This is a genomic window from Streptomyces rectiviolaceus, from assembly GCF_039533825.1.
In the GTDB taxonomy this organism is placed as follows: domain Bacteria; phylum Actinomycetota; class Actinomycetes; order Streptomycetales; family Streptomycetaceae; genus Streptomyces; species Streptomyces rectiviolaceus.
The window spans coordinates 1-57301 of the sequence record NZ_BAAAUG010000032.1; the positions used below are offsets into that span (position 1 = coordinate 1).

Annotated in this window: 48 protein-coding genes, 1 tRNA gene and 1 pseudogene (1 of these 50 cut by a window edge); 24 read left to right on the forward strand and 26 right to left on the reverse strand. The window is 70.0% G+C overall.

The window, feature by feature from the left end; genetic code table 11:
- The 5 genes from ABD378_RS11030 to ABD378_RS11050 all read left to right on the forward strand — a co-directional run.
- Positions 1-576, forward strand: a 576-nt coding sequence (locus ABD378_RS11030; protein ID WP_344520428.1) for a CHAT domain-containing protein, incomplete at its 5' end; no start/stop codon positions are given.
- Between the two features lie 176 nt (positions 577-752).
- Positions 753-1580 (forward strand): alpha/beta fold hydrolase, encoded by an 828-nt coding sequence (locus ABD378_RS11035; RefSeq protein WP_344520429.1) that lies wholly within the window; start codon positions 753-755, stop codon positions 1578-1580.
- A gap of 188 nt (positions 1581-1768) precedes the next feature.
- Positions 1769-2047, forward strand: a complete 279-nt coding sequence (locus ABD378_RS11040; protein WP_344520430.1) for a hypothetical protein — start codon at positions 1769-1771, stop codon at positions 2045-2047.
- 62 nt (positions 2048-2109) lie between these two features.
- A complete protein-coding gene (locus ABD378_RS11045; RefSeq protein WP_344520431.1) occupies positions 2110-3246 on the forward strand; it encodes a sulfite oxidase in 1137 nt (378 codons plus the stop codon).
- Positions 3247-3422: 176 nt separating this feature from the next.
- The gene (locus ABD378_RS11050; protein WP_344520432.1) at positions 3423-7739 is read left to right on the forward strand and encodes an nSTAND1 domain-containing NTPase; all 4317 of its coding nucleotides are present in this window, start codon (positions 3423-3425) and stop codon (positions 7737-7739) included.
- Between the two features lie 19 nt (positions 7740-7758).
- Here ABD378_RS11050 and ABD378_RS11055 read toward each other — a convergent pair whose 3' ends face one another.
- Entirely contained in the window at positions 7759-8106 is a 348-nt protein-coding gene (locus tag ABD378_RS11055) for an ArsR/SmtB family transcription factor (protein WP_344520433.1), read from the reverse strand.
- A 356-nt stretch (positions 8107-8462) separates the two neighbouring features.
- On the opposite strand from ABD378_RS11055, the gene ABD378_RS11060 reads away from it, so the two are divergent.
- Positions 8463-9476, forward strand: coding sequence for a zinc-dependent alcohol dehydrogenase family protein (locus ABD378_RS11060; RefSeq protein ID WP_344520434.1), 1014 nt, complete (start codon positions 8463-8465; stop codon positions 9474-9476).
- Positions 9477-9526: 50 nt separating this feature from the next.
- On the opposite strand, the gene ABD378_RS11065 is transcribed toward ABD378_RS11060, so the two are convergent.
- Complete coding sequence (locus ABD378_RS11065) at positions 9527-9967, reverse strand: VOC family protein (protein WP_344520435.1); 441 nt, start codon at positions 9965-9967, stop codon at positions 9527-9529.
- Between the two features lie 311 nt (positions 9968-10278).
- On the opposite strand from ABD378_RS11065, the gene recA reads away from it, so the two are divergent.
- Positions 10279-11355 (forward strand): recombinase RecA, encoded by a 1077-nt coding sequence (gene recA / locus ABD378_RS11070; RefSeq protein ID WP_344520436.1) that lies wholly within the window; start codon positions 10279-10281, stop codon positions 11353-11355.
- A 274-nt stretch (positions 11356-11629) separates the two neighbouring features.
- Here the strand turns inward: recA and ABD378_RS11075 are convergent, their stop codons facing one another.
- The 3 genes from ABD378_RS11075 to ABD378_RS11085 form a co-directional block, all read right to left on the reverse strand.
- Positions 11630-12364, reverse strand: coding sequence for a S1 family peptidase (locus tag ABD378_RS11075; protein ID WP_266872471.1), 735 nt, complete (start codon positions 12362-12364; stop codon positions 11630-11632).
- Positions 12365-12686: 322 nt separating this feature from the next.
- Positions 12687-13805, reverse strand: coding sequence for a fatty acid desaturase family protein (locus ABD378_RS11080; protein ID WP_344520437.1), 1119 nt, complete (start codon positions 13803-13805; stop codon positions 12687-12689).
- 7 nt (positions 13806-13812) lie between these two features.
- A complete protein-coding gene (locus tag ABD378_RS11085; protein ID WP_344520438.1) occupies positions 13813-14868 on the reverse strand; it encodes a ferredoxin reductase in 1056 nt (351 codons plus the stop codon).
- An 87-nt stretch (positions 14869-14955) separates the two neighbouring features.
- On the opposite strand from ABD378_RS11085, the gene ABD378_RS11090 reads away from it, so the two are divergent.
- Positions 14956-16095, forward strand: coding sequence for a PucR family transcriptional regulator (locus ABD378_RS11090; RefSeq protein ID WP_344520440.1), 1140 nt, complete (start codon positions 14956-14958; stop codon positions 16093-16095).
- Between the two features lie 85 nt (positions 16096-16180).
- Positions 16181-16519, forward strand: coding sequence for a thioredoxin family protein (locus ABD378_RS11095; RefSeq protein WP_344520441.1), 339 nt, complete (start codon positions 16181-16183; stop codon positions 16517-16519).
- A gap of 123 nt (positions 16520-16642) precedes the next feature.
- On the opposite strand, the gene ABD378_RS11100 is transcribed toward ABD378_RS11095, so the two are convergent.
- The 3 genes from ABD378_RS11100 to ABD378_RS11110 form a co-directional block, all read right to left on the reverse strand.
- The gene (locus tag ABD378_RS11100) at positions 16643-17242 is read right to left on the reverse strand and encodes a GOLPH3/VPS74 family protein (RefSeq protein WP_344520442.1); all 600 of its coding nucleotides are present in this window, start codon (positions 17240-17242) and stop codon (positions 16643-16645) included.
- 168 nt (positions 17243-17410) lie between these two features.
- A complete protein-coding gene (locus ABD378_RS11105) occupies positions 17411-18013 on the reverse strand; it encodes a hypothetical protein (RefSeq protein ID WP_344520443.1) in 603 nt (200 codons plus the stop codon).
- On the reverse strand, positions 18000-20396 hold the full coding sequence (locus ABD378_RS11110) for a DUF3289 family protein (RefSeq protein ID WP_344520444.1): 2397 nt from the start codon (positions 20394-20396) through the stop codon (positions 18000-18002). The genes ABD378_RS11105 and ABD378_RS11110 overlap by 14 nt, the downstream gene beginning before the upstream one ends.
- Positions 20397-20683: 287 nt before the next feature.
- On the opposite strand from ABD378_RS11110, the pseudogene ABD378_RS11115 reads away from it, so the two are divergent.
- Positions 20684-20854: pseudogene (locus ABD378_RS11115) on the forward strand (MerR family transcriptional regulator); the annotation flags it as partial.
- 677 nt (positions 20855-21531) lie between these two features.
- A complete protein-coding gene (locus tag ABD378_RS11120) occupies positions 21532-22443 on the forward strand; it encodes a GNAT family N-acetyltransferase (RefSeq protein ID WP_344520445.1) in 912 nt (303 codons plus the stop codon).
- A 419-nt stretch (positions 22444-22862) separates the two neighbouring features.
- On the opposite strand, the gene ABD378_RS11125 is transcribed toward ABD378_RS11120, so the two are convergent.
- The gene (locus ABD378_RS11125; RefSeq protein ID WP_344520446.1) at positions 22863-23081 is read right to left on the reverse strand and encodes a hypothetical protein; all 219 of its coding nucleotides are present in this window, start codon (positions 23079-23081) and stop codon (positions 22863-22865) included.
- 97 nt (positions 23082-23178) lie between these two features.
- Entirely contained in the window at positions 23179-23589 is a 411-nt protein-coding gene (locus ABD378_RS11130) for an SRPBCC family protein (RefSeq protein ID WP_344520447.1), read from the reverse strand.
- A gap of 166 nt (positions 23590-23755) precedes the next feature.
- On the opposite strand from ABD378_RS11130, the gene ABD378_RS11135 reads away from it, so the two are divergent.
- Together ABD378_RS11135 and soxR are read left to right on the forward strand one after the other, a co-directional pair.
- Complete coding sequence (locus tag ABD378_RS11135) at positions 23756-25237, forward strand: MFS transporter (RefSeq protein ID WP_344520448.1); 1482 nt, start codon at positions 23756-23758, stop codon at positions 25235-25237.
- A 30-nt stretch (positions 25238-25267) separates the two neighbouring features.
- The gene (gene soxR / locus ABD378_RS11140) at positions 25268-25744 is read left to right on the forward strand and encodes a redox-sensitive transcriptional activator SoxR (RefSeq protein ID WP_344520449.1); all 477 of its coding nucleotides are present in this window, start codon (positions 25268-25270) and stop codon (positions 25742-25744) included.
- A gap of 286 nt (positions 25745-26030) precedes the next feature.
- On the opposite strand, the gene ABD378_RS11145 is transcribed toward soxR, so the two are convergent.
- Positions 26031-26104, reverse strand: a tRNA-Pro gene (locus ABD378_RS11145).
- Positions 26105-26235: 131 nt separating this feature from the next.
- Between ABD378_RS11145 and ABD378_RS11150 the strand changes: the two genes are divergently transcribed.
- Both ABD378_RS11150 and ABD378_RS11155 read left to right on the forward strand, forming a co-directional pair.
- On the forward strand, positions 26236-26964 hold the full coding sequence (locus tag ABD378_RS11150; RefSeq protein WP_344520450.1) for a transketolase: 729 nt from the start codon (positions 26236-26238) through the stop codon (positions 26962-26964).
- Positions 26965-27060: 96 nt separating this feature from the next.
- Positions 27061-27999, forward strand: coding sequence for a transketolase family protein (locus tag ABD378_RS11155; protein ID WP_344520452.1), 939 nt, complete (start codon positions 27061-27063; stop codon positions 27997-27999).
- Here the strand turns inward: ABD378_RS11155 and ABD378_RS11160 are convergent.
- The 3 genes from ABD378_RS11160 to ABD378_RS11170 form a co-directional block, all read right to left on the reverse strand.
- Complete coding sequence (locus tag ABD378_RS11160) at positions 27965-29365, reverse strand: MFS transporter (protein WP_386543143.1); 1401 nt, start codon at positions 29363-29365, stop codon at positions 27965-27967. The genes ABD378_RS11155 and ABD378_RS11160 overlap by 35 nt on opposite strands.
- A gap of 281 nt (positions 29366-29646) precedes the next feature.
- The gene (locus tag ABD378_RS11165) at positions 29647-30027 is read right to left on the reverse strand and encodes an MmcQ/YjbR family DNA-binding protein (protein ID WP_344520454.1); all 381 of its coding nucleotides are present in this window, start codon (positions 30025-30027) and stop codon (positions 29647-29649) included.
- A 494-nt stretch (positions 30028-30521) separates the two neighbouring features.
- Positions 30522-31523 (reverse strand): alpha/beta fold hydrolase, encoded by a 1002-nt coding sequence (locus tag ABD378_RS11170; RefSeq protein ID WP_344520455.1) that lies wholly within the window; start codon positions 31521-31523, stop codon positions 30522-30524.
- A gap of 327 nt (positions 31524-31850) precedes the next feature.
- Here ABD378_RS11170 and ABD378_RS11175 point away from each other — a divergent pair, with 327 nt between their 5' ends.
- A complete protein-coding gene (locus tag ABD378_RS11175) occupies positions 31851-35375 on the forward strand; it encodes a ThuA domain-containing protein (RefSeq protein ID WP_344520456.1) in 3525 nt (1174 codons plus the stop codon).
- Between the two features lie 76 nt (positions 35376-35451).
- Complete coding sequence (locus ABD378_RS11180; RefSeq protein WP_344520478.1) at positions 35452-36270, forward strand: sugar phosphate isomerase/epimerase family protein; 819 nt, start codon at positions 35452-35454, stop codon at positions 36268-36270.
- Here ABD378_RS11180 and ABD378_RS11185 read toward each other — a convergent pair.
- The 5 genes from ABD378_RS11185 to ABD378_RS11205 all read right to left on the reverse strand — a co-directional run bounded on the left by ABD378_RS11185 (position 36264) and on the right by ABD378_RS11205 (position 40330).
- A complete protein-coding gene (locus ABD378_RS11185; RefSeq protein WP_344520457.1) occupies positions 36264-36836 on the reverse strand; it encodes a GNAT family N-acetyltransferase in 573 nt (190 codons plus the stop codon). The genes ABD378_RS11180 and ABD378_RS11185 overlap by 7 nt on opposite strands.
- Positions 36833-37396, reverse strand: coding sequence for a helix-turn-helix domain-containing protein (locus ABD378_RS11190; RefSeq protein WP_344520459.1), 564 nt, complete (start codon positions 37394-37396; stop codon positions 36833-36835). The genes ABD378_RS11185 and ABD378_RS11190 overlap by 4 nt, the downstream gene beginning before the upstream one ends.
- A gap of 61 nt (positions 37397-37457) precedes the next feature.
- A complete protein-coding gene (locus tag ABD378_RS11195; protein ID WP_344520460.1) occupies positions 37458-38267 on the reverse strand; it encodes an ABC transporter ATP-binding protein in 810 nt (269 codons plus the stop codon).
- Positions 38268-38323: 56 nt separating this feature from the next.
- A complete protein-coding gene (locus tag ABD378_RS11200) occupies positions 38324-39352 on the reverse strand; it encodes an ABC transporter substrate-binding protein (protein ID WP_344520461.1) in 1029 nt (342 codons plus the stop codon).
- 96 nt (positions 39353-39448) lie between these two features.
- Positions 39449-40330, reverse strand: coding sequence for an ABC transporter permease (locus ABD378_RS11205; protein ID WP_386543148.1), 882 nt, complete (start codon positions 40328-40330; stop codon positions 39449-39451).
- Positions 40331-40855: 525 nt separating this feature from the next.
- Here ABD378_RS11205 and ABD378_RS11210 point away from each other — a divergent pair.
- Together ABD378_RS11210 and ABD378_RS11215 are read left to right on the forward strand one after the other, a co-directional pair.
- Positions 40856-41437, forward strand: coding sequence for a hypothetical protein (locus tag ABD378_RS11210; protein ID WP_344520463.1), 582 nt, complete (start codon positions 40856-40858; stop codon positions 41435-41437).
- Positions 41389-42387: a LacI family DNA-binding transcriptional regulator gene (locus ABD378_RS11215; protein ID WP_344520465.1), complete on the forward strand. Its 999-nt coding sequence runs from the start codon at positions 41389-41391 to the stop codon at positions 42385-42387. The genes ABD378_RS11210 and ABD378_RS11215 overlap by 49 nt, the downstream gene beginning before the upstream one ends.
- 565 nt (positions 42388-42952) lie before the next feature.
- Here the strand turns inward: ABD378_RS11215 and ABD378_RS11220 are convergent.
- Positions 42953-43867 carry a LysR family transcriptional regulator gene (locus ABD378_RS11220; RefSeq protein WP_344520466.1) on the reverse strand — a complete coding sequence of 305 codons (915 nt, stop codon included), beginning with the start codon at positions 43865-43867 and terminating at the stop codon, positions 42953-42955.
- 84 nt (positions 43868-43951) lie between these two features.
- Between ABD378_RS11220 and ABD378_RS11225 the strand changes: the two genes are divergently transcribed.
- The 3 genes from ABD378_RS11225 (at position 43952) to ABD378_RS11235 (ending at position 46826) form a co-directional block, all read left to right on the forward strand.
- Positions 43952-44713 (forward strand): sulfite exporter TauE/SafE family protein, encoded by a 762-nt coding sequence (locus ABD378_RS11225; protein ID WP_344520467.1) that lies wholly within the window; start codon positions 43952-43954, stop codon positions 44711-44713.
- Positions 44714-44835: 122 nt separating this feature from the next.
- On the forward strand, positions 44836-45330 hold the full coding sequence (locus ABD378_RS11230; protein WP_344520468.1) for a hypothetical protein: 495 nt from the start codon (positions 44836-44838) through the stop codon (positions 45328-45330).
- Positions 45331-45584: 254 nt separating this feature from the next.
- On the forward strand, positions 45585-46826 hold the full coding sequence (locus ABD378_RS11235; protein WP_344520470.1) for an RICIN domain-containing protein: 1242 nt from the start codon (positions 45585-45587) through the stop codon (positions 46824-46826).
- A gap of 104 nt (positions 46827-46930) precedes the next feature.
- Here ABD378_RS11235 and ABD378_RS11240 read toward each other — a convergent pair whose 3' ends face one another.
- From ABD378_RS11240 to ABD378_RS11265, 6 genes are all read right to left on the reverse strand, one after another.
- On the reverse strand, positions 46931-47830 hold the full coding sequence (locus tag ABD378_RS11240) for a LysR family transcriptional regulator (protein ID WP_344520471.1): 900 nt from the start codon (positions 47828-47830) through the stop codon (positions 46931-46933).
- Between the two features lie 99 nt (positions 47831-47929).
- Complete coding sequence (locus ABD378_RS11245; RefSeq protein ID WP_344520472.1) at positions 47930-49129, reverse strand: glycine C-acetyltransferase; 1200 nt, start codon at positions 49127-49129, stop codon at positions 47930-47932.
- Positions 49130-49199: 70 nt separating this feature from the next.
- Positions 49200-50228: an L-threonine 3-dehydrogenase gene (tdh, locus tag ABD378_RS11250; protein ID WP_344520473.1), complete on the reverse strand. Its 1029-nt coding sequence runs from the start codon at positions 50226-50228 to the stop codon at positions 49200-49202.
- Positions 50229-50351: 123 nt separating this feature from the next.
- Positions 50352-51536: a Gfo/Idh/MocA family protein gene (locus ABD378_RS11255; RefSeq protein WP_344520474.1), complete on the reverse strand. Its 1185-nt coding sequence runs from the start codon at positions 51534-51536 to the stop codon at positions 50352-50354.
- Between the two features lie 44 nt (positions 51537-51580).
- Positions 51581-53836, reverse strand: a complete 2256-nt coding sequence (locus ABD378_RS11260; protein ID WP_386543156.1) for a galactose-binding domain-containing protein — start codon at positions 53834-53836, stop codon at positions 51581-51583.
- Entirely contained in the window at positions 53833-55308 is a 1476-nt protein-coding gene (locus ABD378_RS11265; protein ID WP_344520475.1) for a M1 family metallopeptidase, read from the reverse strand. Before ABD378_RS11265 ends, ABD378_RS11260 begins: the two co-directional genes overlap by 4 nt.
- Before the next feature lie 205 nt (positions 55309-55513).
- Here ABD378_RS11265 and ABD378_RS11270 point away from each other — a divergent pair, with 205 nt between their 5' ends.
- On the forward strand, positions 55514-56608 hold the full coding sequence (locus ABD378_RS11270) for a LacI family DNA-binding transcriptional regulator (protein ID WP_344520476.1): 1095 nt from the start codon (positions 55514-55516) through the stop codon (positions 56606-56608).
- Between the two features lie 285 nt (positions 56609-56893).
- A protein-coding gene (locus tag ABD378_RS11275) for a polysaccharide lyase 8 family protein (RefSeq protein WP_344520477.1) crosses the window boundary here: on the forward strand, positions 56894-57301 show its 5' portion. Its footprint extends 2040 nt past the window's final position; the window shows 408 of its 2448 coding nt (coding positions 1-408); its start codon is at positions 56894-56896; its stop codon lies off the right edge, out of view.

Genomic DNA, 57301 nt, shown 5'->3' on the forward strand with positions numbered 1-57301 from the left:
GGCGAGGCGGCCGGCTTCGCACCGCTGCCCGCCGCGCACCGCGAGGCCGAGCACCTTGCCGGGCTGCTGCCAGGACCGGAGGTGCTCACCGGCGCGTCCGCCACCCACTCCGCGGTGGTCTCCGCCCTGCACCGGCACGCGTACGCGCACTTCGCGTGCCACGCCGTGGGCGATCTGGAGCGCCCGTCCGGCAGCCGCCTCGTCCTGCACGATCACACCGAACGCCCGCTGACCGTCCGCGATCTGGCCCGGCTCCGGCTGCCGTCGGTGCGGCTCGTCTACCTCTCCGCCTGCGACACCCTGCGGACCAGCCCCGAACTCGCCGACGAGGCCGTCCACATCGTCAGCGCCTTCCAGATCGCGGGCTTCCCCCATGTCGTGGGCTCGCTGTGGCACGTCGACGACACGATCGGAGCCCGTGTCGCCAAGGACGTGTACGAGGCCTTGAGCAAGGGTGGCGGCGCGCTGGACGTAGACCGGACGGCCGAGGCCCTGCACTCCACCGTGCGCGGGCTGCGCGACACCTACCCCCGGACCCCGAGCCTGTGGGCCTGCCAGGTGCATGCCGGTCCCTGAACCGCCGCGCCGGCATCTCCGCGGACCGCCGCGTTCCCAGTGGAAATGGCGCTGTCGCGGCCACCTCGCCCGGAGGCAGAGCCCTGCAGCGGGGCCTCGGCCTGCCCATCGGCTCGACCTGCCCATCGGCCCGCCTTTCCTTACGCTGGACGCAGAGGTGAGGTGAGGAGGGCGTCATGTCGGCCGTCGCCGTGCACAAGGCAGCGCTGCGCGAGGGTCTTGTGCTCCCGTATGCCGAGGTGGGCGGCCCCTCTGCCGAGGTGGGCGGCCCCTCGGGTACGGCGGTCGTCCTGGTCCACGGCTACGTCGACTCCTGGTGGACGTTCGAGCCGCTGCTACGGCGCATGCCCTCCTCCCTGCACGTCTACGCGCCCACACAGCGAGGCCACGGAGACGCCGACAAGCCCCCGGACGGCTACCTCCCCGAGGACTTCGCGGCCGACCTCGTCGCCTTCATGGACAGCGTGGGGATCGAGCGCGCCGTGCTCGTCGGGGCATCGAGCGGAGGGGTACAGGCGCGCATCGTCGCGGGCCGCTATCCCGACCGGGTGGCCGGGCTCGTACTCCTGGGCGTTCCGGTCACCCTCGCCGACAAGCCCGCCGCCGCCGAGCTGTGGGAGGTCGTGCGGCAGCTGGAGGATCCGGTCGACCGTGCCTTCGTGGAACGGTTCGCGCTCGGCATGACGGCCGAGCCCGTCGCCCGCGGCTTCCTGGAGACCGTCGTCGAGGAGAATCTGAAGGCACCCGCCCGCGTGTGGCGGGAGACGCTGCGGGGCCTGCTCGAAACCGATCTGCGGGCGACGCTGTCCGGGATCCTCGTACCCACGCTGGCCGTCTGGGGCGACCACGACCCGATTCTGACGCGCGACGAACAGCAGACGATCCTCGACACCGTCATCGGCTCCCGGCTGATCGCCTACGAGGGAGCGGGACACGTCGTGTACTGGGAAAGGCCGGAACGGGTGGCGAGGGACATCGCCGCCTTCGTCGCAGACATCGGCTGATCGACGGTCGACGGTCGCCGAGGGCTGAGGGCCGAGGGCCGAATCCCGGGGCCTGCCGTGCTTGCCGTACTGCTTGCGGGTGCCATCGGTGTACGGGCGTGCTGTCCTGGCCATGGGGCAACGACTGCCGCGCGGCGGCCCCTCCCCCTCCCCCCATCACACCCCTCATCACACAAGGAGCAGTCGCCATGGCGATCTTCATGCACGCTTCCCTCCCGGGTGTCACCACCGACCAGTACGACACCCTCAACGCCAAGCTCCAGGAAACGCCCGAGATTTTCGACGGCTGCATCGCCCACGTCTGCGTCCCGAGCAGCGACGGCCTGGACATCTACGACGTCTGGGAGTCCGAGCAGCACATGCAGGCGTTCACCGGGAAGATCATGCCCATCGCCGAGTCGGTCGGCTTGTCCGGTCCCGGAGGAGAGCCCGAGGCGTCGGCCGTGCACAACTACTGGATCCCCTGAACCCGAAGCCGCAAAGAGTCGGTTTCCGTGCGGGCCAGGCCCGGACAGGCGACCATGGAGGCATGGAGCGGACATCGCTCGGTGATGTCAGCACACCGGGACGCGTAGCTGCCGCCGGTGAAGGCATCAGCGAGGAAGAGCTGGCGCTCGCGGCACGCAATCACGGGCTGCCGCTGGAGGCCCTGCGCTACGACGTCACACCGCTCGGCCTCCACTATGTGCTGGTCCACTACGACATCCCCGTGGTCGACACGGTCGGCGCGGACGCGTGGCGGCTCTCCGTCGGCGGGCGGGTCCGTACGCCCCTGGAGCTGAGCCTCGCGGAACTGCGGGCCCTGCCGGCCGTCACTCAGCGGGTCACGATGGAGTGCGCGGGCAACGGCCGTGCCCGGCTGAGCCCGCGCCCGGTCAGCCAGCCCTGGCTGGTGGAGGCGGTGGGTACGGCCGACTGGACGGGCGTACCGCTGCGGACGGTGCTCGCGGAGGCGGGGGTCGAGAACGCCGCGGACGGCGCGGACGACGCCGACGGCGCTGTCGAGGCCGTGTTCACGGGCGCGGACCATGGAGTCGAGCGCGGCGTCGAGCAGGACTACCGACGCAGCCTGCCGCTCCCCGTGGACGCGGACGTACTGCTCGCCTACGCGATGAACGGCGGCCCGCTGCCGCCCCAGCACGGCTACCCGCTGCGGCTTGTGGTGCCCGGCTGGTACGGCATGGCGCACGTCAAATGGCTCCGCGCGATCGAGCTGACCGACACCCCGTTCACCGGCTTCCAGCAGGCGGTGGCGTACCGGATCCGGCAGTCCCCCGACGACCCCGGCGAGCCCGTCACCCGGATCGCCCCGCGCGCCCTGCTGATCCCGCCCGGCTTCCCGGACTTCATGTCACGCGTACGGGTCGTGCGCCCCGGCCCCGTGGAGCTGGAGGGGCGCGCCTGGTCCGGGTACGGGCCGGTCACACGGGTCGAGGTCAGCGCCGACGACGGCCGCTCCTGGACCGACGCCGAGGTCGCTCCCCGCGGCCCGCACCGCTGGGGCTGGCAGGCCTGGCACACCACCTGGACCGCGACCGCCGGCCGCCACACCCTGACCGTCCGGGCAACCGACGCCGACGGCCACACCCAGCCCCTCGAACAGCCCTGGAACCGAGGAGGCTTCGAAAACAACCTCGTGCAACGCGTCCCGGTCCTGTGCCGCTGATCGCCCCAACTGCTCCCCGCTGGGCCCACACCCGGCAGATCCACCCCCTGGGGTATGGCAGCCCCAGCCGATCACTGACTAACCTCCACTGCACCGTGACATCAAGCCGTCCACCATCATGCTGAGACGGACTCAGCTCTGGCGCAACGCCTAGTCAGCGGGGGGGGGATTCCTAGGTGGCGATACGAAGGAGCGATGTCCTGGAGGCGTCGCAGGTGCGGATCTACTCGGCCGGCGGCGTGGTGTTGGGAGCCGGGTTCCTCGTTGCCGCCGACGTCGTGTGCACCTGTGCTCATGTCGTCGCCAGGGCAGCCGGAGTGCCGGACGATGCCGAGGCGGCCCCGGACGGTCCGGTGGACCTGGACTTCCCGCTGCTGAGGGGTCGGCCCCGGTCGCGGGCGACCGTGGTGTCCTGGCGGCACGGCGGGGTTGATGTCGCGCTGCTGCGGCTGGACGCGGTGGTCGAGGGTGCGCGGCCGGTGCAGCTGGTCGACGGGACCGGGGTGTGGGGAGACATGTTCCGGGTGCTCGGATACCCGGCCGACGCGGACGCCGGCATGTGGGCATCGGGCGTGCTGCGCGCGGGGCAGGGCACTGGCTGGCTGCAGATGGAGGCGCAGGAGCCCGGTCCGCGTATCACGAACGGCTTCAGTGGTGCGCCGGTCTGGGATGACGCGCAGGACGGCGTGGTGGGGATGACGGTCGCCGCGCACCGGGGCAGGAGCACCGCATATCTGTTGCCGTCGGCCGAGCTGATCGACGACAAGGCGCTACAGCCACGCTGTCCGTTCCGCGGGCTCACGGCGTTCTCGGAGGATGACGCGGAGTTCTTCCACGGCCGCGACGGCGACACCGCCCGCATCCACGAGGCCGTGCGCACGCGAGACGTGACCGTGGTGGTGGGGCCCTCAGGGTGCGGGAAGTCGTCTCTGGTGCGGGCAGGGGTACTGCCTCAGTTGCGGGGTGCGGGCACAAGAGTGTCCGTACTGCGGCCCATGCCCGAGGTACGGGCGGCCGCCGTGCTGGCCCACGCCCTGACCGTCCTGCTGGAGCCGGAACTCGGCGCGGTCGACAGCCTCTCCAAGGCCGAGGAACTCGCCGGGCTCCTAGAGACCACTGGTGATGTGACCGCGGAGCTGCGCGCCAGGGTCCTCGCCGGAGCGGACGGCGCCGGGCACGTCCTCTTCGTCGACCAGCTCGAGGAGTACGCGGGCGCTCAGCCGGATGCCGCACGCACCCTGTTCGGATTGCTCGTCGCCCTGGCAGGCCCGGCAGGAGCCGGTGTACTGAGGGTGCTCGCCACGGCACGCCCCGACTCCCTCAACACCCTGGTGACGGCCGAGACGTCCGATCTGGTCAGCGGCGCCGTGCAGTTCCTCGCACCGCTGACCGGTGACGAGCTGGGGCGCGCGGTGACCGCTCCCGTCGACGCGGTGCCGGGACTGTGGTTCGAACCAGGACTGCCGGAGCGGATCGTCGCGGACGCGGGCGACGAGCCCGGGCGGATGCCCTTGGTCCAGTTCGCCCTGACCGAACTGTGGAAGGCCCGCACCCGCTCCATGCTCACGCACGCCGCCTACGACGCGCTGGGCGGTGTGGCGGGCGCACTCGTCACCTACGCGGACGTCGCCCTCGCCGGACTCACACCGGCCCAGCAGGATTGCGCAAGGCGGCTGTTCATCCAGCTGTCCCGGCCCAATGAGAACGGCGGCTTCTCCCGTCGGCCCACCCGCGCCGCCGACCTCGCCCCCGAACTCCTCGACGTGGCACGGAAACTGGCCCCCGGCAAGCTCGTCGTCCTCTCCCAGGCACCGGGGAGCGCCGATCAGGGAGAGATCGTCGACCTGGCGCACGAGGCCCTCGCCGCCCTCTGGCCCCGGCTGCGGCAATGGCTCGACGACTCTCGTGACTTCCGCGTGTGGCAGGAACAGCTGCGGGCCGACCTGCGCCGCTGGCAGGACCAACAACGCGAGCCCGCCCGCCTGTTGAGCGGAACCGATCTCATCGAGGCTGAACACAGACTGGCAGGGCAACCCCAGGACATCTCCGCCGACGAGTGCGGATACATCCGACTCAGCCGCCGACACGCCCGCCGCGGCACCCGCGTCAGGCAGGCCGCCGTCGGGGCACTGGCCGTGCTGACCGTGCTCGCCGTCGTACTGGCGCTGTCCACCTGGCAAGGCCTGAAACGCACCGAACAGCAGCTGCGCACCCAAGCCTCGGGCCTGCTCGCCCAGGCCGCCGAGGACCGTCCGGGCAGCGATCCCACCACCGCGTTACAGCTCGCCCTGGCCGCATGGAACACCAAGCAGACCGACAAGACCCGCCAGGCCCTGCTGCACCAGTACGCGCGAGGACAGTATCTGGTGGGCAGCCACCCGTCGGTGTGGCAGGGACGGGTCACCGGCATGGATGCCACGCCGGACGGCCGGGCCCTCGCCGTGCAGTCGAAACCCGGCGGCGGCGACCGGTCCACGATCACCATCGTCACCGGTGCGCTCCAAGGAGAGCTCCGGCCAAGGGAGTTGAGCGGCGTACCGGAGGGGAGGCTGCAGACCGCCTTGAGCCCGGATGGCCGCCTCTTCGCCGCGACCGCCGGGGAGGAGGTACGGCTGTGGCGGTTGAGCGATCCGAAGCACCCCAGCACCTTGAGCCTCGGCGAACACGACCTGCCCGAGAAGGCCGGTGGCAGCCTGGACTTCAGCAGTGACGGGAAGCGGCTGTTGCTGACGACGGACGATAACTCCCCGGAGTGTGCAAACAACACCCGGCGGTGCGTTCCCGCGTTCGCCGAGGTGTGGCAGACGCCCTCGGGCGACCGTATCCGCGTACCGGACCGGCTCGTCCCCAGGACAAGGCTTTACCAGGCCGCGTTCACCTCCGACGCGGACACGGTCGCCACGATCAGCTACGTCGGCAAGGAAACTCGCCAGCGGCTCGAGGTCAGAGACCTCACCACCGGCCGTCTCCGGCACGCCTCCACCCCCGGGCAAGAAGGCGCCACCGTGGAGTTGCGCGCCGACGGCGAGGTCCTCACGCGGACAGTCACCTCGGACACCTCGCCCACCTCGGACACCTCATACGTACAACCACTCGGCCGCACACCCGGTCGCTGGACCAAGCTGCCCACCGGCGGGGCAAGTGAACCGGACGCAACCTCGCGGTACGCCATCGGCAACGCCGCGAGCGACTCCGACGGGAGACTCTCGAAACAGGCGGGTTACGCCGAGCCGACCCTGACCGACCTGCGCACCGGGCGCAGCTATCGCACCCGCATCCCGACCTCCGGCGACACACCAGCCGCGTACGAGAGTGTCGTGGCGGTGCCACGGGCCGGCGGCGGACTCACCGTCCTCGTACCCATCGGAACGGCCCTGATGGCGGTGCGCGCCGAACCCGCGGGCGACAAACGGTTCCAGGACAGCTCGGAGCTGCGCGCCGTGTCACCGGACGGACGCCTCGTTGCCATGTGCGGCAGGCGCCTCGAGATTCTCGACGCCGCCCGTACACGCCACGAGTCGGTGCTGCTGCCGCCACGCACCAAACAAGGGCGCTGCACATGGACGGCCGACTCGAAGCGGATCGTGGTGTGGGGCGACCAAGGCAACCTCCACCGGTCGTACTCCGCGAAGGACCTGAACGACACCGTCCCGCTCGACCATGCCCTGCCGGAAGCAGAGGAGGAGGGCCGCGTCGACGAGTTGCGCGGCGGCCAGGTGGACAGCGTCGCCGCGCTGCAGGGCAGCGAGATCGTGGTGTTGGCCGTGGACGGCAGACTGGCACGCGTCGATGCCGCCGACGGGGCCGTGCTGACCGAGCCCTTCCTCGTCCACCCGGCACCGAACTGGGACGGCCTCGGCATGTCCGAGGCCTTCGGGCACGGCCAGCTCGTCGCCCGCCCGGGTCATCCCGGACAGGTCGCCGTGGTCACCAGGAGGGGAAGCGAGCGAGGAGAGATCCTGCTGTGGGACGTCCGTGCGCCCCGACGCATCGCCACTCTGGCCGGACCTGCCATCCTCGTGCCGTACAACCCCGGCCCGTTGACCCAACCGCTCGCCTTCAACGCGGACGGCTCGCGCCTGGCCACGCAGAACTCCGATGGCCGCGTGCGCGTGCGGGACATCGACCGTTGGCGGCAATTGGTCGGCAGTGTGCCGGGCTCGATCGGTGACACTCTGGTCGGGTTCGGCTCCAAGGACAGCCTTGTCACCTACGACGCCGACGAGCAGCAGGTCCGGTTCCACCGTTTGTCGGGCGACAGGACCATCAGCACTCTTCCCATCGCGAGCGGAGCCTCGGCATCCGGAGAATGGGTCGGGGGCTTCGTGCGCGGCCGCCGCCTCACCATCGACACGGGCACTCTGCGTCAGACCTTCGATCTGCGCCCCGAGGAACAGTTCCGCGCCCTGTGCGCCGCGGCCGGACGCGACTACACCAAGGCCGAACGGAAGCTGTTGCCGGTGGGGACCCCATCGGGGCCGCCCTGCGGCTGAGTCGACGTCACGTCTGCGGCTACAACGGAGATTCCGCCGCGTCCCGGGCGGCGGCCACGAGGGCGGGGAAGAGGCCCGGGAAGCGCTCCTCCATCTCCTCCATGCGGAGGGCGTTCATTTTCGTGGTCCCGACGTAGTACTGCCGGATCACGCCGGCCTCCCGCAGAACGTTGAAGTGGTGCGTCAGGGTCGACAGGGACACCGGCACGTCGAAGGTGCCACAGCTGATGTCCTTCCCGGCTCGGGCCAGCTGGGACACCACCGTGCGCCGCACGGGATCCACCAGGGCTTCAAGAAATTGCTGCAGCGAGACATCCGCGACGTCAGGGTGATCCACCGTCCGAGCGGAGGAGCGGGGGCGGGCCATGACGACTCCCTTGGTGCGGTGCGGTGCGGTGCGGTGCGCACTGAGCTGCGCTGCGGTTACAGCGCAATACTACGACGGCCATCGAATAAGCGACGCAGACTGCGGGCGGACGGATCACCATACTTCGACCGGCGTCAAAGTTTGACGCCGGTCGAAGTACGTGTTTCAGTGGATGCACGGCAGCACGGACGTGGCTCACCGGCCGCGGGATGCGGCCTCGGCTGCGGACGCCGCGCAAGTGCCCGTACGTCACCGATCCCCTGGGCCCTCTGCGGCTCTGCGGCTCTGCGGCTCTGCCGACGGAGAGCGCGCGGAGAGCGCCCACGCCCACCCCACCCTGGAAGGAGCACGTTTCGATGCGTGCCTGGCAGCTTGAAGACTTCGGCCTGGACAATCTGCGCCTGGCGGAGCGCCCCACCCCGACGCCCGGAGCGGGCCAGATCCTCGTCAAGGTCTCCGCCGTCTCGCTGAACTTCCGCGACAAGGCCATCGTCGACGGCGTCTACGACCCGGAGAAGATACCCAAGAACCTGATCCCGGTCAACGACACCGCCGGCGTGGTGGCCGAGGTCGGACCCGGGGTGAGCGAGTGGCACATCGGCGACCGCGTCATGTCGCACTTCTACTCGCACTGGCTTGACGGCGCCCCCGCCCGCGACGAACCCGACTGGCAGCTCGGCGGGCCGATCGACGGCGGCCTGGCCGAATACATGATCCTGGAAGCGAACTCGGCCGTGCCCACCCCGGCCAACCTCACCGACGAGCAGGCCGCCACCCTGCCCATCGCCGCGCTGACCGCCTGGTTCTCCCTCGTCGAGTACGGCAAGCTGCAGCCCGGCCAGACCGTGCTCGTCCAGGGCACCGGCGGCGTCTCCTTGTTCGCCGTGCAGATCGCCACCGCGCTCGGCGCCCGCGTGATCGCCACCTCCAGCAGCGACGACAAGCTCGAGAAGGTCGCCGCCCTCGGTGCCGGCGACCTCATCAACTACCGCACCACCCCCGACTGGGCCGAGAGAGTACGCGAGCTGACCGATGGCCAGGGCGTCGACCAGGTCATCGAAGTCGTCGCGGGTGAGGGGCTGAACCAGTCCGTGCACGCCACCAAGGCCGCCGGCCACATCTCCCTGGTCGGATTCCTCGGCGGCCAGACCGCACCGCTGGACGTACTGCCCATGCTCTACAGCCAGGCCGCCATCCGCGGCATCGCCGTCGGCCACCGACGCGCCTTCCTCGACATGAACGAGTTCATCGAGAAGCAGGGCCTCGACCCGGTCATCGACACCGTCTACGCCTTCGAGGACGCGATCAAGGCGTACGAGCACCTCGCCCGCGGCGCCTTCGGCAAGATCGTCATCCGCGTCGCCGACTGAAGGGCCCTCCTCCCGGACGGGGCCACATGCCCGGCCTCCCTGTCTCCATCTCAGCGCAGTTGCTCGGCCAGTCCGACGATGATGCCCGCCGGGCCTCGGAGGTAGCAGAGCAGATAGCTGTCCTCGAACCGGGCGATCTCGCCGACGAGTTCGGCGCCGTGAGGGCGCAGGCGGGCAACGGTGTCCTCGAGGTCGTCGACGGCGAACATGACGCGGTGCGTGCCCAGGATGTTGTGCGGCTGGTTGCGCGGCCCGGAGCTGATCACCGCGGGGCTGCGGTACTTCGACAGCTCGAGCCGACTGTGACCGTCCGGGGTCCGGACCATCGCGATGTCACAGTGGACGCCGTCGAGTCCGGTGCACTGGTCGGCGACGAGGCCCTTGACCTCCGCCCTGCCTTCCAGCTCCATACCGAGTTCCACGAAGAACGCGATGGCGGCATCCATGTCCTCGACGACGATGCCGACGTTGTCCATCCTCTGAATCGCCATGCTGGCTTCTCCTTCTTCCTCGTGCGGATTACTCGTGCGGCCGGTGGTGGCCGCTGACGCCCCTGGGACGGAGCCGGTGGCACGTTCTCGACATCCGCGGTTCAGCGAGGGAAGCGGGCGGCGGCGCGGTCTGCGTCCGGAGCGATCCGGTGCGCACCCCGTCCCGCTTCCCTCTGTTTGGTACCTTTCACTGGACACGCAAATCGATCGGATGTTCGTTTACTGGGATCTCCGAGACGTCCGTTGTCGGCAGTAGACGCTCACGTTCTCCGACGTGCGGCGTGCCACTCAATCGGACCGGGTGAAAGCTCATGGCAGAAGCCGAACACGAAAAGGCGCTGGACACCGCGCTCGCACAGATCGAGCGGAAATTTGGCAAGGGTGCGGTCATGCGCCTCGGCGAGCGGCCCAATGAGCCCATCGAGGTGATTCCTACCGGGTCGACCGCGCTGGACGTGGCGCTCGGTGTGGGCGGTCTGCCCCGCGGCCGCGTGGTGGAGGTGTACGGGCCGGAGTCCTCCGGCAAGACGACGCTGACGCTGCACGCAGTAGCGAACGCACAGAAGGCAGGCGGCTCGGTGGCGTTCATCGACGCCGAGCACGCACTCGACCCCGAGTACGCCAAGAAGCTGGGCGTCGACACCGACAACCTCATCCTGTCCCAGCCGGACAACGGCGAACAGGCCCTGGAGATCGCCGACATCCTGATCCGCTCCGGCGCGATCGACTTGATCGTCGTCGACTCCGTCGCGGCCCTGGTGCCGCGCGCGGAGATCGAGGGCGAGATGGGCGACTCCCACATGGGTCTGCAGGCCCGACTGATGAGCCAGGCCCTCCGCAAGATCACCGGCGCGCTCAGCCAGACGAGGACGACGGTGATCTTCATCAACCAGCTCCGCGAGAAGATCGGCGTGATGTTCGGCTCCCCGGAGACCACGACCGGTGGCCGCGCGCTGAAGTTCTACGCCTCGGTGCGGCTCGACATCCGGCGTATCGAGACGCTGAAGGACGGCACGGACGCGGTCGGCAACCGTACCCGCGTCAAGGTCGTCAAGAACAAGGTCTCCCCGCCCTTCAAGCAGGCCGAGTTCGACATCCTCTACGGCCAGGGCATCAGCCGCGAGGGCGGCCTGATCGACATGGGCGTGGAGAACGGCTTCGTCCGCAAGGCAGGCGCCTGGTACACGTACGAGGGCGACCAGCTCGGCCAGGGCAAGGAGAACGCCCGCAACTTCCTCAAGGACAACCCCGACGTCGCCAACGAGATCGAGAACAAGATCCTCGAGAAGCTCGGAATCGGCGTACCGGCCAAGGCCACGGTCACCGAGGACACGGGCGCCGTCCCGGTCCCTGCTGCCGCCCGTCCCTCGGCGGGAAACGCCGCCTGACGGGCACGGGCGGGGCCCGGCCGGGGGTCAGGCTGGCCGTGAGCGGCGACCGGATGCGTACACCAGGCCGGGCAGCGGAGATGTTCCGTGGGAGCGACCGGCTCCCAGCTCCCTGAACTGCTCCCAAACGCGTCCCCGCACCACTCCCCCACGCACAAATCACCCAACTGAAAGTGCGCCGGAGAGACCGCCTCGGCGGAGCCCGAGACGAATACCAGCATGCTGCCTGAGCTGCGCGGATGGAGTTTTCGGCAGGCGCAGTGCCACGCCGGCGCTATCGCCGGATGACTGAGCGAATCCAGGAGAGTTGCTGGGAGACCTCACCGGCCTCGGCGCTCTTCTCACGGTCGGAGCCGTTGAAGACGCCGATGAGGGTTTCGGTGCCACGGGGGCCGACAGTCATCACCGGGCCTCCGGAGTCGCCTCCGGCGGGAATCCCGGACACCTTCTTCATGCAGAAGTCGGGGCCGCCCGGTGCGGTGTGACCCGCGCACAGGGGGTCGTTCGGACGTACGACCTTCAGGTCCGACTGCTTGAGGACGGGAGACTGGCAGGCGCTCTCGTCCCTGGTGCAGGTGGCACCCCACCCGTACTGCCGCACGGCCTGGCCGCGGTGGACACCGACCGTGGACAGGCGCGCCGTGCGGACATTCATCGGGGCGACCTTGACGAGCATCATGTCGGCGTGCGCACTGCCCACGCGCTTGCCAGATATGGGGCGGACCTTGGTTCCCTTGCGCATGTCGAGATTGCCCACCCGAAAGGAGATCCGCCTGTCGGCGACCGGCTGCGCCTGCTCGTAGAAACAGTGTGAGGCGGTGAGGATCCACTGGCGGGAGACCGCTGTCCCGGTGCACGCCGGTTTGCCGTCAACGAGCATGCGTACCGCCCACGGGCCGTAGGTGCTCTTGGACCCGCCGATGACAGCGGAGGCCGGAGCGGACGACATCACCGAGCCCATTACCAGCGCCAGGGCGGTCAGCAGCAGTACACGAACGCGACGCACCATGCAGAGCAACTCCTCTCAGGGGGTCCAGCCGTACAGGTAGTGAGAGACCCCGCTGAGCAAAAACGTTCCGCACGAGCCCTACGACATCACGACAGCACCATGGCAGGCTCCGGGTCTGCGGCGGCAGTCGATGGAGAGACCGGCTGGAGAACCGTCCCGCTTCGGCTCACCCGATCACCCTGGCAGCAGCCAGCCAGGCACCGGGCTGCCCGGATCCCGTGTCGTACGGTCTGATGTCGCGGTCGCCCGCCGTCCGCAACGGATCTCACCGAACCCGGCGGTGCCGCCGGTAGGGCCGAGAGATCTGAACCAACACCGGGAATCAGGCCGCGACGAGCTCCCGCTCGCGGTCCGGCGTCTTGACCTTGGGCTTCTTGTTCGGCAGCGAGAGCCGGAAGACCTTGTGCCACGCGGAGAACACCTGCTTGGGCAGCGGCCCGGTGACGTATTCCAGCTCGTACTTATCGAACAGCGCGCGCACCTTCACCGCGACCTCGGCGTACCGGTTGCTCGGCAGGTCCGGGAACAGGTGGTGCTCGATCTGGTGCGACAGGTTGCCGGTCATGAAGTGCATGGCCTTGCTGCCGCTGATGTTCGCCGAGCCCATCATCTGGCGCAGGTACCACTGGCCGCGCGTCTCGCCCTTGATCGACCGGCGCTCGAAGACCTGCACGCCCTCGGGGAAGTGCCCGCACATGATCACCGAGTGGGTCCAGATGTTGCGGACCAGGTTCGCGGTGAACGTGGCGGCGAGCGTGGGGAGGAACGACGGGCCCGAAAGAAGCGGGTGGATCACGTAGTCCTTGAGCACCTGCTTGCGGATCTTGCGGCCCACGGCCTTGGCCCGCGCGCGGAACTCCGGGTTCTTGCGGCGCGCCTTGTTCAGGTTCTTGCCGAGCTCCAGGTCGTACGCCGCGATGCCGTACTCGAAGAAGCAGGCGTTGAGGAAGTTCCACAGCGGCTGGCCGAGGTAGAACGGGTGCCACTTCTGGTCCTCGTCGACGCGCATGATGCCGTAGCCGAGGTCGTTGTCCTTGCCGATCACGTTGGTGTACGTGTGGTGCAGCTCGTTGTGCGAGTGCTTCCACTGCTCGGACGGCGAGACGTGGTCCCACTCCCAGGTGGTGGAGTGGATCTTCGGGTCCCGCATCCAGTCCCACTGGCCGTGCAGGATGTTGTGGCCGATCTCCATGTTGTCCATGATCTTCGCCACGGACAGCCCGGCGGTGCCGAGCAGCCATGCGGGCGGGAAGATCGAGAACAGCAGTACGCCCCTGCTGACCAGCTCGAGCTTGCGCTGCGCCGAGATGACCTTGCGGATGTAGGCGGCGTCTTTCTCGCCGCGGGCGGCGATCACCTCGTCGCGTATCGCGTCCAGCTCGCGGCCCAGCTCCTCGATCTGCTCCGCGGTCAGGTGGGCGGTGGGGTCGATGGCGGTCAAGGTGCTCCTACCGTTCGATGTCGCAGGGGCCCGCCGCGGCGGACACGCAGGTCTGGATGAGGACGCCCGGCTCGGCCTCGGTGATCTCGCCGGTGCGCAGGTCGCGGACGGCGCCCGCCTTGAGCGGCGTGACGCAGCCGAAGCAGATGCCCATGCGGCACCCGGAGGGCATGAGCACGTCGGCCTCCTCGCCGACGTCCAGCAACGGCGTGGCGCCGTCCGCGTCGACGGTCTTGCCGGTGGCGCTGAACGTGACCTCGCCGCCGTCGCCGGCGACGACGATGCTGGGGCGGAAGCGTTCGGTGTGCAGGCGCTCTTGGACGCCGTGCTCGCTCCAGTGCTTTTCGGCGGCGTCGAGCAGGCCCGCGGGCCCGCAGGCCCAGGTCTCGCGCTCGGCCCAGTCGGGCACGAGTTCGTCGAGACGGGCGATGTCGAGCATGCCGTCGGTGTCGGTGTGCACTTCGGTGAGCCGAAGCTTCTTGTCCGCGACCAGGTCGTGCAGTTCGTTGCGGAAGATCACGTCTTGCGGCTGTGGCGCGCAGTGGACCATGACGACGTCGTCGAACTCGGTGTCGCGCAGCATGCCCATCACGGGCGTGATGCCGCTGCCGGCCGTCAGGTAGAGCACCTTGGCGGGCTTGGCCTGCGGCAGCACGAAGTCACCGGTCGGCTGGTCGAGCTGGATCAGCGTGCCCGGTTTGGCCCTGCGGACCAGGTGGTTGCTGACCTTGCCGTCCGGGATTGCCTTCACGGTGATCGTGACGCGGCCGTCCTGGCGGTCTGTCGGCGAGGTGAGGGAGTAGGCACGCCACAGGCGCACCCCGTCGACGTCGACCCCGATCCGCACGTACTGACCGGCTGTGTGGCCGCGCCAGCCCCGCCCCGGCCTGATCACGATGGTCGCGGCGTCACCCGTCTCGGGGTGCACGGCCTCGATGCGCCCACGTAGGTCAGCTCCGGCACGCAGCGGGCTGGCCAGGTCGAGGTAGTCCGACGGCAGCAGCGGCGTCGTGACCATCTCCAGCAGTTTCCACGCCCTGCTGCGGAGGGCTGTACTCGTCATGACTTCAGCTTGCTGCGCCTCAGGGCGTAAAGTCCTGACCGCAGGACGTAAATCTGGTCGGCTGAATTGTTCGCAGGGAACAAAAACATGAGCCATGCAATCCGCAGGGCCAGCGAGCTGGCCCTGGATGAGACGACGGTCACCGCACTGCGGGCCGCGCTGAGGACCACCGCCGACGAGGTCGTCGAGGCGATCATCGACGAGGTCCCTCCCTATGCCAACGCCCTTTCGGGCCGCATGGGCGCCACCATCCGCCGAGCCGTCCGCACCGCCCTGGGCCACTACCTGGACCTCGCGAGCCAGAACGCCACAGGCGGCGACGCCGGTGACGCGGCCTACGAGCTGGGCCGCGGCGAGGTGCGCGACGGCCGTTCGATGGACGCCCTGCTCAGCGCCTACCGCGTCGGCGCCCGCGTGGCCTGGCGAGGGCTGGCAGCGGGTGCCGTACCCGCAGGTCTGCCCGCCGCCGAGGTCGCCAAGTTCGCCGAGCTGACCTTCGCCTACATCGACGAGCTCTCCGCCGCGAGCGCCGCGGGCCACGCCGACGAACTGGCCGCCCGGGGCAGGGCCCACGAGCTCCATCTGGAACACCTGGCCCGCGACCTCCTCGCCGGCGCGAGCCCGGACGTACTCCTTGCCTCTGCTCAACGGGCCGGGTGGCAGCCTCCGGTTTCGCTGACCGCGGTCCTGCTGCCCGCCGCCCAGGCCCGGCCTGCCTACCGCGCGCTCGACCCGACCACCCTCGTCCTGGACGATCTGCCGGATTCCACCGGTGTGCTGCTCGTCCCCGATGCCGACCGGTCACATCTCTTGCGGCAGCTGACCGACCGCACCGCCGTGGTCGGCCCGGCCCGGCCATGGACTCGTGCGTCCGCCTCGTACGCACGAGCCGTACGCGCACGCTCCCTCTCCTCTGATATTCGCGACACCGAGGACCACCTGCCCGAGCTGGTGCTGAGCGCCGACGTGGAGGCGTTCGCAGACCTGCGTGCCCGAGCCCTCGCACCGTTGCGGACCTTGCCTGCCGCGACCGCACGGCGGCTGGAGGAGACGTTGCGGGAGTGGCTGCTGCACCAGGGCAGGCGGGAGGAGGTGGCGAAGGCGTTGTTCGTCCATCCCCAGACGGTCCGGTATCGGATGTCGCAGCTGCGGGAGCTGTTTCCGGATCTCGCATCGCCGCACCGGGTCCTTGAACTGACGCTGGCGGTCGGTCTTGGGGTCAGCTGACGCGTACGTCGGCCGTCCACGGCCGCGTCCGCGTCCGCGAGGGATGATAGGGATGGAATGACGGAACGTGAGGTCAGGAGCTTCCATGGCAAAGCGGGTTCACCGACCCCGTGAGGACGCGGAGTTCAATTTCATCCTCGAGATGAGCGGAGTTCCGGTCCTCGCGTACTTCACCGGGACATGGCCCAAGGCAATCGAGCCCTGCCGAGTGATGGACCTCGTCGTGGGTGGCATCGCCGACGACTACACGGGCCGCCTGACGGCCGTCCGCACCGACATCACGCGTTGTCCGGCCGCAACCGAGCGATACGGGATCACCGCGGCCCCGTCCTACGTCCTGCTGAAGGAGGGAGAGGCGGTGGCGCACGGCACGGGGCCCATGACCACCGCCGAGGTACGGAAGTTCCTGGACGGCCACCTCTGAGCGGCCGCTGCGGCACGTGGCCGCGACGCCCTGTGGGGGTGTCTCAGCCCCAAGGTGTCTCAGGCGGCGCAGCTCCCATGGGCGAGACGTGACGGGTGACCGCGCCCCGAAGGCGGGCTCGGCTCACGGTCCGCGCCAGAGGTTGGCGAAGGCAGCGTTCTCGATGGTCCGCCTCTGGCGTACGGCCTCCAGCTCCATCACCGCGTCGTGGACGGCGGCCACCACGGTCGTCACCGCCTCGTCATCGAGGCCGGGCTCATCGTCGGATCGTTCGTCGTCGATGCCCACGACCGAGACGAGAGCGGCCAGGACGGGGTCCTTCTCTTTCCAGCGGTCGGCTGCACGGCGGCGCGCGGGCGTATCGACCAGTTCCACGCGTTCCGAACCAAAGGGCAACCGGCCGCTCCGCTGCGCCTTCAACTCACCGCTCTCCTCCAGGGCAGCCTGATACGCGGCCGAAAGATCTCGGCCCCGGCGCCACAGCCAGTCCTCGATCCGCTCGTAGGGCGCCTGCCGAGTGATCCCTGCCGCAGCCTCGTCCATGAACCGATCGTCCAGCGTCACCCGTCCACCCGGCACAATGCTCTCGCCGTCCACGGCGACGGCCCCCGCACCGATGAGATCGATCAGCTCTGCTCCCGCGAGTGCGAGGGACAAGTCGCCCTGCCCCACGGAATGCTTCAGGTCCAAGGCGATGATGAACAGGTCTTTCGCCGTGGTCATGAACGGCTCCCCTCGGAGACATCGACAAAGGTGCGTGCCCACCAACCGGGCCCGCGTCCGAGGCCGACCCGGCGGCAGGGCAACAGTCAACATCAGTATCGCCCCGCCCGCGCCGCCGAAGCCCTTCTCGCTACCACGGGTCTGTCGATGCCTGTCCGGTCCGGGAGCTCAGTCGTACTGCCACTGCTTGTTCTCTCGGTCCAGGTCGGGGATGGGGCCCAGGAGGGTCCGGCCGGGGCCGAGGGAGCGGGTGGTGCGAAAGCCGCGGGTGTCCGCGTACGACTCGGTGTCGGTGTCGGCGGGGGCGTACATGAGGGTGTAGATCGGGGGGTCGTTTCCGTAGAAGCGGAAGAAGACGCGGTCCTTGTCCTGTGACTGATGCAGGATCACGTCGGTGCCCCAGAGGGCTTCGTACGTGGCCTTGTCCTTCGGAGTCGTCGGATCGCACTCCTCGGGGCGTCCGGGGTCACGGACGCAGATGCGGGCCTGGATCCAGGTGATCACTTCGGCCTTCGGGTGGTCAGCCGCCAGCTGTCGCATGCGGGCGTCGGCCTTGGCGAAGGCGGCCTGCCGGTGGTCGATCTGCTGCTCCAGCTTGTCGAAGCGCCGCTCGTCGAAATCGCTGCCGAAGTGCCACCCCAGCATGGCGAAGACGGCGACCCGCCAGGCCAGGATTGCCGCCGCCACGACGATCAGCGTGACGAGCAGGATCCGGCCCGGCGAGCGCCGCCTGGTGCGCCGCTCTAGTTCGAGAGCGTCAGAACGACCCACTGATGGGAACCTCGACGTCTGCCTGGGCGATCGGCGGGGTGTACTTCCCGTCGAACCGGTCGTAGTGCTGCAGCGTAAACCAGTCGATGAAGCCGTACGTGGTGATCTCGTCGTCCGGGTCGAGACCGAAGTGGTCGTAGGAATGGAAGACCAGTTTCCCGGAGAACGTGTTCCCGCTGACCGTGTAGTCCTTCAGCTGGATCGTGTGCCCGTGGAACTGGTGGATGGCGATGGACAGCGCCCTCTGGTTGTCGTCGGTGGCGGAGAAGTCGTACACCGGGTACTTCAGGCCCGTGCGGTTGAACTCCTGGTACAGCAGGTTCTGGTCGAGCTTGTCCTTGACCGTGAACGGCGCCGTGTCACCACGGTTGTCCTGGAGGAGCCGGGTGATGATCCCCTCGGCCTTCTCGATGTACTGCTTCTCTTGCGGCGATGCCGCGACCGCCCGGGACAGGGCGGTGCCGGAGCCGACCGTCTGGAAGCGGGCCGGGTCGAAGTTGTCGTCCACCGTGACGGTGCCCGCGCTCTGGCCGTCGCGGCCGTAGCGGAATCCGTTGTACAGGTCAACGACTGCCTGCTGGTGGTCGTAGTCCGCTCCCGCCTTTCCGGCGTTCATGATGCTGTTGAACTCGCCCCACATCCAGGACTCCGGGGTGAACGAAGCGACGTAGAACTGCCAGCTGAGATCCGTCAGCTCGTCGTAGGTGTAGTCGTTGAACGTCAGGTCGTCCGCGACCAGCGGGTTCAGTGGCACCTGGACGTCACTCGGGTCGGCCTCCTTGCGGTGCCCCTCCCGGTTCGCGGACTGGTGGATCAGCTTGTCCGTCGGCACGGCCACCATGGGCTGCTTGTCGGCGCCGTCGCGCTTCCCGTCGCCGTCCGTGTCCCGCTTCAGCGGATTCGAGGCGAGCTTCGCGTAGACCTGGTCCGCCGCCCCGCTCAGCTTTCCGGTGACGACCTGGATCTCCTTGCCGTCCACGACCGAGTCGCCGTCCGAGTCCGGGTCGTCGGGGTCCAGCTTTCCGACGGGCAGCCCATTGCCCGTCAGGATGCGGCCGTCCCGGATCTGCCGCTCGTCGTAGTCGCTGATCCCGTCGTTGTCGGAGTCCTTCGACTGCTGGGCGTCCTGGGCGTCCTGGGTGGCGTTGGTGGCATTGGTGCGGGAGCCCTGCTCGACCGCCTTGTCGAAGGCCCGGCTGTCGAGCACGACGTACTTGGCCGGGTCGCCGGCCGTGGCCGTGATGGTGTTTCCGTCGAGCCGCTGGGCCGCCACCTTGACCAGACGCTGGGACTCTTCGTCGTAGCGGTAGACGGCCGGCTTGATACCGGGACCGGTCCGCTTCGGGTCGATCGCGAAGGAGACCTTCGCCCGGCCGGATGTCCCGTCGGCCGAGAGCTGGTAGCCGTTGCCCAGATAGCCCGGCGTGGACTTCGGGAACTGCTTCTGGCCGGCCGGGAGCTTGGTGATGTCGAAGGCCTGCACCTGATCGGGACGCAGGCCATCGACCACGGCGGAGGCCTCGGTGACGCCGCCGTCCGCCGTGCGCGTCACGTCGAAGACGGACTCGGCGGTGCGCGGGTCGGAGCCGATACGGCCTTCCTGGCCGTCCTCCACGCCGTCGCCGTCGGTGTCGGCCTTGACCGGATCGGTGTGCTGGGCGAGCTCCTTGCCGTCCGCCAGGTCGTCCGCGTCGGTGTCCGGGTTGCCTGCGGCGGTCTTGAACCGCAGCTCACGCTGGATGGTGATGTTGTCCCCGTCGGGGTCCTCCTGGCCGTCGGGGACGCCGTCGCTGTCGGTGTCGCGCTTGAGCGCGTCGCTGCGGTTACCGAGTTCGACGAAGTCGGTCAGGCCGTCGCGGTCGGTGTCCTTGGCCTTCGGGTCGAGCTTGGCGCGCTGCTCGATGTCGTCCGTGAGGCCGTCGCCGTCCGTGTCCTTGGTCGGGCTCGCGCCGTCCTTGGCGAAGTTCGCCCAGGTCGGGGTGTGCGCGCTGCCGTCGGGCCGGGCGCTGTACCAGAGCGTGGAGGTCTCGCCCGGCTCGATCACCTTGTTCGCCGGGGTGCTCTGGAAGGTTGCACGGTCGCCCTGCCCGGAGTCCAGCCGTACCGCGTCGGTGGCGGTGATCCGGTCGGGGAGCTCGAAGGTCAGGGACCAGTCGTTGATCTCGTGTTGGGAGAGGTTCTCGACCTGGAACTGCGCGAAGTAGGAGCCCTCGGGCGTCTTCTCGCGGATCGCCGGCGGCACCTTGCTCTGCTGCGGGTCGCCGGCGCCGAGCTTCCGGTAGGAGATCTTGACCTCGGTGTCGCGGTAGAGCGTTTTCCCTGGAGGTGAGCCGCCGCCGTCGGCGATGGCCGACGGTATTGCGCCCCCAAGCAGAAGTAACACGGCGCTGAGTGGAATCGTGACGCGTCTGTACATGCTGCCTCCCACGTATGGAAAGTTGCCTGTCGTCGCGAAGTAGCCCCCGTTTCACGGCACTTCACCGGTCTGCCGGAGCAGCCTACAGAGCTGCGAGTGAGGGGCCCTCGATGGTCCGGTGGGGAAATTGGGGAGGAAGTTATGACTCCGTTTCGGCCGGTTCGCGACCGGTCGGCGGCCTGCCCCCAGGCCGCAGGGGAGCCTGCTGCGGCGGGAGGGCGAGAAGGCCCGCGGGCGGGTGCCGCAGCCGGCCATTGAAGCGCGTGACGTCCCGGACACTGCGTCACTACGACGAGATCGGCGTGCTGCCACCGGCGCGGATCGGGAGCAACGGGCACCGTCACTTCGAGGAAGCAGATCTGCCGCGGCCACAACAGATCTACTTCCTACGGGAGTTGAGCCTCGGCCTCCGTGAGATCAGACGGTCCTGGACAGCCAGGAGGTGACGGAGGTGGAGACCGAGGCACGCGAGCGGTGGCCGGAGCAGTGGGAGCAGGCCCAGCAGGCCCAGCAGGCCACCGATCCCGCGGTGCGGGATGGCGTCCCGCGTGATGGTGTAGGTGCAACGGCAACTCGGTCCGGAACGGGCCAAGTTCGCACCAGCAGACCGAGCCTTCCTCGCCGCACTCCTCCGCCCTCTCCCCCGCGAGGCACTACGCCGCCCGCGGCTGCTCGTACGACCCGACACCGTCCTGCGATGGCACCGCGACCTGCTCAAACAGCGCCAGGCGAACACCTCTCGACCTCACCGCCAAGGCCGGCTCCGCACCGTGCGCTCCATCCGCCTGCAGATCCTGCGCCTGTCCAGCGAAAACCCGTCCTGGGGCTACCGCCGTTTGCGAAGCCAGCTCGTCTGCCCCATCAGCCGCAAACCAAGTAGAACGGCGAGGCTAGGGGCTTCGCCGGCACGGTTCGCAATTTCCGTGGACGGACCCGTCGGTGTTCAAGTAGCGTTCGGCTCCGGACCACGCCGCGTGAGACGAACGGAAGGAGGCGAGTGCCGTGCAGTTCTCAACCATCCAGCGCTCCCTCCCCGCTACCCCGGTGTGGCACCTCTGATCCGACCGGGAGCGCTCCTGCCGTACGCATCCCGGAGGAACCCATGACCGATACGGTCATCCGCGCGCTCGACGAGAGCGACGCCCATCTGTTCGACGCACACCCCGACCCGTTGAACGCCCGTGCCGCGCACCAGCGGACCACGCACCGCCCCCACTGGAAGCGGGTGGCCCTGCGCGACGGCGCCGTCGTCGCCCGCGGCGCCTGGTGGGGCGGTCCCGATGACAAGGAACCCATCAACCTCAACTGGTTCGACGTCGCCGAGGGCGAGGTCGAGGCGGGGGCTGAACTCCTGCGCTCCGCCCCGTGGCGGGTCGAACTCGAGCTCAACCTGCCCGGCGACTGGCGCGAGCACCCCGCCCTGGCCGCGGCCGCCGAGACTCGCTTCGCCGCCGCCCGGGCCGCGGGCTACGAGCTCCTGGTGGAACGCTTCCTGTACCGCTGGACCCCGGAACGCGGGCTGCCCGAGCGGCCCGGACGCCTCGTCTTCGGCCCGGAGCCCGACGACGCGGTCTTCTTCGACGCGCTGCGCCGCATCCACGCGGCCACGCTGGACGCCCACGCGCTGAAGGCCATCGAGGAGGGCGGCCTCGACCAGGCCGCGCGGGAAGAACTGGAATTCTTCCACTGGTGCCCCTCCCCGCGGGAATGGTGGCAGCTCGCCCGCACCCCGGAAGGCGAAATGGCCGGCATCCACATCCCGGCGCACAACCCCTCCGGACCGACCATCGGTTTCATCGGCGTCCTGCCGGAGCATCGCGGCCATGGTTACGCCTACGACCTCCTCGCCGAGTGCACCCACTTCCTGGTGGAACAGGGCGCGGAGGTCGTCACCGGCGCCACGGACCGGGGCAACTTCCCCATGGCCGCGAACTTCACCAAGGCCGGTTTCCCCGTGGTGCGCGAACGCATCAACTTCCACCCCGTTGCCCGGACCGTCTCCACTGCCCGCTGACATCACCGGCTGACACCAACAGTGGCGGTCGTTGGGCGGCCAGTGGCGAACCTGCACGGCAGCCGTAGTCCTGTCGATCGTGAGGGTGGTTCTGTTCGAACAGGTTGCCTGGGCAGGTGATTTCGGCCGGTTGGGCGCATGAAGGCAGGACCTCCGGTGCAGCACGAGGGTTGCGAAGCCAATTCGTCTGCCCCGGAGGTCCTGTTGTCGCAGTTCTACGCCGTGTCGCCGGTTGTCTTCAACTCGGTGCGTTCTTCCTGCGATTGCCTCGCTCACCGGTTCGGGAACGCAGCCGACCGGCCGGACCGGGTCTGCGGGACGCGCTGCCGGTGCCGGCCTGGATGGAGGGGAGGGGTGGGCAGCCGGAGGGCTACTGCCACCGGCAGATGATGCGGTCTTCTACGTCACCGACAACGGCATCAAGTGGCGTGCGATGCCCGCCTGATCGACGAGCCCGCCGCCTCGCATCGCAGCGTGCCGAAGGTATGGGCCGACGGCGGATACCAGACCAGCGTCTTCAGCACGGAGCCGCGAGAGGAATCGACGTCGGGGTCGTCAAACGGTCCACCGCCAAGGGGTTCCAGCCCCAGCCGAAACGCTGGGTGATCGAGCGGACTTTCGGCCGGCTGATGCAGCACCGGCGTCTCCTTGAAGTGATCTGATCCCGATGACATCAACGGGCTCTTGCCGCAGCGGCATGAGATCCGGAGAAGCCCCTCATCGGCAACGCCGAGGCTATGCGGGCTCCGTCAGCTGACGGAGCCGATCCAGATCAGCAGCGACCATGCCGGCGTCCCGCTCGAAGTCTGCGTCGCTCGTCCCAGGCTGCTGACGAAGGGTGAACACGACCTCGCATCCCGTGCCGTCGCTGATCACACGGAGCGGGTTGTAGACGGTCTCGCCGGAGGGCAGCGTGACGTCGTGGTCGAGTACACCCAGCTCGTTTCGCGGTACGAAGGTCACCACCACCCTTCCCATCGGGGAGGATTCCGCGACCCATTGACCGTCGATCTTCTTGATGGAGCGTCCCAGGCCATGGGCCCACGCGGGCATGTTCATCGGGTCCGACGCGAAGGCGTAGACATCCTCGGCCGTGCGGTCGATACGGACACTGAGGTGACGTGATGCGGTGCCGGTGCTTTTCATGGCGGTGATGGTACGGGGCCACTGTCGCCGGTTTCTTGAACGGATCGGACATGCCCTGCGGACCGTCTGATCCGTGGTCCGCCCCTGACCAGTCCTCTTGCCCTCAACTGCGGTTGAGCTGGTGAGGTGCTCGTGACCCCGTTCGCCAAGGAAGCGAGTAGTCGACGTGGATGCCACCACAGCTGAAACGGCCCTGTCCTCTCCGCAGGCACGTCCGTCGGCCCTGACCCTCCCGGTGGTCCTGGCCGGTGTCGTCCTGGTGGCCATGTCCATCTCCGGGACGGCGGTGGCCCTACCGGGCGTCGGCCGGGATCTGGACACCTCCGGCTCGGCCCTGAACTGGGTTGTGGCCGGCTACAACCTGGCCTTCGCGGCGATGACGCTCGTCGCGGGCTCGGCCGCGGACCGGGTGGGACGGCGCAGGACGTTCGTCGTCTCGGCACTGGTCTTCTCCTTCGGATTCCTGGTCACCGCCGTGAGTCCGTCAATCGTCTTCACCGACGCGGCGCGCATCGTCTCCGGTGTGGGCGGCGCCGGCATCATGGCCGCGGGCGGCGCAATCCTCGCGTCCTCCTACGAAGGAGCGGCCCGCAACCGGGCGTTCGCGCTCATGGGCACCATGGCTGGCGTCGGCGTCGCTGTCGGTCCCACCCTGTCCGGACTGCTGATCTCCGCGACGGGATGGCGGGGCAGCTTCGTGGTGTTCACGGTCGTCGGCCTGCTGATCACGTCGGGCGGGACCCGGATCCGCGAGTCCCGCGCGGCCACTGGACGGGCCGACTGGCCGGGCAGCCTCCTGTTCGTGGCCGCGCTCGCCCTCCTCATGTTCGCCCTGCTGGAGGCGCCCTCCCTGGGCTGGACCCACGGCGCCGTCATCGCCGCGGCCGTCGGCGGACTCGTGGCGCTCATGGTCTTCGCCGCTGTGCAGCGACGCAGCGCCGCGCCCGTCCTGGACCCGGCCCTCATCGCCAACCGCAGTTTCCTGGGCTGGAGCCTGGCCACGTTGACGACCTCGGTCGGCTTCCTGGGTGTCCTGGTCTTCCTGCCGACCTACCTTCAGGCCGCCGCCGGCCTCACCCCCGCGGCGGCGGGCACGGCGATGCTGCTGCTGACCGCTCCCGTCCTGGTCACGCCGCTGGCTGCGGTGGCACTCGTCAACAAGGGCGTGCCGGCGCGCCGGTTGATCGTGCCCGCTCTTCTTCTCGTCACCGTGGGCAATCTCTGGCTGAGCGCGCTCAGTCCCCACAACACGGTTCTGGGCGCCGCGAGCCCGCTCCTGCTGATCGGCGTCGGCATGGGCATCTCCTTCGGCATCACCGACGGACAGGCCATGGCTCTCGTACCGGCCCAGTCCGTCGGCATGGCCGCCGGATTCCTCAACACACTGCGCGGAGCCGCCGAAGCCATGGTGATCGCCGCATTCGGAGCCGCACTGCTCGGCCTGCTCGGCAGCCGCCTGGGCGACGGTGAGCGGGCGGCGTCCGTCAGCGCCGGGCAGCTCTCCGATGCCCATCGTCACGCCGAACTTGCCGCCCTCACCTGGTCATGGCGCATGACGCAGCTGGGTATCGCCCTGCTGTGCCTGCTTCTGTCGATCACGGTCGTGGCGCTCATCCGCCAGCACGGTCCGCGCCGGAAGACAGTCTGAGCGCAGCACCAAGAACGCCAGGAGGCCGATGTGCACGTCAACCCCGACGACCTCCTCACGATCGGTGACGTGGTTCGCCGCACCGGCGTGTCCGCCTCTGCCCTGCACTTCTACGAACGCAAGGGGCTGATCTTCTCCGAACGAGGCGGCGCCAACCAGCGCCTCTACCCTCGCCACATGCTCCGGCGCATCTCACTGATCATCATGGCCAAACGCCTCGGCATCCCGCTCGGCGACGTCGCCGCAGTCTTCAGCACGCTGCCCGGCCACCGCGCCCCCACCCACAAGGACTGGCTACGCCTCTCTCTCGCGTGGAAGCAGCAGTTGGAGGAGCGCCGCCGTGCGATCGAAGCTCTGGAACACGAACTCACCGGATGCATCGGATGCGGCTGCCTGTCGATGAAGGCGTGCCTGCTCCTCAACCCCGACGACTCACTCGGCCCGCAAGGCCCTGGCCCGGTCCGCCTGCAGAGCACCGCCCCCACGCGCCGCTCCCGGCATAAGTAGGCCTGTACGCGTTCGCCGCAGAGTCTCGACCAGTCGTCGCGGTCCGAGGCCGCCGGCGATGCCGGTCACGTCGCTGAGACGGTGCGGGCCGAGGAGGAGGGCAGCCACAGCCAGACAGCGTCGGATCAGCGGCGATCAGCGCCCCGGAGCACTCGATCAGGAGCAGTCACCCCGCTCCCAGACTCCCGCTCCCTGGGAGCACAGGGAGCGGCTCCCCGCTCCCAGATTTGCTCCCAAACACGAAGTAGGGGCCACCCGAAGGTGACCCCTACCTGCGACGTTTCCGTCGGGACGACAGGATTTGAACCTGCGACCCCTTGACCCCCAGTCAAGTGCGCTACCAAGCTGCGCCACGTCCCGGTGCCCGTGTGACCTGGGGTTTTCCCCTGGCCGAACGCGCACCGAAACAATACCGCACTCGAAGCCGTGATCGCTCACGCCTTTCGTGCCCTGTTGACCTCAAGAGCACTTGAGGTTGCACGCTCTGTGCCATGACGACGACAACGGAACGCGGATACGAATACGGCTACGCGGACCTGTCCCGCCTCATGGGGCGGATGACGGGCGACGAGAAGCACGGGCCCGCCGCGACCTCCACGCTCGACACGCTCTGGGTCCTCTACGACCGGGTGCTCAGCGTCACACCCGAGCGCGTGGACGACCCGGCGCGCGACCGGTTCCTGCTCTCCAAGGGGCACGGGCCCATGGCGTACTACGCCGTCCTCGCCGCCAAGGGATTCATTCCCGTCGACTGGCTTGAGGGATTCGGGTCGTACGACTCTCCGCTGGGGCACCACCCGGACCGGGTGCTCGTGCCGGGGGTCGAGATCGGGAGCGGGTCTCTGGGGCACGGGCTGCCGATCGCGGTCGGGACGGCGCTGGGGCTCGGGGCGCGGGGCAGCGCCGACGCGCGGGTGTGGGTGCTAGTGGGCGATGCGGAGCTGGACGAGGGCAGCAATCACGAGGCCATCGCCTTCGCCGGGCCCTCCGGGCTCGAGCGGCTGCACACCGTCGTGATCGACAACGCCTCCGCCCGGCACGCCAGGCCCGGCGGCATCGCCGCGCGCTTCGAGGCCGCGGGGTGGTCCGCCGAGACGGTCGACGGGCGTGATCACGACGCCTTGTACGCGGCGTTCACCGCGCCGCATCCGGGACGGCCGCGGGTGGTCGTGGCCCAGGTCGAGTCGAAGGAAGCCGTGGCCGAGCCCAAGCTCGCCTGAACGTCCGCCGACCGATCCGCCGACCGATCCGCCGACTGTTCAGTCCTCTGCCGGTGCGCGGGTTCTTCCGTCTTCGTCTTTGGAGGTTTCTCTGTCATGGACACCATGCGTGATCGCTTCGCCCCCGTCGTCTCGCGGCTGCTCGACGAGGATCCGCGTGTCGCCGTCGTCCTCGCCGAGATCGGCGCGGACGCCTTCACGGAGGCGCAGCGCAAGCACCCGGACCGGGTGATCAATGTCGGGATCCGGGAGCAGCTGCTCGTGGGGACCGGCGCCGGGCTCGCCCTCGCCGGGCTGCGGCCCGTCGTGCACACCTTCGCGAGCTTCCTCGTGGAGCGGCCGTTCGAGCAGGTGAAGCTGGACTTCGGGCATCAGGGTGTGGGCGGCGTGCTCGTCAGCGCCGCCGCCTCCTTCGACTGGCCCGCCGGAGGCTTCACGCACATGTCGCCGGGCGACGTGGCACTCCTGGACACGCTGGAGGGCTGGACCGTGCATGTGCCGGGCCACCCGGACGAGGCCGAGACGCTGCTGCGGCACGCTGTCGCCGCGGGCGACGACAAGGTGTACGTCCGGCTGTCGGTGCAGTCGAACGCCCGGGGGCTGCCGGTCGACGGGGCGCGCTTTCACACCGTGCGGGAAGGGCGCGGCGGGGTCGTGATCGCCGTCGGGCCGACGCTGGACAACGTGCTCGCCGCGAGTGAGGGCCTCGATCTCACCGTGCTCTACGCGACCACGGTGCGGCCCTTCGACGGGGAGGCACTGCGCCGCGCGACGGGCGTAGGGACGGGGGCGGGAGCGGGCATGGGAGCGGTGGCTGATGTCGTCGTGGTCGAGCCCTACCTGGCCGGGACCTCCACCGCCGCCGCGAACGACGCCCTCGCCGATGTCCCGCACCGCGTGCTCGGGCTCGGCGTCGGCCGTGCCGAGCTGCGCCGCTACGGACAGGTCGACGAGCACATGGCCGCGCATGGGCTCGACGTCCGCTCGCTGCGGGAGAGGATCACCGGTTTTCTGGGGGCGCGGGCTCTCGTATAGCGGGCTCTCGTGTAACGGACTGTCGTGTAGCGGGCTCCCGTATCGCGGGATCTCGTATCGCGGGATCTCGCGTAGCGGTCGTCCGCGTCGGCCTGCCGGGGGCCGCTCCCCCGCCGGACACAGGCGCTCTCCCGTCCACCCGCACCAACCCGCGTATCGCGGGCACCGAGAGCAGGGCCAGGCAGACGACTACCGTCGTCACGGCGCCCGTGATCAGCACCTGCTCAGCGCCGAAGGTGCTCGCGGCGGGCCCCGCGAGGGCCTGGCCGACCGGCAGCAGGGCGATCGATCCCGCGACGTCGTAGGCGTGGATGCGGTTGAGGACGTCGGGCGGCACCTGGGTCTGGACGCTCGTCGCCCACATGACGCCCCAGAAGGAGAGCCCGGCGCCCGCGACCGCGGCGCCCGCAGCCATCAGCGGGACGCCGAGCTGGGCGCCGACGGCCGCCGGGAACGCGCAGTAGCCGATCAGGGCGAGGGAACCGGCGCGGAGCATACGGCGAGGGCGCAGGCGCAGGGCGACCAGGCCGCCGAGCACGGTGCCCGCGCCCAGGGCGGAGTTCACCAGGCCGTACGCCCCCGAGCCGTGCTCCTGGACGACGAGGGTGGCGACGAGTGGCGTCAGCGGGCCCGTGGTCGTGATCATCAGGACGCAGAAGATGGCGATGACGCCCCAGAGCCAGGTGCGGGACCTGAACTCCCGCCAGCCCTGCACCAGATCGGCCCGGAAGCCGTTGCTGTGCGGGAGCGAACCGGGGAGCGCGGGCGGCAGCCGGAGCAGCACCAGGCACAGGGCGCTCAGGCCGTACGTCCCCGCGTGCGCGGCGAAGACGGCGCCGGGCGAGGCGAAGGCCACGAGGACACCCGCGACGGCCGGTCCGGCCAGGGCCGCGGCCGACTCGGCCACGCGTATCGCGCCGTTGGCCTTCTGGACGTCGGTGGCCAGGCGCGGGACCGTGCTGGCGACGCCGGGCTGGAAGAGGGCGCCCGCCGCGCCGTTGACCGCGCCGATCACGCAGATCTGCCAGAGGACGATGTGACCGGTGAAGAAGAGGACCGCCGCGATCGACTGTGCGCCGAGCCGGACCACGTCCGCACCGATCATCAGCAGACGGGTGCTGAACCGGTCGGCGAAGACCCCGCCGAAGATCACCAGGCCCGCGAAGCAGACCGTCGTGGCGGCCATCGCGAGACCGACGGCGCCCGCTCCATGCCCGTACTGGAGCAGACCCGCGGCAAGCGCGACGGGCAGCATGGTGTCGCCGAGCTTGGCCACGGTCCGCGCGCCGAAGAAGAAGCCGAAGTCCCGCGACCAGATGCTCCTGCTCTCGGCCGTCATCGACCTGGCCGTGCGACCGATCGGCATGCCCTTGCGGCCGGGTGGGGTGCGCCCGCCCGGCCCCTCCGCCGGGAGCCGCGCATGCCCGCCCCCGTCAACCTCCTGGCCCTGGCCAACCCTCTCGCCCTCGCCGGCCCCGCCCCCTGAAACCCCGCCCCCTGACGGCACCCCTGTCCCCTCCCCGCCCGCGGCGACACCATCCGGCCCGTCATCCCACGAGCCTCAGCCGCCACCCTGCTTGCCGCCTGCCTGCCTCCCTGGATCATGCCACCCGGCACTGACAGCGGCCGATCGCTCTTCCCGCTCGGCTAGCTCGCCGGCGGGAGCCCCAACTCCGGGTACGCGTCCAGGAGTCGGGTGGGGGCGGCCTGGCGCCAGGAGTCGGCGAGGATGACCTCCAGCTCTGCCGCGTCCAGGGCCGAAAGCCGTGCGCGCACCCACGCGAACATCGCCTCATGGTCGGCGATCCAGAACTTGTCCGGCTCCGCGAGGGCCAACTCGTCACGCTCCACCTTCGGGCACCGCACGGCGATGGACGTCTCGTCCTCGGGGAGCGTGGCGAACATCTTTCCGGCCACCCGGAAGGTGGGCATGCTCCAGGCGATCTTCTCCGTCGTATCCGGCAGGGCCAGTGCGATACGCCGGACGTCGTCACCCGTGACCTGGGCTTTGGCATGAGCTCGAGACATGCCGAGAACCGTAGCCAACGCCACTGACAGCGGCGACCTGGTCGGCGGCGGCCACGCAGCGGGCCCGCCACCCTGGAGGTGGCGGGCCCGCCGAAGTACCGCGAAGAGAAGGGGGTCAGGCCGCGAGAGCCCAAGCCTTGAAGTTGCCCGACATGCTGTCCGGCGTGGCTCGACCCTCGCACTGCCCACAGACGGCGCGCTGCGCACAAGCCTGCGGTTGTGCCGGCTCGCCCTGGGCCCCGCGTGCGGTCAACCAGACCGCAATATAGGCAGGCCCGGTCGTAATCACAGCTATGGCTATCTCGGTGAAGGCCATCAGTCTCACCCCCAGGCACGCTGTCGTATCCGTATCACCGTAGGGACGGGGGGTGCCGACGGGAAGCACCTTGCCGGGAAAGAGCAGCTGAGGCCGGATCAGGCCCTGTGCATGGCTGGATGCGGGTACCGAGGCGCGCCGCTCCGGCCCTCCCGCACGGCGAGCGGGTCGCAGGTCCTCACAACACCCGCTTGTCCAGCCAGCCCCGCAGGTCCTCCTGCACCTCGTCCCTGTTGGTCTCGTTGAGGATCTCGTGGCGCGCCCCCTCGTACCCCTTCCAGGTGAGGTCGTCCAGGCCCACGTACCGGAAGTCCTCCAGGAGTTCATGGACCAGCGTCATGCCCTGGTTGCAGGGGTCCTCGGTGCCGACGGCGATGTGCACGGGCAGGTCCGCCGGGACCCGGGCCAGGTTCCGCGGGTCGTTCATCTTGCGCACGGCACGCACCCAGTCCAGGCAGAGCCCGGCGGAGAAGGGGAATCCGCAGCGCTCGTCGGCCACGTACACGTCGACCTCGGCCTCGTCACGGGAGAGCCACTCGAAGCCGGTGCGGTGCGGGTACGGGTCGTTGAAGGCGGCGAAGAGTTCGGGGAGGTAGGAGGAGAGTGCCTCGCGGCCGTTCTCGGTGATCTCGCGCTCCAGGCGGGCGATCGACTCCTCGATCCCGACCCCCGGCAGGGAGCGGAAGGTTCCGGAGAGGATCAGGCCCGCGAGGTCGTCCGGGTACTCCTGGGCGTAGTCCCTGGCCAGGTGCGAGCCCATGCTGTGGCCGAGCAGGAAGAGCGGGGTTCCGGGATACAGGGTGCGTACCTGGTCGCCGATCGCCTTGAGGTCGTCGACGATGGCTCGCCAGCTGTCGGCTGCTGCCGCGTCGGACGGTACGTCGGGCGACGCGTCGGCGGACGAACCCGTCACCCCGTACCCACCGGTCGCCTGCGCCGTCGCCCCATGGCCCCGGTGGTCGGAGGCGATCACTCCGTAGCCGTGCGCCGTCAGATGGCGCGCGAACCGGTCGTAGCGCAGGGCGTGTTCACCCGCACCGTGCGCGATCTGCACGAAGGCGCGCGGCCGACCGCCGTCGGGCAGCCAGGTGTACGTGGCGACAGGTACGCCGTCCGCGGCGTTCACGAGTCCGACGGTGTACGCGGCGGCGGGGGCGGGTGTCGAGGCGTGGTCAGGCATTGCGGAAAGCTCCCCTGTACGGCTTCGGTTCCTGGTCCTAGTCCAGATCCAGATCCTGGGCCTGGTTCTGAAACCCTCCCCCGCACACGCGACCTCATACCAGTGCCTCGCGGTGACTCCCTTCTCACGCCAGACGACGCCGGGCCCTTCCGACCCATTGACCCCCCGTCAGAGCGGAACCTACGCTGAACAACGCGCAGGAGAAAGCGCTTTCTAGGCCCTCCTGGCCCCCGCACCCCGAGGCCCAGGTCAAGCACCCCGCGCAACTCGCACTCACCGCACACCCGGCTACCGGCAGCCGTCCACCCGCCCAGCCCAGGGAGCGCCATGAGTTCCACGAGTCCCACCGCGCCCAGACGCGGCCCTCTCCGGCCGAGACCCGGCCGCACCACGCCGAGCCCCTGGCTCGCGCTCATCGCCCTGCTGGCCCTCGTCATCGGCCTCGGTCTCACCGCACCGCCCCGCGCCACAGCCCAGACGGAGCCGGCGGCCGCAGCGGCCCCCTTCCGTGTCCTGGTCTTCTCCAAGGTCACGAACTTCCCCCATGACTCGATCCCCGCGGGCGTCGAGGCCATCAAGAAGCTCGGCGCCGAGAACGGCTTCGAGGTGGAGGCCACGGACGACGCGGCCGCCTTCACCGACGCCAATCTCGCCCGCTTCCAGGCCATCGTCTTCAACAACACCAACTCAACGCCGGAGAAGGGCGACCTGCTCGACGCCGAGCAGCGCGCGGCCTTCCAGAAGTACGTCCGCGCGGGCGGCGGCTGGGTCGGGCTGCACGCGGCCTCGGCCAGCGAACGTGACTGGACCTGGTACGAGGGTCTGGTCGGCGCGATCTTCGACAAGCACCCCGAGGTGCAGACCGGGCGGGTCAAGGTGCTCGACCACGCGCACCCCTCCACCAAGGGGCTTCCGGAGCTCTGGGAGCGCACGGAGGAGTGGTACAACTGGCGCACCAATCCGACGGGCAAGGTGCACACGCTCGCGCAGGTCAAGGTGCGCGACGGCGTCACCGGCCTCGACGAGGGCGTCGACCAGCCGTGGTCCTGGTGCCAGAACTACGACGGCGGCCGCTCCTGGTACACGGCGGGCGGGCACGCCGCGTCGGCATTTCAGGAAGAGGGCTTCCTCAAGCACATCCTCGGTGGCATCGAGTGGGCCGCGGGCAACAAGCCCGGCGACTGCACCGCCACCAAGACCGGCGCCTTCCAGCGCACGCCGCTCGCCACCAACGATCTGGCCGACCCCTTCGAGCTGGCCGTCGCCCCGGACCGCCGGGTGTTCTTCGTCCAGCGCACGGGAAAGCTGAAGATCATCGACCAGGAGACGCTGAAGGTCTCCACGGCGCTCGACTTCGACTACAGCCCCGAGATGACGAGCCAGTCGGACGGGCTGCTCGGCCTCGCGCTCGACCCGAAGTTCCAGGACAACCACTGGGTCTATCTCCTGAACTCCGACAAGACCGAGAAACGCATCAATCTCTCCCGCTTCACCGAAGCGGGCGGAAAGGTCGATCCGGCGTCGGAGAAGCGGATCCTGACCATTCCCACCTTCCGTGGCGAAGGCCGGGCGAACTCGCACATGGCGGGCTCGATCGCCTTCGACAAGAAGGGCGACCTGTACATCGCCACGGGTGACAACACGGACCCGTTCGCGTCGGACGGATTCAGCCCGATCGACGAGCGCGAAGGCCGCCGCGCCTGGGACGCGCAGGGCACATCGGGCAATACGAACGACCTGCGTGGCAAGGTCCTGCGCGTCACGCCGAAGGACGACGGGACGTATTCCGTGCCCGAGGGGAATCTCTTCGCGCCGGGGACCGACAAGACCCGCTCCGAGATCTACGCCATGGGTATGCGCAATCCCTTCCGCATCACCACGGATCCGTTGAGCGGCGCCCTGCTGATGGCCGACTACGGGCCCGACGCGAAGGCGGCCGTCGCCGACCGCGGTCCCGAGGGGACGGTCGAGTACAACCGCATCACCAAGGCGGGCAATTACGGCTGGCCCTACTGCGTCGGCGACAACACCCCGTTCAACGACTACGACTTCGCGACGAAGAAGTCGGGCGCGAAATTCGACTGCTCGAAGATCGTGAACGATTCGCCGAACAACACGGGCCTGCGCGACCTGCCGCCGGCCAAGGCCGCGAACGTCTGGTACGCCTACTCCGCCTCCGAGAAGTTCCCCGAACTCGGCACGGGGGGCGGCGGCCCGATGAGCGGCCCGGTCTACGACTACGACGCCGCCAACACGTACAAGACGAAGTTCCCCGAGTACTTCGAGGGAAAATGGTTCAACTACGAGCTGACACGGCAGTGGTTCAAGGTCTTCTCGATGCAGGAGAAGGACCAGACGTTCACCGATCCGCGCTTCGATCCCGCCAAGGCGGGCGATCTGAACTCGATCAACTCCATTTTCCCGGACATGAAATGGAACCAGCCCTTCGACGCCGACTTCGGTCCTGACGGCGCGATGTACGTCATCGACTTCGGGCTCGGCAGCGGCACGGGCCGCGGCGGCAGCAACGAAGGCGCGGGCATCTACCGCATCGACTACGTGGCGGACGGACGACTGCCGGACGCCCGCATCAAGGCCAGCCCGGACAACGGCAGCACCCCGCTCAAGGTCACGTTCTCCAGCGAGGGTTCGGGTCTTCCGGGCGGCAAGCCCGTCACGTACGCCTGGGACTTCGACGGTGACGGCACGACCGACTCGACCGAGGCGAACCCGACGTACACCTACACCAAGAAGGGGCAGTTCAGCGCGCGACTGAAGGTGACGGGTCCGGACGAGCTGAGCGGTCTTGCCGTGCACGAGGTCACCGTCGGGAACACGCGTCCCGTAGTGACCATCCAACAGCCGCCCAGCGGCGGGACGTTCAGTTTCGGCGACACGATCCCGTTCAAGATCAAGGTGACGGACAAGGAGGACGGGCCGATCGACTGCAAGCGGGTCGTCGTCCAGTCCCAGCTCGGACACGACACCCATCTGCACCCGCTGGACAACTACACCGGCTGCGCGGGCGAGATCGTGACGGACGCGGGCGACAGTCATGGCCCCGGTCAGAATCTGTACTACGGGATCACCGCCCAGTACGAGGACAAGGGCGCGTCCGGTGTGCCCGCCCTGACGGGTTCCTCCTCGCTGACGCTGCGGACCTCCTACCGCGAGGCCGAGCACCGCACCGCCACCGGCGGCGCGCACGAGGGTGCGGTCATCGGTGACCGCGCGGACGCGTCCGGCGGCAAGCGGCTCATCGAGATCGAGGACGGGGACTGGGTCTCCTTCGACCCGGTGAACCTCAAGGGCGTCGACTCCCTGACGGTGGGCGCGGCTTCGGGCGGGCTCGGCGGCGACATCGAGTTCCGCGCCGGGTCCCCCACGGGCAAGCTGCTCGGCAAGGTGAGCGTGCCGAACACGGGCGGCTGGGGCAACTTCATCTCACCGACCACCGAACTGGCCGACCACGACGGCACGACGAAGCTGTACGCCGTCTTCACCAACCCGGAGTGGTCGTCCGACAAGGCCGATCTCCTGACGGTCGACTGGCTGCACTTCAACGGCCCCGGCGTCGAGAAGAAGGCCGGTGCGAAGGTGACGGTCAAGGCGGCCCCGGCCGACGGCACCGCGCCTCTCGCCGTGAAGCTCACGAGCACGGTGAAGCTCCCCGAAGGCCGCACCGCGGCCTCGTACCACTGGGACTTCGGCGACAACGCCAAGCCCTCCGGCACGGAGACCGGCAGCGCCGAGCACACGTACGCGCGCGCGGGGACGTACACGGCGCATCTGTCCGTCACCGACGACAAGGGCGACACGACGACCGGCGCTGTCCGGATCACGGCGAAGTGAGGGGTCAGTCATGACAGCCATGAAGAGAGCCGGAACCGGTCTGAACGGGACCAGACGTGCCTTTCTCGGTACGTCGATGGGGCTCGCGGCAGCGCTCGGTACCGCACTGCCCGCGCGCGCGGGTGACGCGTCAGGGTGCCGGCGCATCCCGCGCGGCGGCATCGGCATGCACCTCTACACGATGCGCAATGCCCTCGCGCAGGACTTCGCGGGCACGCTGGAGCAGCTCGCCGACATCGGTTACGCGACCGTGGGCGTGAGCGGCCGGCACGGGAACAGCGCGGCCGACATCCGGCGGATGCTCGACGCGGTGGACCTGAAGGCGGTCCTCGAGCACGTCGCGTACGACACCCTCAAGGGCAGCGGCCTACCCCAGGCCCTGGAGGATCTGCACACCCTCGGCGCGAAGTGGCCGGTGGTGCCGAGTCTGCCCGGCGCGTTGCACACGCCGGACGGGTTCCGGGAAGCGGCACGGCAGTTCAACCGCATCGGGCAGGCGTCGCGCGACGCGGGCCTGGGCCCGGTCCTCTTCCACAACCACGGCACGGACCATGTGGTGGTGGACGGCACGAGCCTGTACGACATCCTCGTCACCGAGACCGACCCGCATCTGGTCGGCTTCGAACTGGACGTCTACTGGGCGGCGAAGGGCGGCGCGGACCCGGCGACGTACTTCGTACGGCACCGGCGGCGCTTCCCCGCGCTTCATGTGAAGGACATGGCACCGGACGGCGGCTTCGCCGACGTCGGTTCGGGGACGCTGGACTTCGCCGCGATGTTCGACCACGCGCGCGAGGGCGGCGTCAAGCAGTGGCTGGTGGAGCACGACAGCCCCACCGATCCGTTCGCCACGGCGCGGAACAGTTACGCGTATCTGGCGGCGCTGCGTTACTGAAGTGCCGGGTCCGGCTGGGGTGCGCGCGAACCGACCACCTTCTTGAAGAAGAGGGTCGTCGGATGGAGCGCCCCGGCCGGATCGGCCGCGTAGTCCGGAATGACCCCGGCCGCCGTCCAACCGTCGGACCTGTAGAGGGATTCGGCGGGGCTGCCGGTCTCCGTATCCAGGATCAGCAAAGTCACGCCCGCCTCGGCCGCCGCCTGTTCCGCGGCGGCCAGGAGGGTGCGGGCGAGGCCCCGGCCGCGCGCGGAGCTGTGGACCATCAGCTTGAGGATCTCGGCGCGGTGCCGGCCGTTGGGTTTGTCCACGAAGCCGACGCTGACGGTCCCGGTGACCCGTTCGGCGTCGCGCGCGGCCCAGACGGCGAGCCGCCCGTCCACCACCGCGGGGGCCAGGCCCCGCCACCAGTCGGCGGCTGCAGCCCGGTCAAGGGGCGCGAGGAAGCCGAGGGACGAGCCGCCGTCCACGACGTCGGCGAGCAGCGCGGCCAAGTCGTCGGCTGCCGCGAGGAGTTGATCGCAGGAGAGGCGCGTCGGCGTCTGTGTCACCCGCCCGGCGCTCATCGTGCGACCACCACCAGGGCGTACCGCACGGCCCGCTCCCCCACGCACCGGAACCGCGTCGGCCCCCAGAGCCGGAACCGCAGGCAGTCCCCGGCCTCCAAGGCGTGCGGCTCGCCCTGCACGGTGACCTCCAGCGCCCCGTCGAGCACCCAGATGTGCTGTTCGATGCCGGGCACGGGAGGCCGGTCGTACGCGACGTCCGCGCCCGGTTCCAGGCGGCCATCGACCAGTTCACCGCGCAGCCCGGCGTGCGGCGGCGACACCGACCGCCGTGCGAAGCCGGACGCGCTGTCGGTCCACACGCTCTGCTCGGCCACCCGCACCAGCTGCGCGGGCTCGGCCTCCACCTCGCTCAGGAGCTGGGACATGGTGCGTTCGTAGACGGCGCAGAGCCGGTTCAGGAGGGACGCGGTGGGGCTGATCTCCGCGCGTTCGGCCCGTGACAGGGTGGAGCGGCTCACGCCGCTGCGGTCCGCCAAGTCGCCCAGCGACCAGCCGCGTTCCGCACGCAGCTCGGCGAGGCGGGCGGCGAGCCGGTCGTCGACTCCATCATGTTCCATATTTGGCACGCTATCCCGAATATGAAACGCGCGGCAATCGTCGGCCGCTGTGGCTCACGCCTCACTCGTGCGCGGACACCGCCCCCAACAGCTCGCGGATACGCCCGGTGGCCTCGCGGAACTCGGCTGTCGCCAGCGTCGTCGCGTACGAACGCTCCGCGGGCAGGCCGACGTCGATGATCTCCTCCACCGTGCCGGGGCGCGGGCTCATGACGACGACGCGGTCCGCCAGATAGACGGCCTCCGGGATCGAGTGGGTCACCAGGAGCACCGTGGTTCCGGTCTCGCGCCAGATCCGGTGCAGCTCGACGTTCATCTGCTCGCGCGTGAGCGCGTCGAGCGCTCCGAAGGGCTCGTCCATGAGCAGCACCGGCGGCTCGTGCAGCAGTGCGCGGCAGAGCGCGACGCGCTGCTGCATGCCGCCGGACAGCTCGTGCGGATAGGCGTCCTCGAAGCCGTCGAGTCCGGTCATGCGGATGAGATCGTCGGCACGCGCGCGTGCCTCCGCGCCGGGGATCCCCCGCATCTCCGCCTGGAGCAGGATGTTGCGGCGTGCGGTGCGCCAGTCCAGGAGGGCGGCACGCTGGAAGACGTAGCCGATGTCGCGCCGCGGCCCGCGCACCCGCTCGCCGCCCAGGAGCACGTCGCCCGACGAGGGCGCGAGCAACCCGGCGACCAGCTTCAGGAGGGTGGACTTGCCGCAGCCCGATGGCCCGACGATCGCCACGAACTCGCCCGCGCCGACGTTCAGCGAGACGTCCCGCAACGCGGTGACGTCCTTCTTCTTCGTGCGGAAGCGGACGGCGACGTCATCGAGGCGTACCGCGGACGGCCCCGCCTCCCCCGCCGACCCGCGTGGCTCGTCACTCATCTCGAGAGTCGCGTCTTTCTTGAGAGTCGCATCCTTCGCCATTCCCCTGCCGCCCTTCAGCCCTTGATCCCCTTGGCCGAATCCCAGTACTCCGCGACGGGCTTGGCCTTCTTGACCATGCCCGCCTCCGCGAAGACATCGATCGTCTGCTGCCAGTCGGCCTCGGTGTTGGCGCCCGGCGCCTTCCCCTCCGTGGCTTCGGTGTGCAGCAGTGTCAGCGTCGTCTTGAACTGCTCGGACAGCACTTCCTTGGGCGGCAGTTGCTCGGACGCGCCCTCCATCGAGGCGACGGCGGGCTCCGGGCTCTTCTCGGCGGCCGCCCACGACTCACTCACGGCCGCGGTCATGCGCTTGGCCAGATCGCCCCTGCCCTGAAGGGACTTGGGCCCTGCGATGAGGCCGTTGGAGTAGAAGTTGAGGCCGTTCTCGGAGAAGCGCAGGTACGAGACGTCCTTCTTGGCCTTGTTCTGCATGGTGGGGCCCTGGTCGCTCGCGTACCCGAGCAGCGCGTCCGTCTTGCCGGAGATCACCGCGGCGATCTTGCCCGCCGGGTCGGTGTTCTGGACCTTGACGTCGGAGAGCTCCATGTCGTTCTTGGCCAGGAAGATCGGGAACGTCTTGGTGAGCGCGTCGCCCGCCGTGCCCGCGATCGTCTTGCCCTTGAGGTCGGCGGGCGACTTGATGCCCTGCGCCTCGAAGAACTGCACGGAGGCGGGCGTCGTCTGCAGGAAGACCCCGAGGCTCTTCACCTTGACGCCCTGGTCGACGCCCGCGAGCACCGCCGGTGTGTCGGCCCAGCCGAAGTCGGTCTGCCCGGCGCCGGTGGCCTGCACGGTCTTCTGCGAGCCCTGGCCCGCCCTGATGTCCAGGTCGATGCCGTGCTTCTCGAAGATCTTCTCGTTCTTGCCGTAGTAGAACGGCGCGTGTTCGCCGTACGGGTACCAGTTGAGCGTCAGCGTCACCTTGTCGAGCTTCTTGCCGGAGTCGCTGGTGCTCGTCTTGTCGTCGTCGCCGCCGCAGGCCGTCGCGGTCACCGCGACGAGGGCCAGGGGGACGAGGCCGGTGAACAGTCTGCGCGCGTGCATGGGACGGCCCTTCTCGCGTACGACGGACATGGCTGGGGAAGCGGCATGGCGGGGGAAGCGGACATAGCTGGGGAAGCGGGCATGGCGGGGCGTGGGTCAGTACGACGTGGTGGCGGCCACGTCCCTGCGGCTCGCGTGCCACGGCAGAAGCAGCTTCTCGGCGATCTCGACGAGCACGAAGAGGACGACGCCGATCAGCGACATGACGAGCAGCCCCGCGAAGAGCATCGGGGTGTCGAGGTTTCCGTTGGCCTGGAGGATCACATATCCGAGGCCTTCGTTCGCACCGACGAACTCGCCCACGACGGCGCCGGTGACGGCGAGCGTGACGGCCACCTTCAGGCCGGAGAACAGGTGCGGCAGCGACGCCGGGAAGCGGATCTTGAGGAAGGTCTGCCAGGGCCGCGCGCCCATGGTGGCGGAGAGCTGGAGCATCTCCGGGTCGACGGCCTTCAGCCCGGTCACCATCGAGATGACGACGGGGAAGAAGGCGATCAGGACGGCGATGAGGATCTTCGGGGCGATGCCGAAGCCGAGCCAGACGACGAACAGCGGGGCGATCGCGATCTTCGGCACGACCTGGGCGAAGAGGAGGATCGGATAGAGCGTCTTCTCGACGGTCGTCGAGTAGACCATGACGACCGCGGAGAGAATCCCGACGCCCACGGCGATGAGGAAACCGAGCAGGGTCTCGTAGGTGGTGACCCAGGTGTGCTGCCACAGGTAGTCGGGCTTGTCGAGGATCACGTCGAGGGTCGCGCCGGGCGACGGCACGAGATACGCCTCGACCATCTCGGTGGCGGCGATCAGCCACCAGGCCCCGAAGCAGACGAGCAGCAGGACGAGCGGACGCCAGCTCTTCTCGGCCGCCTCGGCGGTACGTTGTCGCAGGGTCGGGCGGCTACGGTCGGCAACACCTGCCGTTTTGGCGGGAGTTGCCTGCAGTGCGCTCTGGCTCACGGTGAACTCCCCTGGCATTCAGCGTACTTCGCGTGGTTCGCGTAGTTCGGGAGGCAGTTGCGGAGCGTTTCGGTGGTGCGGAAACCGCTTTCAGAAAGCGCTTTCTGGTAAGGTGTCCGCCACGCTAATGACTGGCTGACCGCAGGGTCAATAGGTCGGCTCGAAGTTTCGCGGCGCGAGACGAAGGGGGCGCGGTGCGGGCGCTTGGGCGCGAGCAGGAACCGGGAGCGGGGGTGGCCCGGGGGGAGCAGGCCAGTGCGGGGCGGGCTCGGAGGGAGCAGCCCGGAGCGGGGGTGGTGGCCCGCGGGGAGCGGCCCGGAGCAGGGGTGGCCCGCGGGGAAGAGCCCGGAGCAGGGGTGGCCCGCGGGGAAGAGCCCGGAGCAGGGCAGGCCCGGAGGGAACAACCCGGAGCAGGGCAGGCCCGGAGGGACCAGCCCGGAGCAGGGCAGGCCCGGAGGGACCAGCCCGGAGCAGGGCAGGCCCGGAGGGAGCAGCCCGGAGCAGGGCAGGCCCGCGGGGAGCAGCCCGGAGCAGGGCAGGCCCGTGAGCAGGAACGCGGGACCGGGCGGGGCCGCGGGAAGCAGCCCGGAGCGGGGCGAGCGGGCGAGCAGCAGCCCGTGGTCGGGCCCGGACGCGGGCACGGACGCGAGGAGGAACCCGGAGGTGCCGGGCCAACCCGCGAAGAGCGACCCGGACCAGGACGAGCAGGCGAACAGCAACCCGCACCCAGGCACGGACGCGGACGCCGACACGACGAAAAACCCGGAGCCGGACCAACCCCCGAAGAGCAACCCGGACCAGGACGAGCAGGCGAACAGCAACCCGCACCCAGGCACGGGCACGGACGCCGACACGACGAAAAACCCGGAGCCGGACCAACCCCCGAAGAGCAACCCGGACCAGAACGAGCAGGCGTGCAGCAGACCGCGGTCGGGCGTGGGCGCGGACGTCGGCACGACGAAGAACCCGGAGGCGGGTCAACCCGCGAAGAGCGACCCGGGCCGGGACGTGCAGGCGTGCAGCAGACCGCGGTCGGGCGTGGGCGGGAGCATGGGCCTCATGTCACCCTGCACGCGGTGGCCCGTACCGCTGGGGTCTCTCCGGCCACCGCGTCACGGGCCCTGAACGGCACCACGCGCGTCCGCGAGGACCTGCGGCGTCGGGTGCTCGAAGCGGCGGACCGGCTCGGGTACATCCCCAACGCCCATGCGCAGGCGCTCGCCAGCTCGTCGAACAACACCGTCGGCGTCATCTGCCACGACGTCGGCGACCCCTACTTCGCGGCCATCGCGAGCGGGGTGATGGCCGCGGCGGCCGAGCAGGACCTCCTCGTCATGCTGGCCAGCACCTTCCGTGCCCCGGCGCGGGAGATCGCGTACGTCTCGATGCTGCGTGCGCAGCGGGCCCGCGCGATCCTGCTCATCGGCTCGGGCTTCCAGGACCCCGCGTGGGAACGGTCGTTGGAGTCGGAGCTCGCTCCCTACATGCGTGACGGGGGCCGTGTCGCCGTGGTCAGTCGGCACCGCAGCCTGCGCGTGGACACGGTGCAGCCCGAGAACCGGGCGGGGGCGGGGGCCCTGGCGCGGGCGCTGCTGTCCCTGGGCCACCGGGAGTTCGCCGTCCTCACCGGCCCCGAACGGCTCACCACGGTCGCGGACCGCCTGGCCGGGTTCCGCGCGGCGCTTGCCGACGCGGGGGTCGGCCTTCCCCCGGAGCGGATCGTGGAGGGCGCCTTCACCCGTGACGGGGGTCATGCGGCGGCGGTCGAGCTGCTGCGGCGGGGACAGCGGCCGACGTGCGTCTTCGCGGTGACGGACGTGATGGCCGTGGGAGCGCTGGGTGCACTGCGGGAACGAGGGCTCCGGGTGCCGGACGACGTGTCGCTCGCGGGCTTCGACGACATCCCCCTGGTCGGGGAACTCACTCCGCCGCTGACCACCGTGGCGCTGCCGCTGACGCGGATGGGACGGGACGTGCTCGCCCTCGCCCTTCGCGAGCGGGGCGCGAGGTCGCGGGTGGAGCGAGTACGGGGCGAGGTGGTGCTGCGGGCCAGTACGGGGCGGCCTACGGCCTGAGGGCCCCTGGCGCGGAGGGCCCACATCCATGGGGTCCGCCAGGGCCACCCGGTGGCCCGGCACCAGGGGCTCGGAGGCCGACGCCTCGTCAGGTGAGTCAGCAGCCTGCAGGCCCCCGGCAGCGGGCAACCACACCCACAGGACCCGGCACCCGCGACCCGCTCCCGCCAGTCCACCCGGCAGCCCGGCAACATGAGTTCGGACGTCCACGCCTCGCGCCGACGGGACAGCAGCCTGCAGCCCCCGACAACGGGCAACCACACCCACGGGGTCCGCCCCTGCCACCCGGCCCCGCAACATGGGCTCGGAGGCCCGACGCCTCGCGCAGGAGGGACAGCGGCCTCAGGACCCGGAAGCAGGCGGCGCCCCGCGGAACCCGGCACCCGCGACCCCACTCCCGCCAGGCCACCCGGCCACCAGCCCACCCGGCAACGTGAGTTCAGAGGCCCACGCCCTGCGCAGGCGGTCGGCCTGCGGCCTGGGCGGTGCCGGTGGTGGGCGGTCGCGTCCAGGGGAGCGGCACTCGCCGCCTCACCCACCCCAGCCACCCCACGGGCCCCCAGCCTCACCCCCGCCCGTCCACCCGATGTTCCGACGTCGACGCCCTGCGTAGGTGGTCGGCCAGTGCCTTCGTCGCCGGGGGTGGGGGGCCGGTCTTGGCGCCCCAGGCCAGTAGGTGGTGGCGGCGGGACCAGGGGTCCTGGAGATCGCATACGTCCAGGGGCTGGGTGGGGTCAATCACGCGGCGCGGGACGATCGCGAGGCCGACTCCCGCGGCGGCCAGGGCGACCAGGACATTGAGGTCGGCGACCGTGGTGCGGTAGCGGACGACCGGCGCGTGGGGACCGATGTGCCTCTCGATCCAGCGGCGCAGCGAGGCGTCGGCGTCGAGCCCGACGAGGGGGTGTTCGGCGGCCTCGCTGTAGGTCAGTGACGTACGGCCCGCGAGGATCCCGCCGGCCTGGCCGACCACCACGAGGGAGTCGTCGCCGAGGGGCTCCATGGCCAGACCGCAGTCGCGGGCCTCGTCGTCGAGGACGATGCCCAGGTCCGCCTCACCGTCGGCCAGCATCCGCACGATCTGCGGGGTGCGCTTCTCGGAGACGCGGACGTCGATGTCCGGGTGCGCCCGGAGGAACGACACCAGGGCCTGCGGCACGAGTCGGTGCACCGCGGAGCCGCCGCCCAGCAGGGTCAGGGGCGCTGTCGGGGATCTCGTATAGCTCGCGACCGCGCTCTCGAGCCGCACGGTCTGGGCGAGGACCTCGCGCGCGTGCCGGGCCAGTGTCGTCCCCGCCGGGGTAGGGCGCACTCCTCTCCGGCCGCGGATCAGCAGTGCCACTCCGGCCTGTTGTTCGAGGGAGCGGACCCTGGCGCTGGCCGACGGCAGGCTCAGGTGCATGCGGCGGGCGCCTGCCGTGATCGACCCCTCCGTCACGATGTCGAGGAAGAGCCGCAGATCGTCCAGGTCGTAGCGCACCCTCATGAGCCTATGGCACAGCCTTAGGCTGGGTACGCCGATAACGCATTGTGGACCCACCGGCCACGGAGCGATGCTCGGCGGGTGCCCGAAATTCTGCTCGTCCTGCTTGCAGGCATCGCCGCCGGAGCGTTGAACTCCGTCGGCGGCGGAGGCACGTTCGTGGCGCTGCCCGCTCTGGTCGCGGTCGGCCTCTCCCCCGTGACGGCGAACGCCTCGTCCACCATCGCGCTCGTACCGGGCGCCGTGGCAAGCGGATGGGTCTACCGACGCGAACTCACCCCGGTCGGGGGGACGTCCACCAAGGCTCTGACGGCCATCAGCGTGGTCGGGGGCGGATTCGGCGCCGCCCTGCTCCTCACGCTGCCCGCGGCGTCGTTCGACACCGCTGTGCCGTGGTTGCTCGCCTTCGCCACACTGGTTCTCGCCTTCGGCCGCCGCGTCTCCCGTGCGGTGAGCGGCGCGCTCGGCCGGGAGATCGGCATCAGCTCCCGGGCCGTCCTGATAGGCCAGTTCTTCCTCGCTCTGTACGGGGGATACTTCGGCGGCGCCGTAGGCATCATGATGTTCGCCCTGTGGGGCATCGGCCTCGGCCTCGACACCGCGGTCAGCAATCCGATGCGGGTCACCCAGATCGCGGCCATCAATCTGAGCGCGACCGCACTGCTCCTCGTCGCCTCGGACGCGCTGAGCGCCCCGCTCGTCCTGGCCCCCATGTTCGTCGGCGCGCTGGCGGGCGGCTTCACCGGCGCCCACTTCGCACGCCGCCTCTCCGACCGGCTGCTGCGGAGCATCATCCTGACCACCGCCGTGACGATGACCGCCCTCTACTTCGTGCGCGGTTGAGGCCGGTCGACATGGCCGACGAGGACTTGGGTGCCGACGTATCGCCAGGTACGCAAGCGTCATATACACAATCGCCGTACACGCAATCGCCGTACACGGACGCGGCGCGAGCACGTCTCGCGATGGCCCACGAGGCGTGCGAGCTGGCCGGTCTCGCGCGGGCCGCCGTACCGATCGGCGAGCACGAGTTACACCCCGACGGCACCGGCAGCTCCCCCGGATCGGTGCTGGCCGACGCGGCCCACGTGCTCAGGGCCGCGCAGCGGTTCTTCGAGGCCGCCGCCGTGTGCGAGCGGACGGGCGGCGCGAGCTGGCAGGTCATCGGTGATGTCCTGGGCGTGGAGGCGACGACCGCACGGGCACGTTTCGCCGCCGCCGAGTCCTGCTTCCGGGAGGAACCGCGCTCCCCGGATGAGGTCTCCGCCGCCGACGCCACCGGCGCCCTCGACGGCGCCGGCTGGTGGCGTGCGTACACGGCGGGCAACCCGCTGGAAGCCGCACGCGACCTCGACGACTGGGTCCTGCGCCACGCCGACGGGGACGGCGACCTCGGTCCCGCACCCGTCTCCGGCGGCCTGGCACAGGGCAGCAAATGGGGTTGCCCGGACGGCAGTTGACGCGGCGTCACGGGTGAGAACCGGCCCCCGCGCGCCAGGCGTGTTCCGCCCTGCCGAGCGTCCCGCCAACGGATGGGCCGCCACGGAGAGTTGATGCCACCTGGGTCGACGCCCGTGCCGGTGGTGGTCACAAGTCCCGGTGATTGAGGGGTAAATAGCCGCCGAAATCTACCCGTATCGGCGATCTGGCTCAGCTCCTACTCTGTGAGGCGCACACGCGGGGGATCACTGTCCGTCTGCCACGGAGGTTGACCATGTCTGCGTTGTCCGAGGGGATCTACCTGCTCAAGAACGAGGCGAGCGGACTGTACGCGGGAGTGCGGGGGGCCAGGACCGAGCAGAGCACCCCGGTCGTGCAGCAGGAGCCGCACCCGCGAGGAACCGCCCGGCACAGCCAGTTGTGGCATCTGCGGCCCGACGCCGCCGAGGCGGGCGCATGGACGCTGCAGAGCGTGCACAGCACCATGCGCATGGACATCATGACCGGCCGCGACCGCACGGACTCGCCGGTGCTGCAGTGCCCGGCGGAGACCCGGCAGGACCTGCTGGCGTCCCAGTTGTGGCGGCCGGAGGCGACCGGCGACGGGCGGTACACGCTGGTCAATGTGAACAGCGGCCACCTGCTGTCCGTCCACGGCGACAGCAGCGCGCCGGACGCGGCCCTTGAGCAGGCGGGCCATCCCACCATGGGCGCCCGCCCCGCACAGGAGTGGCACCTCGAGCGGGTGCCGAGTCGCGGCGAGGTCAAGGCGTTCGACGCGCTGACGGCCACCGTGGTCTCCGCCGGCGGCGGCATCCTCGGCTCGGTCCTCGGCTCCCTGAGCGGCGCGGCCAAGCAGGCGCTCGACGCGGGCGGCGGCATCTTCGAGTCGGCGGCCAAGGCGATCCCTGACAGCGACACGCCCTACGTACGCTTCGACGGCTTCCGCGGGGACGAGTTCATCCGCTTCTCCAAGCGGCGCGGCATCGAGGCGGGACCGCGGAAGCTCTCCGACCAGTTCCCGCACCTGCCGAAGCCCTTCAGCGACGGCTTCGATGCCGTCGGCCCGGCTGCCAGGGGCAGCGGTCACACCTTTCTGGGCTTCACGGGAGGCCAGGCCCTGGAGTTCTCCGACAAGGGCCACGGCCCCGTCCATGACGCGGAGCACCTCCTGCACCCGGCTCTTGTGCAACAGGTCGGCGAGCTGTGCGATGTCACCGGCTTCGGTGCCGACGGCGGGAGGCTGCTGGTCTTCGGCCGCGGGGACAACTGCACCGTGGATCCCGCAGGGGTCGACCTGGCGCGTGGATCGCACCATCAGCGGTTCACGCTGACGGCCGCACCCGATGCCTTCGGGTTCGGACCGGACGCCGCGACCACGGCCGTCACCGACTCCACGGCGCACTACTTCCTCACCAAGGGCGAGGAGTTCGTCGTCGTCTCCGAGGACAAGCTCATCCAGGGCCCGGCCAGGCTCACCGAGGCCTACCCGTTCCTGGACGGCCTCTGGATGTAGCCGCATGCCGGAGGCGCCTCCGCCAGCACCCGCCCCGGCCCCGTCGGACGCACCGCCGACGGGTCCGGGCTCCGGGCCGCGGCCTCCGGGCCGAGGGCTCTCCGCTATCCCGCCGCTTCTCCCAGCGCGTCAAGGACCGGACGGATCAGCGGGTGCTCCTCCGCCCCGCAGCGCACCGCCGCGAACACCCGGCGGGTGGGAGCGACCCCCTCCACCGGGCGGATCACCACCCCCGACACGTCCATCCCCCGCAGCGCCGACCGAGGCACCAGGGCCACGCCCGCCCCCGCCGAGGCAAGGGCGACCACCGCACGGAAATCGTCCGACCAGTGTTCGAGCAGGGGCTGGAAACCCGCCGCCTCGCAGGCGAGTATCACCACGTCATGGCAGGGGTTCCCGGCGAAGGGGCCGATCCACGCGTCCTTGGCCAGCTCCGCGAGCGGTACGCGCTCCGCCGCCGCGAGGCGATGCGTCTTTGGGAGCACCGCGTCGAACGGCTCCGCGTACAGCGGGACCCGCGTGAGCCGCGGATCGTCCGCGCCCGGAGCGCCCCGGTACTCCACCGCCACGGCGACGTCCACCTGCCGGTCGAGCACCATCGGCAGGCTCGCGTCGCCCTCCGCGTCCTGGACCCGCACCCGGATCCCGGGCGCCGCGGACGAGAGACGGGCCAGGGCGGGACCGACGACCAGGGCGATCCCCGTGGCGAAGGACGCCACGGTCACCGTCCCGGCCGCGCCCGAGCTGTACGCGGCGAGCTCGGCCTCGGCCCGCTCCAGCTGGGCGAGGACCGCGTTCGTGTGGGAGAGCAGGATCTCGCCCGCCGGGGTCAGCCGGACCCCGCGGGCGCCCCGCTCGACCAGGCGGTGGCCCGTCTCCTGCTCCAGGGCGGTCAGCTGCTGGGAGACCGCGGACGGCGTGAGATAGAGCGCGGCGGCAGCGGCCGTGACCGTGCGGTGGTCGGCCACCGCACGGAGGATGTGCAGCCGCCGCGCTTCGATCATGAGGTCGATTCTCCCAAACCACAGGCCCCACCGACACCAGCGGTCCGGCCAAAGGTCTCAGGCACCCTTCCTCAGGCACGCTCCCTCAGGCACCCTCCCTCAGGCGTCCAGCTCCGCCCGCGCCGCCACGAAGGCGTCCACCGCGCGGTTCACGTCCGCCGTGGAGTGCGCGGCCGACAGCTGGACACGGATGCGGGCCGCGCCCTGCGGCACCACCGGGTACGAGAAGCCGATCACGTACACGCCGCGCTCCAGGAGCAGCTCGGCCATCCGTCCGGCGACCGAGGCGTCCCCGATCATCACCGGGGCGATGGCGTGGTCGCCCGGCAGGATGTCGAAGCCCTCCTCCGTCATCCGCGAGCGGAACAGCGCCGTGTTCGCCGCGAGCCGCTCGCGCAGGTCGCCCGCCGACTCCAGGAGGTCGATGACCTTCAGGGAGGCCGCCGCGATCACCGGGGCGAGCGTGTTCGAGAAGAGGTACGGGCGCGAGCGCTGGCGAAGCAGCGCGACGATCTCGGCGCGGGCGGCGACGTAGCCGCCGGAGGCGCCGCCGAGCGCCTTGCCGAGGGTGCCCGTGATGATGTCGACGCGGTCCATGACGCCGTGCAGCTCGGGGGTGCCGCGTCCGCCGGGGCCGACGAAGCCGACGGCGTGCGAGTCGTCGACCATCACCATCGCGTCGTAGCGGTCGGCGAGGTCGCAGATCTGCCGCAGCGGGGCGACGTACCCGTCCATGGAGAAGACGCCGTCGGTGACGATCAGCTTCCGGCGCGCGCCGCCCTCGGAGGCCTCCTTCAGCTGCTGCTCCAGGTCCGCCATGTCGCGGTTGGCGTAGCGGAAGCGGCGGGCCTTGCTCAGCCGGATGCCGTCGATGATCGACGCGTGGTTGAGGGCGTCGGAGATGACGGCGTCCTCGGCGCCGAGCAGCGTCTCGAAGACTCCGCCGTTGGCGTCGAAGCAGGACGAGTAGAGGATCGTGTCCTCCTGGCCGAGGAACCCGGACAGGCGCCCCTCAAGCTCCTTGTGCACCTCCTGCGTACCGCAGATGAAGCGCACGGACGCCATGCCGTAGCCCCAGCGGTCCAGGGCCTCGTGCGCGGCGGCGATCACCTCGGGGTGGTCGGCGAGGCCGAGGTAGTTGTTCGCGCAGAAGTTCAGTACCTCGCCGGGGCGGCCTCCCGCGGTGACCGCGACCGTGGCGGACTGCGGGGTGCCGATGACGCGCTCGGGCTTGTGCAGGCCCGCGGCGCGGATCTCGTCGAGGGTGGTGCGCAGGTCGTCGCGTACGGAGTCGAACATGCTTGATTCCTTCAGCAGCTGAGACGGTCCGGGCGATCGGGGCCGTCGGGGCGGTCGAGGCGGTCGGGGTTCAGGAGGTCCAGTCGAGGATGACCTTGCCGCCGCGGCCGCTCGCCGCGTCGTCGAAGGCCGCCTCGAAGTCACGGTGGCCGTAGCGGCCCGTGATCACGGGGGCGAGGTCGAGGCCGCCTTCGAGCAGCACGGACATGGAGTACCAGGTCTCGAACATCTCGCGGCCGTAGATGCCCTTGATGGTGATCATGGAGGTGACGATCCGGGACCAGTCGACGGCGAAGTCCTCGGCCGGCAGACCGAGCATGGCGATCTTGCCGCCGTGCGTCATGTTGGCGAGCATGTCGCGCATCGCGACGGGGTTGCCGGACATCTCCAGGCCGACGTCGAAGCCCTCGCGCAGGCCCAGTTGGCGCTGGCCGTCGGCGATCGAGGTCTCGGCGACGTTCAGCGCCAGGCTCGCGCCGACCTTGCGGGCGAGCTCCAGGCGCTCCTCGCTGACGTCGGTGATGACGACGTTGCGGGCGCCCGCGTGCCGGGCCACGGCCGCGGCCATCAGGCCGATCGGCCCCGCTCCTGTGATCAGGACGTCCTCGCCGACCAGCGGGAACGACAGCGCGGTGTGCACCGCGTTGCCGAACGGGTCGAAGATCGCGGCCACGTCGAGGTCCACGGGGACGCGGTGCACCCACACGTTGGCGGCGGGCAGCGCGACGAACTCCGCGAACGCCCCGTCCCGGCCGACGCCGAGACCGACCGTGGCGCGGCACAGGTGGCGGCGGCCCGCCTGGCAGTTGCGGCACTTGCCGCAGACCAGGTGGCCCTCGCCGCTGACCCGGTCGCCGATCTTGATGTCGGCGACGTCACGTCCGGTCTCGACGACCTCGCCGACGAACTCGTGACCGACGACCAGCGGCGCCTCGATCGCCTGCTGCGCCCAGCCGTCCCAGGCCCTGATGTGCAGATCGGTGCCGCAGATCCCGGTGCGGAGCACCTTGATCAGGACGTCTCCGTGGCCGATCACCGGCTCCGGTACGTCCATCAGCCGGAGCCCTGGCTCCGCCTTCTCCTTGACCAGCGCCTTCAACGCAACGGCTCCTGTCGTACGTCGCTTCTTCCCCCGACGACACAGGAATCTTCCCTACGGCGGCGCTCCGGTCCATCGAGGATTTCTTAAGCGCCGCCGCAGCTTTCCTTCAGGCCCTGCCGTCTAGCGGGTCTGCCCCCGCTCGAAGTACGCGATCAGCTCCGGGTCGAGCACCGGAACCTCCCGCGGCGCGCCCCCCTCCCGCAGCGACTGCGTCGCGCGCACGCCCGCCGCCACCGCCATCCGGGCCGCGACCGGCGACGTGTCGGTGCGCCCTCCCTCGCGCACGAAACGTACGAACTCCTCGATGAGCAGCGGGTCGGATCCGCCGTGGCCGCCCTCGTCCTGAGCGTCCGGCACCGGGTACTCGGCGTCGGCTTCGGGGCGGTAGGAGGAGCGCCGCCGGTTCCAGACCTTCACCACTCCCCCGGGGCCGTCGCCGAAGTTCTCCAGGCGGCCCGCGTCGCCGATGACCGTGTAGTTGCGCCAGTAGTCGGGGGTGAAGTGGCACTGCTGGTAGGAGGCCAACACCCCGTTGTCGAGGCGCATGTTGACCAGGGAGACGTCCTCGACGTCGATGACGGGGTTTAGGTCGCGCTGGGTGTGCGGCGGCCAGTGGCCGTCCTTGGTGTACCAGTCGTCCGTCTTCGGCTCGCCCGGCTCGCGGCGGTTCGGGTTGTCTCCGTAGACCATGAGGTCGCCCAGGGCCTGCACCTGGCGGGTGTATCCGCCGGCCAGCCAGTGCAGGACGTCGATGTCGTGGGCGGCCTTCTGGAGCAACAGGCCGGTGGTGTGCTGCCGTTCGGCGTGCCAGTCCTTGAAATACCAGTCGCCTCCGTAGGCGACGAAGTGGCGTACCCAGACCGTCTTGACCTCGCCGATGTCACCACGCCCGATGATGTCGCGCATCAGCCTGACCACGGGCATATGGCGCATGTTGTGGCCTACGTAGAGGCGCGTTCCCGTCTCGTACGCGGTCCGCAGGATCTCGTCGCAGGCCTCGATGCCGATTTCCAGGGGCTTCTCCACGAAGACGGGCTTGTTCTCGCGCAGCGCCTCGCAGGCGAGCTGCGCGTGCGTGTGGTCGGGGGTGAGGATCACGACGGCGTCCACGTCCGGGTCCTCGACGACCTTGCGGTGATCGGTGGATATCAGGGCGCCCGGGAAGGCCACGGCCGCCTCCGTCCGCGCGGTGACGTCGTGGTCGGCGAGCGCGGTGACGCGGGAGCCCGCGCCGGGCCGGTGTGCGATGCGGGCGAGCGAACCGCGCAAGCCGTAGCCGAGGACGCCGAGACGGAGGTCGGTCATGGTGTGCCTTTCCGTACAAATACCTGTGCGGGTGCGGGTGTTGCCTATGTACGTGCAGGATGCACGAGTACGTGGGCGAGCGCCACGCGTCCCGTGCCGGTGAGCTTGATCCTTATGTATCTGGCTTCCGCGTCCGTGTCGAGGAGTGTGGGCCGAAGCGATCGTCCGGTGACGTGCAGGGTCGTGGCGTCGGAGAAGTCCGCGGTCCTCGCGATCTGGACGTCGAAGTCGGCCGTGGTCATGGAGGTGTTGTTCCAGACCTCGACCTGTCCCACGCGCCGCGCCTCGCCGAGGTCGACCTGCCACCAGGCGCCCGGTTCGGACAGCGTGCGGGTGTCGGTGGAGGTGTCCCCGTCGGTCGCGTACGCCGCTTCGGCCGTACCGTCCGTGGAGGACTGGGACGCGGCGCCCGCGCGGGCGAGGTCCGGGCGGAGCTGCTCGGCCGCCGCTCCGTGCGCGCCCGCGCGGGCCGCCACGGCGAGCGCCTTCGATGGCAACCGGTCGAGCTTGGTGTGGTTGTCCTTCATCGTCGATCCTGTGCCCGTGAGCGCCGGTGCGTCGGTGTCGGTCCAGTTGCCGGTGGCGTGGTTCTGGATGCCGTAATCGGCCCAGTTCGAGACCCACTTGTAGCCGATGCGGGTGATGACGTTGCCTTCGACGCGGATGTACGAGGACTGCTCGTCGAGGTAGATGCCGTTGCCGTCGCGCTCGGTGTTCCCGTAGGCGGAGCGGTTGATGTAGTTGCCGGATACGACCGTGCCGGGCTGCGCGCCCTGGGTGTAGATGGCGCCGCCGTCGTGCTGCGCGTGCTCGACGCGCATCACGTTCGTGATCCGGTTGTTCGTGATCCGGTTGTCGCGGAGCACGGACTTCTGGACCTCGGGCTGGTTCCAGCCCCAGCCGACGGAGATCCCCGAGTAAGGCAGGTCGTCCAGGGTGTTGTGGTCGACGCTGAGCTCGGCCTCGTATCCGGCCCAGATGCCCACCGCGTCGGTGTACTCGACGCCGGTGCGGCGGATGGTGTTGTACGCGACGGTGTTTCGCTCACCCGCCAGTTCCGCGTCCGGCTTCGGCTCGGTGTCGCCGACGTACACGGCGCCGGACGACAGGTCCGTGAAGCGGGAGCGGGTGACCGACGTGTCCTTGGTGCCTGCTTCGAGGACGACTCCAGCTCCACCCAGATGCGTGAACTCGCTGCCGGTGACCGTCACATGGCGACCGCCGCGCACCGTAAGCGCCGCGCTCGGCTTGGTGTAGTGACGGCCCGCGTGATCGACAGGGCCGGTCGCCCCGGTGAGGGTGAGACCGGCCTGGGTGCCCGCGTAGCCCTCGTCGGTGGAGGGTTGGCCGTACGCCGCGTACGCGAAGCCGATGCCCTGCACGCGCAGGTCATGGGCGCCGTCGACGACCATGAGCCGCTCGGTCACCGGGGTGAGCACGCGCGCGTCGCGCATCTCCTCGCCCTTGCGCGGGAGGTAGGTGACGGTGCGGTCATCGGCGTCCCAGACGAACTCGCCCGGCTTGTCGAGGAGTTCGCGGGCGTTCTCGAAGAAGGCGACCCCGGAGTAGCGCGAGGAGTCGACGGTGGTGGAGTCCCAGGCGGGGCCCGTACGGTCCGTGCCGCTCGCGGAGTTGGTCCAACAGGGCTGCGCGAAGGTGAGGTTGTCGCCTTCGACGCCCGTGATGCGGCAGTGGTAGTCGCGCCAGCGGATCTTGATGACGGCTTCCGCGCCGGTGGGCCGCTTCCAGGTGGCGATGCCGGTCGCGGTGGCCCCCGTCATGCCGGTCTTCGTCGCGTCACAGGTGCTCGGGGCGCAGGCCGCGCCCAGCGCGCGTACCGCCCGCTCTCCGTCCACGAACAGCTGGCGCGGAGTGACCCCTTCGGGGACATCGGCCGTCCAGGTGCCGTCGGCGGCTTCGGACCATCCCTTGAGCTGCCGCCCGCCGGAGAACACCGGCTCGGCCCCGCGCGCCGCGGTCCAGGTGACGGTGTGCCCGTCGCGCCCGGAGTCGGCCGCGCCCAGCTTGAGCGGCTCGCTCATCTCGTAAGTGCCGTCGGCGAGTTCGACGCGTACGTCCCGTCCGCTGACCGTGCGGGCGGCGTCACGGGCGGCCTGTGGGGAGCAGGGGCGGGTGGCGGTGCAGGACTCTCCCGAGCCCTTCGGGGCCGCGTGGAGGATCTTGGGGCCGGGGGCGGCCTGGGCCGCGCTCTGCGGGGCGATGACGGCGCCGACGGTCGCCACCGCGAGGGCCGCCGCGGCGATGTGTGGGCGCTTCCATGCACTCTGGTGCCGCTTCACTTCGCGACACCCCAGTCCGGGTGTCCCGGCATGGGCGGGTTGTCGAGGTCGAACAGCCAGTGGTGCAGGAACGTGCCGACGGAGTCGTCGCCGGTGACCTCGACGGCGTTGTCGATGAAGTCCTGGGTGGAGGCGTTGCCGTGCCGGTGCTTGCTCAGCCACGACTTCATGACGGCCTCGAACTTCTGCTGCCCGATCTGCTGGTTGAGGGCGTAGAGGGAGACCGCCGCGCCGTCGTAGATGTTGAAGCCGCCGAGCCCGGTGGGTTTTCCGGGCGGGCCGTCGGTCTTGCGGACCGCGTCGAGCTTGGCGTACGCGGTCTTCATCTTCTCCTCGATGGGCTGAAAGCCCTTCTGATCCGCCCACACGGCCGCGTAGTAGACGGCAGGTCCTTCGTTCAGCCAGGCGTCCTGCCAGGTGGCGGGGGTGACGGAGTCGCCGAACCACTGGTGGGTCAGCTCGTGGATCATGGTGGTCGAGTAGGTGGGCCGGTCGAACCAGGACGGCCCGAAGAGTGACAGGGTTTGATTCTCCAACGCGTCGCTGTAGCCGTCCCGCACGATCTGGACCCCGTAGGTGTCGAACGGGTAGCGCACGCCGAGGGTCTTCTCCAGCCACGCCAGCTGCCCGCCGGTCTCCTCGGCGATGGGCTTGTACTTCGCCTGCTGGTCCTCGGGGATGAGATGGCGCAGCCTCACTCCGTGCGGGCCGCGTCCGTAGACGTAGGTCTGCTTGTTGACGGAGATCCCCAACAGCTCGGGCGCCATGGGGGACTTGAGCGAGAAGTCCCAGGTCTTCTTGGATCCGGCCGCGTCGCGGGTGCCGGTGAGGTTGCCGTTGGCGCCGGGTGTCCAGCCGTCGGGGGCGGTGAGGTGGAAGGTCCAGGTGGCCTTGTCGGACGGGTGGTCGTTGACCGGCGCGAAGGTGTCCGCGCGGGATGCCTGGGCGGCGGAGGCGAAGCCGCCGTCGGACATGTAGCGCCAGCCCGGTTGGCCGACCGGCTTGGTCCTGCCGTTGCCGTGGTAGGTCAGTTCGACGTCGAAGGCCCGGCGGTCGCGCAGGCCGCCCGCCGGGGTGACGGTGAGCTCCTGGCCGCTCTGGCCGGGGCCTATGGCCCAAGTGGCCTTCTTCCCGTTGACCTTGATGGTGTCGATGGCCAGCGAGTCGACGTCGAGGTTGAAGGACGACAGGTCCTGGGTGGCTCTCGCCTTGATCCTCACGGTGCCGGTGAAGTCGTACGTCACCGGCGTGAAGTCGAAGGAGAGGTCGTAGTGGCGGACGTCGTAGCCGCCGTTGCCGAGCGTCGGGAACAGCGGGTCGCCGACGCCGTCCGCGCCCGGCGCCGGGTCGAAGGGCGCCGCGTGGGCGGGGAGGGCGAGCGCCACCGTCGTGGTCGCGGCCGCCGTCGCCGTCGCGGCACGGACGGCGCGGGTACTGCGAGCACGTGCGGTTCGGGTCCTGTTCTCAGCCATGGGGCCGCAACGTAGTAATCGCTTACTGTCGCCGTCAACACCCAGGAGGCCCTCCGCTCTTGGACTTTTCCACCCCTCCTCTGGCGCCATGGGCTGAGTTCAGTACACGCTTACCATCTGTGCCGGTTGGGGCGGACCCCGTAACGGGCGCGGGGAACTGCGCGACAAGCCACGACGATCCCGTACGAAAGAGAAGGGCGAGCACATGACAGAGGCGGCAGCGGCAGCGCATGGCCCGGAGCGGCGACGGGCGACAGTCATCGACGTCGCGGCACGCGCCGAGGTCTCATCGGCCACCGTCTCCCGCGTCCTGAACGGCAACTACCCGGTGGCGCGGGCCACCCGCGAGCGCGTCGAGGAGGCCGTCCGGGAGCTCGGCTATGTCGTCAACGCGCACGCGCGGGCGCTGGCAGGGACGTCGAGCCGGACGGTCGGCATCATCGTGCACGACGTCGTCGACCCGTTCTTCGCCCACATCGCCCGCGGCGTCGAACGGGCGGCGTCGGAGGCCGGACGGCTCTGCATGGTCTGCTGCACCCACGGCGACCCGCGGCGCGAGCTGGCCTTCGTCGACCTGCTGCACGAACAGCGTGCGGACGCGGTGGTCCTGGTCGGCGGCGCGCACTCGGATCGCGCGTACGCCCGCGAAGTCGCCCGCAGGGCACGGGATCTGCACGCGGGCGGGGCACGCCTCGTGCTGTGCGGGAGGCCGTCGGTGGGCCGCGACGTGCCGACCCTCTCGGTGGAGTACGACAACGAAGGGGGCGCGTTCGCCCTCACCGACCATCTCCTCACGCAGGGCCACGGCCGCATCCTCTACCTGGGCGGGCCGCCCGACCTCTCCACCACCCGCGACCGCATCGCGGGACACCGCAGGGCCCTGGAGCTGCGCGGCGTCCCGTACGCGCCCGAGCTGGTGCACACCGGCGCCTTCAGCCCCGCCTTCGGACACCGCAGGCTGACCGAACTCCTGGCGTCCGGGCTGGAGTTCAGTGCGGTCTTCGCGGCCAACGACATGGTGGCGATCGGGGCGCTGCAGGCCCTGGAGGAGGCGGGCCTGCGGGTCCCGGACGACGTCTCCCTGGCCGGCTACGACGACGTGCCCACGGCCCAGGTCCTGCGGCCCCGCCTGACGACCGTGCACGTGCCGCTGGAGGAGATGGGGCGGCAGGCGGTGCGGCTCGCGGTCCCGGAAGCGGAAGCGGAGGCCGACGCGTGGCAGCAGCCGGCCGAGGGCGGACTGACGCTCGGCACGCACATCGTGGTGCGCGATTCGGTGGCGGCGCGGCGGACCCCGTAAGGGGCGCGGGGAGCTGCGCGCCCAGGCGCGACGCGCCCGCAGACGCAGACGCGAACGCAGGCGCAGACGCAGACGCAGAGGCACCCACCAAGTCCCGTGCGGCATCGGCCGATGTAACCGGTTAAGGCACGTGGGATCCCCCCGGAACCCCGCACGGACAGAAAGAACATAGAAAGATGCCGGGCCCTCTTGCCCCCGCATAGCAACCGCTTACATGCTGTCGCGGAATCGCTCACGCGCCTCACTCCCCCACTCCGATGCCCTGACACCCCATGGGAGTCCCGCATGCCCACGCCCCTCCCCGGCCCCACCGGACCCCGCCGCCGCACACTCCTCGCCGCAGGTGCCGTCTCCGCGCTTGTGCCGGTTGCCACCGGCGGCACGGCATGGGCAGCCCAGGCGAACGAAGCGGACTCGTACGATCCGCTGCTCGTCCGCGCGGCAGCGCAACTCACCGGCGGCGCGTTCGACGCCGCCGACCCGGACTTCGCCGCGGCGCTGAAGGTCCTGGACACCCAGGCTTCCGGCTGGTGGAAGGACTTGGACCGGTCGGCGGGGCGCACCGCCCTGTGGACCGACCTCTCCCCCGCGAAAGACCCGGGCAACTTCGGCCAGAGCTACACCCGCCTGCGCACGATCGCGACGGCCTGGGCCACGCCAGGCACCTCACTCAGCGACAGCGCCGAAGCGGCG

Excerpts from the sequence above, each read along its gene's own strand:
- ABD378_RS11035 (WP_344520429.1), top strand. The coding sequence starts at position 753 with ATGTCGGCCGTCGCCGTGCACAAGGCAGCGCTGCGCGAGGGTCTTGTG.
- ABD378_RS11040 (WP_344520430.1), top strand. The coding sequence starts at position 1,769 with ATGGCGATCTTCATGCACGCTTCCCTCCCGGGTGTCACCACCGACCAG.
- ABD378_RS11045 (WP_344520431.1), top strand. The coding sequence starts at position 2,110 with ATGGAGCGGACATCGCTCGGTGATGTCAGCACACCGGGACGCGTAGCT.
- ABD378_RS11055 (WP_344520433.1), bottom strand. The coding sequence starts at position 8,106 with ATGGCCCGCCCCCGCTCCTCCGCTCGGACGGTGGATCACCCTGACGTC.
- ABD378_RS11060 (WP_344520434.1), top strand. The coding sequence starts at position 8,463 with ATGCGTGCCTGGCAGCTTGAAGACTTCGGCCTGGACAATCTGCGCCTG.
- ABD378_RS11065 (WP_344520435.1), bottom strand. The coding sequence starts at position 9,967 with ATGGCGATTCAGAGGATGGACAACGTCGGCATCGTCGTCGAGGACATG.
- recA (WP_344520436.1), top strand. The coding sequence starts at position 10,279 with ATGGCAGAAGCCGAACACGAAAAGGCGCTGGACACCGCGCTCGCACAG.
- ABD378_RS11075 (WP_266872471.1), bottom strand. The coding sequence starts at position 12,364 with ATGGTGCGTCGCGTTCGTGTACTGCTGCTGACCGCCCTGGCGCTGGTA.
- ABD378_RS11085 (WP_344520438.1), bottom strand. The coding sequence starts at position 14,868 with ATGACGAGTACAGCCCTCCGCAGCAGGGCGTGGAAACTGCTGGAGATG.
- ABD378_RS11090 (WP_344520440.1), top strand. The coding sequence starts at position 14,956 with ATGAGCCATGCAATCCGCAGGGCCAGCGAGCTGGCCCTGGATGAGACG.
- ABD378_RS11095 (WP_344520441.1), top strand. The coding sequence starts at position 16,181 with ATGGCAAAGCGGGTTCACCGACCCCGTGAGGACGCGGAGTTCAATTTC.
- ABD378_RS11100 (WP_344520442.1), bottom strand. The coding sequence starts at position 17,242 with ATGACCACGGCGAAAGACCTGTTCATCATCGCCTTGGACCTGAAGCAT.
- ABD378_RS11120 (WP_344520445.1), top strand. The coding sequence starts at position 21,532 with ATGACCGATACGGTCATCCGCGCGCTCGACGAGAGCGACGCCCATCTG.
- ABD378_RS11130 (WP_344520447.1), bottom strand. The coding sequence starts at position 23,589 with ATGAAAAGCACCGGCACCGCATCACGTCACCTCAGTGTCCGTATCGAC.
- ABD378_RS11150 (WP_344520450.1), top strand. The coding sequence starts at position 26,236 with ATGACGACGACAACGGAACGCGGATACGAATACGGCTACGCGGACCTG.
- ABD378_RS11155 (WP_344520452.1), top strand. The coding sequence starts at position 27,061 with ATGGACACCATGCGTGATCGCTTCGCCCCCGTCGTCTCGCGGCTGCTC.
- ABD378_RS11160 (WP_386543143.1), bottom strand. The coding sequence starts at position 29,365 with ATGCCGATCGGTCGCACGGCCAGGTCGATGACGGCCGAGAGCAGGAGC.
- ABD378_RS11165 (WP_344520454.1), bottom strand. The coding sequence starts at position 30,027 with ATGTCTCGAGCTCATGCCAAAGCCCAGGTCACGGGTGACGACGTCCGG.
- ABD378_RS11170 (WP_344520455.1), bottom strand. The coding sequence starts at position 31,523 with ATGCCTGACCACGCCTCGACACCCGCCCCCGCCGCCGCGTACACCGTC.
- ABD378_RS11175 (WP_344520456.1), top strand. The coding sequence starts at position 31,851 with ATGAGTTCCACGAGTCCCACCGCGCCCAGACGCGGCCCTCTCCGGCCG.
- ABD378_RS11180 (WP_344520478.1), top strand. The coding sequence starts at position 35,452 with ATGGGGCTCGCGGCAGCGCTCGGTACCGCACTGCCCGCGCGCGCGGGT.
- ABD378_RS11185 (WP_344520457.1), bottom strand. The coding sequence starts at position 36,836 with ATGAGCGCCGGGCGGGTGACACAGACGCCGACGCGCCTCTCCTGCGAT.
- ABD378_RS11190 (WP_344520459.1), bottom strand. The coding sequence starts at position 37,396 with ATGGAACATGATGGAGTCGACGACCGGCTCGCCGCCCGCCTCGCCGAG.
- ABD378_RS11195 (WP_344520460.1), bottom strand. The coding sequence starts at position 38,267 with ATGAGTGACGAGCCACGCGGGTCGGCGGGGGAGGCGGGGCCGTCCGCG.
- ABD378_RS11200 (WP_344520461.1), bottom strand. The coding sequence starts at position 39,352 with ATGCACGCGCGCAGACTGTTCACCGGCCTCGTCCCCCTGGCCCTCGTC.
- ABD378_RS11205 (WP_386543148.1), bottom strand. The coding sequence starts at position 40,330 with ATGCCAGGGGAGTTCACCGTGAGCCAGAGCGCACTGCAGGCAACTCCC.
- ABD378_RS11230 (WP_344520468.1), top strand. The coding sequence starts at position 44,836 with ATGGCCCACGAGGCGTGCGAGCTGGCCGGTCTCGCGCGGGCCGCCGTA.
- ABD378_RS11235 (WP_344520470.1), top strand. The coding sequence starts at position 45,585 with ATGTCTGCGTTGTCCGAGGGGATCTACCTGCTCAAGAACGAGGCGAGC.
- ABD378_RS11240 (WP_344520471.1), bottom strand. The coding sequence starts at position 47,830 with ATGATCGAAGCGCGGCGGCTGCACATCCTCCGTGCGGTGGCCGACCAC.
- ABD378_RS11245 (WP_344520472.1), bottom strand. The coding sequence starts at position 49,129 with ATGTTCGACTCCGTACGCGACGACCTGCGCACCACCCTCGACGAGATC.
- ABD378_RS11255 (WP_344520474.1), bottom strand. The coding sequence starts at position 51,536 with ATGACCGACCTCCGTCTCGGCGTCCTCGGCTACGGCTTGCGCGGTTCG.
- ABD378_RS11265 (WP_344520475.1), bottom strand. The coding sequence starts at position 55,308 with ATGGCTGAGAACAGGACCCGAACCGCACGTGCTCGCAGTACCCGCGCC.
- ABD378_RS11270 (WP_344520476.1), top strand. The coding sequence starts at position 55,514 with ATGACAGAGGCGGCAGCGGCAGCGCATGGCCCGGAGCGGCGACGGGCG.